45 protein-coding genes are annotated in these 48,262 nt (G+C 64.7%); 30 read left to right on the top strand and 15 right to left on the bottom strand.

All coding sequences use genetic code 11. The annotated features are described in order from the left end of the window. Both AUL38_RS13065 and AUL38_RS13060 read right to left on the bottom strand, forming a co-directional pair. A partial coding sequence (locus AUL38_RS13065) for a YifB family Mg chelatase-like AAA ATPase (RefSeq protein ID WP_235590718.1) occupies positions 1–1,438 on the bottom strand: 1,438 nt, incomplete at its 3' end. Positions 1,439–1,446: 8 nt separating this feature from the next. Then, on the bottom strand, positions 1,447–1,815 hold the full coding sequence (locus tag AUL38_RS13060) for a YraN family protein (protein WP_059062817.1): 369 nt from the start codon (positions 1,813–1,815) through the stop codon (positions 1,447–1,449). Positions 1,816–2,172: 357 nt separating this feature from the next. Between AUL38_RS13060 and rpsB the strand changes: the two genes are divergently transcribed. From rpsB to AUL38_RS13025, 7 genes are all read left to right on the top strand, one after another. Beyond that, entirely contained in the window at positions 2,173–3,045 is an 873-nt protein-coding gene (gene rpsB / locus AUL38_RS13055; protein WP_059062816.1) for a 30S ribosomal protein S2, read from the top strand. A 71-nt stretch (positions 3,046–3,116) separates the two neighbouring features. Further along, positions 3,117–3,947 (top strand): translation elongation factor Ts, encoded by an 831-nt coding sequence (tsf, locus tag AUL38_RS13050; protein ID WP_059062815.1) that lies wholly within the window; start codon positions 3,117–3,119, stop codon positions 3,945–3,947. A 151-nt stretch (positions 3,948–4,098) separates the two neighbouring features. Beyond that, positions 4,099–4,818, top strand: coding sequence for a UMP kinase (gene pyrH, locus AUL38_RS13045; RefSeq protein ID WP_059062814.1), 720 nt, complete (start codon positions 4,099–4,101; stop codon positions 4,816–4,818). A 69-nt stretch (positions 4,819–4,887) separates the two neighbouring features. Continuing rightward, positions 4,888–5,442 carry a ribosome recycling factor gene (gene frr / locus AUL38_RS13040; protein WP_059062813.1) on the top strand — a complete coding sequence of 185 codons (555 nt, stop codon included), beginning with the start codon at positions 4,888–4,890 and terminating at the stop codon, positions 5,440–5,442. Between the two features lie 5 nt (positions 5,443–5,447). Beyond that, positions 5,448–6,368, top strand: coding sequence for a phosphatidate cytidylyltransferase (locus AUL38_RS13035; protein ID WP_059062812.1), 921 nt, complete (start codon positions 5,448–5,450; stop codon positions 6,366–6,368). After that, complete coding sequence (locus AUL38_RS13030) at positions 6,365–6,931, top strand: DivIVA domain-containing protein (RefSeq protein WP_059062811.1); 567 nt, start codon at positions 6,365–6,367, stop codon at positions 6,929–6,931. Before AUL38_RS13035 ends, AUL38_RS13030 begins: the two co-directional genes overlap by 4 nt. Before the next feature lie 161 nt (positions 6,932–7,092). Then, positions 7,093–7,611, top strand: coding sequence for a transglycosylase SLT domain-containing protein (locus tag AUL38_RS13025; RefSeq protein ID WP_083506868.1), 519 nt, complete (start codon positions 7,093–7,095; stop codon positions 7,609–7,611). A 307-nt stretch (positions 7,612–7,918) separates the two neighbouring features. Here AUL38_RS13025 and AUL38_RS13020 read toward each other — a convergent pair whose 3' ends face one another. Both AUL38_RS13020 and AUL38_RS13015 read right to left on the bottom strand, forming a co-directional pair. After that, positions 7,919–8,449 carry a ribonuclease H gene (locus AUL38_RS13020; protein ID WP_059062809.1) on the bottom strand — a complete coding sequence of 177 codons (531 nt, stop codon included), beginning with the start codon at positions 8,447–8,449 and terminating at the stop codon, positions 7,919–7,921. Between the two features lie 121 nt (positions 8,450–8,570). Further along, positions 8,571–11,471: a hypothetical protein gene (locus tag AUL38_RS13015; RefSeq protein WP_235590717.1), complete on the bottom strand. Its 2,901-nt coding sequence runs from the start codon at positions 11,469–11,471 to the stop codon at positions 8,571–8,573. 206 nt (positions 11,472–11,677) lie between these two features. Between AUL38_RS13015 and AUL38_RS13010 the strand changes: the two genes are divergently transcribed. The 14 genes from AUL38_RS13010 (at position 11,678) to AUL38_RS12945 (ending at position 28,695) form a co-directional block, all read left to right on the top strand. Beyond that, positions 11,678–12,691 carry a hypothetical protein gene (locus AUL38_RS13010; protein WP_153006593.1) on the top strand — a complete coding sequence of 338 codons (1,014 nt, stop codon included), beginning with the start codon at positions 11,678–11,680 and terminating at the stop codon, positions 12,689–12,691. Further along, on the top strand, positions 12,681–13,775 hold the full coding sequence (locus tag AUL38_RS13005; RefSeq protein WP_059062807.1) for a hypothetical protein: 1,095 nt from the start codon (positions 12,681–12,683) through the stop codon (positions 13,773–13,775). Before AUL38_RS13010 ends, AUL38_RS13005 begins: the two co-directional genes overlap by 11 nt. A gap of 3 nt (positions 13,776–13,778) precedes the next feature. Further along, a complete protein-coding gene (locus tag AUL38_RS13000; RefSeq protein ID WP_059062806.1) occupies positions 13,779–14,756 on the top strand; it encodes a tetratricopeptide repeat protein in 978 nt (325 codons plus the stop codon). A gap of 23 nt (positions 14,757–14,779) precedes the next feature. Then, a complete protein-coding gene (locus AUL38_RS12995; RefSeq protein ID WP_255355619.1) occupies positions 14,780–15,970 on the top strand; it encodes a cysteine desulfurase family protein in 1,191 nt (396 codons plus the stop codon). 138 nt (positions 15,971–16,108) lie between these two features. Beyond that, positions 16,109–17,272: a tRNA 2-thiouridine(34) synthase MnmA gene (gene mnmA, locus AUL38_RS12990; RefSeq protein WP_083506866.1), complete on the top strand. Its 1,164-nt coding sequence runs from the start codon at positions 16,109–16,111 to the stop codon at positions 17,270–17,272. A gap of 69 nt (positions 17,273–17,341) precedes the next feature. Then, positions 17,342–19,693 carry an NAD-dependent DNA ligase LigA gene (gene ligA, locus AUL38_RS12985; RefSeq protein WP_059062820.1) on the top strand — a complete coding sequence of 784 codons (2,352 nt, stop codon included), beginning with the start codon at positions 17,342–17,344 and terminating at the stop codon, positions 19,691–19,693. A 122-nt stretch (positions 19,694–19,815) separates the two neighbouring features. After that, entirely contained in the window at positions 19,816–20,436 is a 621-nt protein-coding gene (locus AUL38_RS12980; protein WP_059062804.1) for a DNA-3-methyladenine glycosylase I, read from the top strand. A gap of 2 nt (positions 20,437–20,438) precedes the next feature. Further along, on the top strand, positions 20,439–21,395 hold the full coding sequence (locus AUL38_RS12975; RefSeq protein ID WP_083506865.1) for a linear amide C-N hydrolase: 957 nt from the start codon (positions 20,439–20,441) through the stop codon (positions 21,393–21,395). Positions 21,396–21,501: 106 nt separating this feature from the next. Then, a complete protein-coding gene (gene gatC / locus AUL38_RS12970) occupies positions 21,502–21,837 on the top strand; it encodes an Asp-tRNA(Asn)/Glu-tRNA(Gln) amidotransferase subunit GatC (protein ID WP_059062802.1) in 336 nt (111 codons plus the stop codon). After that, positions 21,837–23,372 carry an Asp-tRNA(Asn)/Glu-tRNA(Gln) amidotransferase subunit GatA gene (gatA, locus tag AUL38_RS12965; protein ID WP_059062801.1) on the top strand — a complete coding sequence of 512 codons (1,536 nt, stop codon included), beginning with the start codon at positions 21,837–21,839 and terminating at the stop codon, positions 23,370–23,372. Before gatC ends, gatA begins: the two co-directional genes overlap by 1 nt. Continuing rightward, a complete protein-coding gene (gene gatB / locus AUL38_RS12960) occupies positions 23,372–24,889 on the top strand; it encodes an Asp-tRNA(Asn)/Glu-tRNA(Gln) amidotransferase subunit GatB (protein ID WP_059062800.1) in 1,518 nt (505 codons plus the stop codon). The genes gatA and gatB overlap by 1 nt, the downstream gene beginning before the upstream one ends. Before the next feature lie 648 nt (positions 24,890–25,537). Further along, positions 25,538–25,828 (top strand): nucleotidyltransferase family protein, encoded by a 291-nt coding sequence (locus AUL38_RS12955; RefSeq protein ID WP_059062799.1) that lies wholly within the window; start codon positions 25,538–25,540, stop codon positions 25,826–25,828. A gap of 1,082 nt (positions 25,829–26,910) precedes the next feature. Further along, positions 26,911–27,360, top strand: coding sequence for a hypothetical protein (locus tag AUL38_RS12950; RefSeq protein WP_059062798.1), 450 nt, complete (start codon positions 26,911–26,913; stop codon positions 27,358–27,360). Between the two features lie 126 nt (positions 27,361–27,486). Continuing rightward, a complete protein-coding gene (locus AUL38_RS12945) occupies positions 27,487–28,695 on the top strand; it encodes a globin domain-containing protein (protein ID WP_059062797.1) in 1,209 nt (402 codons plus the stop codon). A gap of 9 nt (positions 28,696–28,704) precedes the next feature. Here the strand turns inward: AUL38_RS12945 and AUL38_RS12940 are convergent, their stop codons facing one another. Then, a complete protein-coding gene (locus AUL38_RS12940; protein WP_059062796.1) occupies positions 28,705–29,364 on the bottom strand; it encodes a helix-turn-helix domain-containing protein in 660 nt (219 codons plus the stop codon). Between the two features lie 217 nt (positions 29,365–29,581). Here AUL38_RS12940 and AUL38_RS12935 point away from each other — a divergent pair, with 217 nt between their 5' ends. From AUL38_RS12935 to AUL38_RS12920, 4 genes are all read left to right on the top strand, one after another. Next, a complete protein-coding gene (locus tag AUL38_RS12935; RefSeq protein ID WP_059062795.1) occupies positions 29,582–30,676 on the top strand; it encodes a glutathione S-transferase C-terminal domain-containing protein in 1,095 nt (364 codons plus the stop codon). A 27-nt stretch (positions 30,677–30,703) separates the two neighbouring features. Next, entirely contained in the window at positions 30,704–32,104 is a 1,401-nt protein-coding gene (locus AUL38_RS12930) for a CoA transferase (RefSeq protein WP_059062794.1), read from the top strand. A gap of 76 nt (positions 32,105–32,180) precedes the next feature. Then, positions 32,181–32,534 carry a type II toxin-antitoxin system Phd/YefM family antitoxin gene (locus AUL38_RS12925; protein WP_059062793.1) on the top strand — a complete coding sequence of 118 codons (354 nt, stop codon included), beginning with the start codon at positions 32,181–32,183 and terminating at the stop codon, positions 32,532–32,534. Then, complete coding sequence (locus tag AUL38_RS12920) at positions 32,534–32,782, top strand: hypothetical protein (protein ID WP_059062792.1); 249 nt, start codon at positions 32,534–32,536, stop codon at positions 32,780–32,782. Before AUL38_RS12925 ends, AUL38_RS12920 begins: the two co-directional genes overlap by 1 nt. A 226-nt stretch (positions 32,783–33,008) precedes the next feature. On the opposite strand, the gene glpK is transcribed toward AUL38_RS12920, so the two are convergent. The 3 genes from glpK to AUL38_RS12905 all read right to left on the bottom strand — a co-directional run bounded on the left by glpK (position 33,009) and on the right by AUL38_RS12905 (position 37,163). Continuing rightward, a complete protein-coding gene (gene glpK, locus AUL38_RS12915) occupies positions 33,009–34,523 on the bottom strand; it encodes a glycerol kinase GlpK (RefSeq protein ID WP_059062791.1) in 1,515 nt (504 codons plus the stop codon). Positions 34,524–34,547: 24 nt separating this feature from the next. Further along, positions 34,548–35,303: an MIP/aquaporin family protein gene (locus AUL38_RS12910; RefSeq protein ID WP_059062790.1), complete on the bottom strand. Its 756-nt coding sequence runs from the start codon at positions 35,301–35,303 to the stop codon at positions 34,548–34,550. Positions 35,304–35,441: 138 nt separating this feature from the next. Further along, a complete protein-coding gene (locus AUL38_RS12905) occupies positions 35,442–37,163 on the bottom strand; it encodes a glycerol-3-phosphate dehydrogenase/oxidase (RefSeq protein ID WP_059062789.1) in 1,722 nt (573 codons plus the stop codon). 108 nt (positions 37,164–37,271) lie between these two features. Here AUL38_RS12905 and AUL38_RS12900 point away from each other — a divergent pair, with 108 nt between their 5' ends. After that, on the top strand, positions 37,272–38,240 hold the full coding sequence (locus AUL38_RS12900) for a sugar-binding transcriptional regulator (RefSeq protein WP_059062788.1): 969 nt from the start codon (positions 37,272–37,274) through the stop codon (positions 38,238–38,240). Between the two features lie 91 nt (positions 38,241–38,331). Beyond that, a complete protein-coding gene (dinB, locus tag AUL38_RS12895) occupies positions 38,332–39,528 on the top strand; it encodes a DNA polymerase IV (protein WP_059062787.1) in 1,197 nt (398 codons plus the stop codon). Between the two features lie 18 nt (positions 39,529–39,546). Here the strand turns inward: dinB and AUL38_RS12890 are convergent, their stop codons facing one another. The 4 genes from AUL38_RS12890 to AUL38_RS12875 all read right to left on the bottom strand — a co-directional run bounded on the left by AUL38_RS12890 (position 39,547) and on the right by AUL38_RS12875 (position 41,598). Further along, positions 39,547–40,161 carry a DUF2017 family protein gene (locus AUL38_RS12890; protein ID WP_059062786.1) on the bottom strand — a complete coding sequence of 205 codons (615 nt, stop codon included), beginning with the start codon at positions 40,159–40,161 and terminating at the stop codon, positions 39,547–39,549. Next, positions 40,158–40,463, bottom strand: coding sequence for an ATP-dependent Clp protease adapter ClpS (gene clpS / locus AUL38_RS12885; protein WP_059062785.1), 306 nt, complete (start codon positions 40,461–40,463; stop codon positions 40,158–40,160). Before clpS ends, AUL38_RS12890 begins: the two co-directional genes overlap by 4 nt. Continuing rightward, positions 40,463–40,810 (bottom strand): metallopeptidase family protein, encoded by a 348-nt coding sequence (locus tag AUL38_RS12880; protein WP_059062784.1) that lies wholly within the window; start codon positions 40,808–40,810, stop codon positions 40,463–40,465. The genes clpS and AUL38_RS12880 overlap by 1 nt, the downstream gene beginning before the upstream one ends. Positions 40,811–40,878: 68 nt before the next feature. Next, the gene (locus AUL38_RS12875) at positions 40,879–41,598 is read right to left on the bottom strand and encodes a PIG-L deacetylase family protein (protein WP_059062783.1); all 720 of its coding nucleotides are present in this window, start codon (positions 41,596–41,598) and stop codon (positions 40,879–40,881) included. 471 nt (positions 41,599–42,069) lie between these two features. Between AUL38_RS12875 and AUL38_RS12870 the strand changes: the two genes are divergently transcribed. Beyond that, positions 42,070–42,264 (top strand): hypothetical protein, encoded by a 195-nt coding sequence (locus AUL38_RS12870; RefSeq protein ID WP_059062819.1) that lies wholly within the window; start codon positions 42,070–42,072, stop codon positions 42,262–42,264. Between the two features lie 59 nt (positions 42,265–42,323). Here AUL38_RS12870 and AUL38_RS12865 read toward each other — a convergent pair whose 3' ends face one another. Continuing rightward, a complete protein-coding gene (locus AUL38_RS12865; RefSeq protein ID WP_059062782.1) occupies positions 42,324–42,683 on the bottom strand; it encodes a hypothetical protein in 360 nt (119 codons plus the stop codon). Between the two features lie 225 nt (positions 42,684–42,908). On the opposite strand from AUL38_RS12865, the gene AUL38_RS12860 reads away from it, so the two are divergent. Next, positions 42,909–43,271: a hypothetical protein gene (locus AUL38_RS12860; RefSeq protein ID WP_059062781.1), complete on the top strand. Its 363-nt coding sequence runs from the start codon at positions 42,909–42,911 to the stop codon at positions 43,269–43,271. A 118-nt stretch (positions 43,272–43,389) separates the two neighbouring features. Then, on the top strand, positions 43,390–44,382 hold the full coding sequence (gene dprA / locus AUL38_RS12855) for a DNA-processing protein DprA (protein WP_083506863.1): 993 nt from the start codon (positions 43,390–43,392) through the stop codon (positions 44,380–44,382). Positions 44,383–44,425: 43 nt separating this feature from the next. Here the strand turns inward: dprA and AUL38_RS12850 are convergent, their stop codons facing one another. Together AUL38_RS12850 and AUL38_RS12845 are read right to left on the bottom strand one after the other, a co-directional pair. After that, entirely contained in the window at positions 44,426–46,615 is a 2,190-nt protein-coding gene (locus tag AUL38_RS12850) for an AAA family ATPase (RefSeq protein ID WP_161937441.1), read from the bottom strand. Positions 46,616–46,684: 69 nt separating this feature from the next. Further along, complete coding sequence (locus tag AUL38_RS12845) at positions 46,685–48,196, bottom strand: hypothetical protein (protein WP_201023746.1); 1,512 nt, start codon at positions 48,194–48,196, stop codon at positions 46,685–46,687. Between the last annotated feature and the right edge of the window lie 66 nt (positions 48,197–48,262).

Raw genomic sequence — 48,262 nt, 5'->3', positions numbered from 1 at the left:
CTCGAACGGTCAGCGCGCCGTATGCGAGCGCACGATCAATTGCCGCGGTAGTGCTGCTGGGGAGACGCACTGGTGCGCTTCGGAGCCACTCGCCTGGCACCTCACTGTTCAGTCTCCACGGGGTGTCCGCGAGTCGCTTCGCGGTCCGTTCTCGGGCGTGCAGCACGCGTTCGCGCAGCGCGCTACTTGACGCTGACGAACCGGGCGATCCGTTGCTGACGAGGACGTTGCTGACCCGACGCACGGTGACCCGGAGGTCAATGCGATCGTTGAGTGGCCCTGAGAGGCGTCCGAGATAGCGGATCCGGGTATTCGGGCTGCACGTGCACGATAGCGCGGTCTCTGGGGAGCCTGCGTTTCCACACGGGCACGGATTCGAGGCGAGCACCAGTTGGAGCTTGGCTGGCAAACTCGCGTGGATTCGTGCACGAGAAATCGTGATGGTGCCGGATTCGAGGGGTTCACGAAGATCGTCAAGAACCGCACGCCCAAACTCAGGGGCCTCGTCCATGAACAGCACGCCATAGCTCGCACGTGAGATCGACCCGGGGCGGATGCCGCGCGAGTCACCACTCCCAACGATCGCGGCGGAGGACGCAGTGTGATGCGGGCTTTCGAAGGGTGGCCGAGTCACCAGAGTGTGGAGGGCTGAACCGCTGAGTGAGGCGATGCTGCTTGCGACGAGAGACTCGTGCGGTGACAGGTCGGGAAGGAGCGTCGGGAGCCGAGTCGCGAGGAGTGTCTTGCCGGAACCTGGCGGGCCGATGAGGGAGATGTGATGTCGCCCGGCTGCGGCGATGGTCATCGCCTCCACGGCTTCCTGCTGCCCGAGCACGTCGGATATGTCGAAGCGCTCAGCTGACGACTGGGGCCGGGAGATCGTCGGCTGGGTGCGCCGGGTGCCTATCGGCTCCTCCGTCCATTCCCCGGGGAGCTCACGGTGCCAGGCGACCGCAGCGCCGAGTGACTGTGCCTCGATGACGTGGATCCCAGGAACGAGCCTCGCCTCTTCGCCCGCTGAGGCGGGAACCATGACCCGTTCGAAGCCCAACTCCTTGGCAGCGATGACGGTGCTGAGTAGGCCAGCCGGGCGGCGGAGCCCGCCATCGAGGCCAAGCTCACCAATATGCGCCGTGTCAGCAAGTTTCGTGGTGGGAAAATGTTGGGAAGCCGCGAGGGCTGCCAGCGCGATCGCACGGTCAAAGCCGCTGCCCTGCTTGGGGAGTGAGGCAGGTGCCAGGTTCACCACGACGAAGCGGTTTGACAGGGGAAGGCCTGCTTGCGCGGAGGCCGTTCGCACTCGCTGCTTTGCCTCGGCGAGAGAGGCATCGGGCAGGCCGATGATTGTCATGCCGGGAAGCTGCTGCGATACGGCAGATTCGACCATGACCGTGGTGCCCTCAAGCCCGGTGAGGGCGACAGCGGCTGCTCTGCACACGCCGCCCTTCATGCGATGGCCTTGATGTGGTCGATCCGCGGTGCCGAACCGTCGGGTCGCAGGATGATGCCGGCTGCATCGACGCGGAGCGGCGAGCTCCGATGGTTCGTTGCCGTTGCCCACTCAAGGAGAAGCCGCCTGAGTCGCGCAGCCTTTCTCGCGGTGATGGCTTCGAGGGGCGAACCGAAACCGGTGCCACTCCGCGTCTTAACCTCGATCGCCACCAGCGTGCTGCCGTCACGCATGATGAGATCGAGCTCGCCGTATCGGCAACGCCAATTGCGTTCGACGATGCGAAACCCGCGATCAATCAAGTACTGTGCAGCAATCAACTCGCCGCGGGCGCCGAGTGTCTGGTTGTGGCCTGGTTCTGCCATGTCTGCGCTCCAATCGGGTCCGTATGTCGTCGATTCTCGGGCGTGGGGGTGGCGGAGTGTCGCGAAACAAGCAAAATGTGGAGAAGTGCGGGCATCGCCAGTGAGGGCGGTGCATGTGGAGCAAACAACGCAGGCGTCGGTGAAAAGTACAGCCGAGATCGTTCCACGCACAGGCTTTGAGAGTGGTAGACTTTCCAATTGCGCCTCGCAAGAGGTGACTTCGCGTGCCCAATCATCGAAGTTTTGCCGTTGGTCCCCGCAAGGGGTGGCAAAGCCCGAGGGCACCAGGATCAGGTCGCATCCGCGGCCGAATTAACCAAACAGTCGTGCGTTTACGCGCGAGAATAGGAGACGGCAATGGCCGTTGTAACTATGCGCCAGCTGCTCGACAGCGGCGTCCACTTCGGGCACCAGACCCGCCGGTGGAACCCGAAGATGAAGCGCTTCATTTTCACCGAGCGCTCGGGCATCTACATCATTGACCTGCAGCAGTCGCTGACCTACATCGACTCGGCCTACGAGTTCGTGAAGAACACCGTTGCACGCGGTGGCACGATCCTCTTCGTCGGCACGAAGAAGCAGGCACAGGAGGCGATTGCTGAGCAGTCGACTCGCGTGAACCAGCCGTACGTGAACCAGCGTTGGCTCGGTGGCCTCCTCACCAACTTCCAGACCGTTACCGGTCGCCTGGAGCGCATGAAGGAGCTCGAGCAGCTCGACTTCGAGGGTGGAACCACTGGCTTCACCAAGAAGGAGCTCCTGCTCAAGAAGCGCGAGCTCGACAAGCTGCAGAAGACCCTTGGTGGTATCCGCAACATGACCAAGACGCCTTCGGCGCTCTGGATCGTGGACACCAAGAAGGAGCACCTCGCGATCGACGAGGCGAAGAAGCTGGGTATCCCCGTTATCGCGATCCTCGACACGAACTGCGATCCCGACGAGGTCACCTACCCGATCCCGGGCAACGACGACGCGATCCGTTCGGTTGCGCTGCTCACCCGCGTGATCGCTGACGCAGCTGCTGAGGGCCTCATGGAGCGCCACCAGAAGCCTGCTGAGGGCGAAGCAGCGGCTGAGCCGCTCGCCGAGTGGGAAGTTGCTCTTCTGAACGCTGACGCTGCTGAGGCGCCCGCCGCTGAGGCACCGGCTGCTGAGGCAACCGAGGCTCCCGCAGCCGAGGCTACCGAGGCTCCTGCTGCTGAGGCAGCAGAGACCCCCGCAGCTGAGTAATTACCCCTCATAGTCATTGATGCGGGCCGCGCCACAAGCGCGGCCCGCATCCAAACCCCAAGGAGTCACACATGGCTGCAGTAAGCATGGCCGCTGTGAAGGAGCTGCGCGAGCGCCTCGGCGCCGGCATGGTCGACAGCAAGAACGCTCTCGTTGAAGCTGAGGGCGACATCGAGAAGGCAATCGAGATTCTTCGTCTCAAGGGTCTCAAGGGCGTCGCGAAGCGCGGCGACCGTGAGGCGAGCGAAGGCCTCGTTGCTGCACAGCAGAGCGAAGGCGCTGCAACGATGATCGAGCTCGTCTGCGAGACCGACTTTGTTGCGAAGAACGAGAAGTTCCTCGCGCTGTCGGAGCAGGTGCTCGACGCAGTTGTCGCCGCTGGCGCAAAGTCGGCTGAGGAGGCACTTGCTGCCCCCGCTGGCGACAAGACCGTCGACGCACTCATCACGGATGAGGCAGCGATCATCGGCGAGCGCATCGTGCTCCGCCGCGTTGTTCGCATCGAGGCACCCGGTACCGCAATCTACCTCCACCGCACCTCGAAGGATCTGCCCCCGCAGATCGGCGTTGTTGTCGGCTACGAGGGTGCAGACGACAAGGCTGCGCTGAGCATCGCCCAGCACATCTCGTTTGCTGAGCCGGTGTACGTGAACCGCGACGAGGTCCCCGCGGCCGACGTCGACAAGGAGCGCGAGATCGTCACCGAGATCTCGAAGAACGAGGGCAAGCCTGAGGCTGCGCTCCCGAAGATCGTTGAGGGTCGCCTGAACGCGTTCTTCAAGCAGGTCGTGCTCAACGAGCAGGTGCACGCACTCGACGCTGACAAGCGCGATGTTGCAAAGGTTGCTGAGGCAGCTGGCATCAAGGTGACCGGCTTCACCCGCTGCAAGGTGGGCGCCTAACATCACACACGAAACCCGGGTCCTCGCGACCCGGGTTTTGTGCTGTGTGGGCGCTAAGCTGTTGTGTTGAGCGAGCTAGCGCCCGCGAATCTCGGCCTGAGTGCCGGGGCAAGCGCCGGGATGCCGGCAAGAGATTTTACGAAGGAGACGGATGTCCGACCAGAGCAATCGTAAGCGCAGGGTACTGCTCAAGCTATCGGGTGAGGCATTCGGCGGAGGCACCCTCGGGGTCAACCCCGACGTGGTGAGCCAGATCGCACGCGAGATCGCCGCCTCGATGGACGATGCCGAGGTCGCGATCGTTGTCGGCGGCGGAAACTTCTTCCGCGGCGCGGAGCTCTCGCAGCGCGGTATGGACCGTGGCCGTGCTGACTACATGGGCATGCTTGGAACCGTGATGAACGCGCTCGCGCTCCAGGACTTCCTGGAACAGGCTGGCGTGGAAACACGCGTGCAGTCAGCGATCACCATGACGCAGGTTGCCGAGACCTACATTCCGCTTCGCGCGATCCGTCACATGGAGAAGGGGCGCGTCGTGATTTTCGGAGCCGGTGCAGGGCTCCCGTACTTCTCGACCGACACGGTGTCGGCGCAGCGCGCGCTCGAGATCTACGCAGACGAGGTGCTCGTCGCGAAGAACGGCGTCGACGGCGTGTACACGGCTGACCCCGCGATCGATCCGAACGCGACACTCATCAGCGACATCACCTACAACGAGGCGCTCATGCAGGGCCTCAAGGTCGTCGACTCGACGGCGTTCAGCCTGTGCATGGACAACGGCATGCCGATGCGCGTATTCGGGATGGAGCCAGCGGGCAATGTCACCGCCGCGCTCCGTGGCGAGAAGCTCGGCACCCTGGTGCACCGCTAAACTCGAAGTATTGCAAAAAGCCGATGCTGCCCCGGCCGGGGTGGCAGGGAGTCGTGGAGGAGACGCAGCGTGATCGAAGAAGTCTTTGCAGACGCGAAGGAACGAATGAACAAGGCTGTTGAGGCAGCTAAGGAGTCGTTTGCGACGGTGCGCACTGGCCGTGCGAATCCCGCACTGCTTCAGAACCTCATGGTCGACTACTACGGCACGCCGACGCCGCTGCCGCAGCTTGCGGCCGTCGCGAACCAGGACGCGCGTAGCCTCATCATCACTCCCTACGACAAGGGCGCGATGAAGGGCATCGAGCAGGCGATCCGCGACATGCACAACCTCGGCGCGAACCCCACGAACGACGGGAACGTCATCCGGGTGACCCTTCCCGAGCTCACCCAGGAACGCCGCAAGGAGTTCGTGAAGATCGTGAAGACCCGAGCTGAGGACGCACGCGTCGCGGTACGCAACGTGCGCCGTAGCGCGAAGGACGACCTTGATGCCCTGAAGAGCGAGGTTGGCGAAGACGACGTCGCTCGCGCTGAGAAGGAGCTCGAAGCGCTGACGAAGCAGTTCACCGATCAGGTGGACGACGCGTTCAAGCGTAAAGAAGCCGAGCTCCTGGAAGTCTGATCCATATGTCAGGGGGAGGGCGTCGCGAGGAGATTCGAGCACACCTCGATTCGACGCGTGCTCAGCTCGAGGCGACCAACGCGCGAATTGAAGAGAAGGCAGGCCGCAACCTGTTCCTCGCGATCGGCGTGGGGCTGTTGCTCGCGGCAGTGTTCCTGGGGAGCCTGTTGTTTTGGGAAGCCCTGTTCGCAGGGTTTATCGCCCTCCTCGTTGGCGTTGGCGTTGTCGAGCTCGCTACCGCGTTCCGCGTAGCGGGCCGGCGCGTTCCGCGTATTGGCGTCGCCATCGGCGGCTTGGGCATGGTCGCGGCGGCGTATTTCTACGGTGCCGAGGGCCTGCTGCTCAGTCTCTTCGCCGCGTCGGCGATGCTGACGATCTGGCGCCTCATCGAGGGTGCAACTGCACGCACACTGGTCGAGCCGAAGACCCTGATCCGGGATATTTTCTCTGGACTCTTCACGCTTGTCTACGTGCCGTTCCTTGGCAGCTTCGCCATTTTGTTGCGTGCAGCGCCAGACGGCGAATGGTGGGTGTTCGCCCTCGTACTCATCACCGTCTCGGTTGACATCGGCGCGTACGCCGCGGGCGTGACTCTCGGCAAACACAAGATGACACCGCGGATCAGCCCGAACAAAACCTGGGAAGGGTTCGCCGGGGCCGCGGTTGCCGCCGTCGTGGCTGGCATCGTCATTGCGATCACCGCGCTCGGCCAGCCGTGGTGGATCGGCCTTATCTTCGGTGTGCTTGTTCTCCTGACAGCGACCGGGGGAGACCTCACGGAGTCTCTCATTAAGCGCGACCTCAACGTCAAGGACATGAGCAACTGGATCCCGGGACACGGCGGACTGCTTGACCGGCTGGATTCGCTGCTGCCCTCTACTGTTGTCGCGTACGGCCTCGCGCTGATGCTCGGAGTACTGTCATGAACCACTCGTCAGATATTGAGAGTCCCTTCCCGCTCACCAGCGGTCGCGAGAAGGGGTACCGACCGGACCAGGTCGATGCGTTCCTTGACCGGGCTCGTGCCGCGTACGAGGAGGGTGGGGCCCCGGAGCTCACCGCCGAGGACGTCCGCAGCCTTGCCTTTAAGATGCAGCGCAAAGGCTACTCGCCGCGACACGTCGACGCGGCGCTCGATCGGCTCGAGGACGTGTTCTTCGAGCGTGAACGACGCGCCGTGGTTCGTGAGCAGGGCGAGGACGAGTGGTGGCGAGAGGCGCGCGCGTTGCTCTCCGACGTGCGTGGCCGCATCGGGCGGCCTCGCGGCAAGCGCTTCCGTCGCCGGGGTGTTTTTGCGCTCGGGTACCGGCGCTCACAGGTCGACGCGTTCCTCGATCGGATCGGCAAGATGTTCGCGAATCGCGAGATCTCCGTGACTCCTGGCGAAGTGCGCGAAGTGGTCTTCCACCCCGAGTGGCGCGGCTACGACGAAGCGCAGGTTGACGCCCTGCTCGATGCGCTCGTCGACATCATCCTGTCCACCCGGTAGACCCTCAGGTGTCCGCCCTTGGCTTCCGAGCCCTGCTGAGATAGAATCGTTACATTGTGAGTACTCAGACGACAACCCCCACCCGACGTTGGACCCGCCTTCGTGCGCCACTAGCGGTCTCTGCAGTAGCTGTGCTTCTCGGCGGCGCGGCGGTTGCGCCTATGACCCTGACCGACGCAAATGCTGAAGTTGTGCCTGCGTCGACGCTGGATGACCGCCTCTTCCAAGAGTTCGTGCCGAACGTGGACCCTGCCGACGATTTCGTGCTTCCCGAGGTGCCCATCGAGAAGCTGCCAGACCCGAAGCCCAAGCCCGAGCCAGAACCGGTCAAGACCGACGAGCCTTCGGCCGGCGAGACTGCTGCGCCTGCCACCCCGGCCGCGCCCCCGCGCTACGAGGGAGGCGGCTCACCCGCGGAGTGGATGGCTGCAGCTGGTATCGCTGAGGGCAACTGGGGCTTTGTCGACTTCATCGCCCAGAAGGAAAGCGGCTGGAACCCGAACGCCACGAACCCTTCATCGGGCGCGTGTGGACTGATCCAGGCGCTTCCCTGCAGCAAGGTACCCGGTAGCGGCTACGACCCTGTCGACAACCTGCGCTGGGCGAACGGCTACGCCACCGACCGGTACGGTAGCTGGTCGGGAGCATACGACTTCTGGCTCGCCAACAACTGGTGGTAAGCCGTGGCTCGAGGACGCGGCCCGAATAAATATCAGCGAGCCGCGCAGGGCCCACAGCGTGACGTCACGCGACTCGCCTATGGGGGAGCGCGGAAGGAGTCGCTGCGCGGTGGCGAATGGTTCGTGAGAGACATTCCCGCGCATCGGGCCGAGAAGGCGTACCGTTGCCCCGAGTGCGGCACCGATGTACCTGTTGGCCAGGCGCACGTAGTGGCCTGGCCAGCGGATCATCTGTTCGGCGACGAGGTTGCCGTTCGCGATAGGAGACACTTCCACGCCCACTGCTGGCGCGGCAGGTGACGCCTGCTTAGAAGAGCGTCGGAGGCGCCTGCTGCGTGCTTGCGCTCTCGAGAGGCACTTCGGGAGAAGCTGCGGCGCCTGCGAGACCGGGCCCATGGTTCGGCTGAGCCTGCCGCTGGAACGCCTCTGCGGCCGCACGCGCGCGATCGTCCGCTGCCTCATTGAGCGGGTGGCCTGCGTGGCCCTTAACCCACTCAAACGTGACCGTGCGACCGACAAGTGCAGTATCGATGGACTCGAGGAGCTCCCGGTTGAGCACCGGTTTGCCGTCGGCTTTGCGCCAGCCTCGCCGCTTCCAGCCAGGCATCCACTGCGTCACCGAGTTGATGACGTACTGGCTGTCGCAGAGGATGTGCAACGGTTCGTCGCGTGCGGCGGTTGCGTGGAGCAGATCGAGCACCGCCATGAGCTCGCCCTGATTGTTGGTGGCGCGCGGCCAGCCGCCGGCACGCCACTGCTCCTTGTCGATGACCCACGCCCAGCCTGCGGGGCCGGGGTTTCCGAGTGCTGAACCGTCTGCTGCCGCCGTGAGTGTCATGGGTAATATCTTGCCAGTCGCGGCTAGCCGGCGCCCCTCGGCGTGCCGTATTCAGGCGGAATAAGCGATGACGGGCCAGCGGGATGGGCGCGGACAGTTATCCGCGCCCTCCCGCCGGCGACTAGTCTTCGCTGGGCCCGTGCGCGGTCTCAGGCGCCGCGGGAGCGCCGCCCGTGTCGGTCACTGTTCGCTCGACGAAATTCTCGGCGACGGTGTTCATTTTCTGCGCATTGCCGAGCACCTCTCCGAGGCTCTCGAAGTAGCGAGCGACAGCACCGCGCTCGACCTTGAGCTGCGTCATCCGATCCTCAGCTGCTGCGAGCACCTTGGTCGCACGGTTCTCTGCATCAACCCAGGTGGTTTGGGCTCGCTGTTCGGCCTCGACAACGATCTCGCCGGCCTGGCGCTCAGCGTTCGCGCGGATCTGAGCCGCGTCCTGCTGTGCTGCGCTGACGAGTCGCTGGTGCTCTTCGCGAGCATCGGTGAGCTGCGTCTGCAGGGTGGCGAGCTCTGACCGGGCCGACTCAAGCTGGCCGCGCGTCGTTTCCGCTGCCTCATGCTGGCGGGTCGAGAGCTCGGCCTCGAGCGCTTCGCGCTGCGCAGCAAGACTGGTTGCCGTCTCGCGAGTATCCTGCTCGAGTGCTTCCCGCTTGGCTCGCACCTCATCGTCGGTCTCGGCGCGAAGCTGCGCCAGGTCCGCAGTTTCGGCTGCGCGCAGCTCCGCGAGCTCGGCGATGGTGTCGGCGCGGAGGAGCGTGGTCTCTTCGGTCACCGCAGCGCGCTGGGCCGCGACCTCGCGTGCAATCGCTGCCTCGGCGGCCTCACGCTCGTTCGTGAGGTCCACCGCGTGCTGCTCGGCCGCGGTTGCGAGCTCGCGTGCCTGCTCTTCGCGGGTGCGACGCAGCTCGTCCTCGAGGGCCTGCCGTTCACGGTCGATGCGCATGCCGAGCGATTCACGTTCGATTGCGAGCTTCTCTGCGGAATCGTCACGGTTGATTCGGAGCTTCTCTTCGAATGCCGCTGTCTCGTCCGCGATCTGCTGCTCGTGCGCGATTCGCTGCGCGGCGAGCCGTTCCTGTTGCACGGTTGCCTCGTCCGACAGCGTGGCCTCGTGCGTCGCTCGTTCGTCGGCGAGAGCGAGCTCCTGCGCGGCGCGAAGCTCACGGAGTTCGTCCTCGTGCGCGTTCCGGGCGGCGTCGAGGAGCTCCTGCTGCTCGAGCGACTCGGCGTCGATCCGCGAGCGGTGCTGCTCCCACTCTGCGATGAGGCGATCCTGGTGCGCGCCGAGTTCGTTCTGGATCCGCTCTTCGTGTGCGCTCCGCTCGGCCCGGATCCGCTCATCGTGTGTGGTGCGCTCGCCGGACAGCTGGCTCTGGTGCGCGTCCACCTCAGCGGCAAGCGTCGTCTCGTGCTGTGCAACTTCTTCGGAGATACGGGCATCGTGTTCGGTGCGTTCCGTGCTGAGGCGAGCCTCGTGCGCCTGGCTTTCGGCAGCGATCCGGTCGGCGTGTGCAGCGCTTTCGTGTGCGATCCGATCACTGTGATCGGCGCTCTCCTGCGCGATGCGTGCCTCGTGTGCGGTGCACTCATCGGCGATGCGTGCCTCGTGTGCGGTGCGCTCATCGAGGATCTGCTCGTCGTGCGCTGCGCGCTCGTTCGCGATCTGCTCGTCGTGCGCCGAACGTTCTTCGGCGATCTGCGTGTCATGGGACGCGCGTGACTCGGCGAGTACCGCTTCGTGCTGCTCAAGCTCACGCGAGAGCTGCGTATCGTGCTCCATCCGCTCGCGAGCGATGCGCTCCTCGTGTGCGCTCCGCTCGCTGGCGATCAGTCCGTCATGGTCCGCCCGCTCGGTGGAGAGCTGCTCATCAAATGCAGTGCGTTCGCGTTCACGTTCAGTGGCGAATTGCGCGGCAGTGCGTTCGCGTTCGCGCTCGGCCTGGGTCGCGAGCGTCGTGATTTCCGCGTTCTGTGCTTCGAGGTCGCGAGCGATCCGCATTGACAGTTCTTCGCGCTCCTGCGTGACGCGGGCATCGTGCTGTTCGCGCTCGCTCGCAATGGCTCGGTCGTGCTGTTCGCGCTCTTCGCGAATCGTCGCCTCGTGCGTCTGCCGCTCCTCAGCGATGCGCTCACGAAGTGTCTCGATCTCCGTGGTCAACGCGCGACGCTGGGCGTCGACCTCCGAGGTGAGTGTGCGCTCGAGCTCGGTGTAGTGCGCCTCCAACGCCGCCTCATCGGAGTGTCGCTTCGCCTCGAACTCGGCGCGGCTGCGCTCAGTTTCGTGCTGCAGTCGCGCGCGCTCGGCGGCGGCCTCGCGCTCGTAGTCGTCCTTCTGCCGGACAAAGCTCGTTGAAGCAGCCTCGGTCTCTGACCGAAGCTGCGCAGCGGATTCCTGCGCAGCGCTCACGAGGCGCTCCGCTTCGGCCTCTGCCTGCGCGAGCCGCGCACGAGCGTCGCGATCAGATGTCTCGAGCAGTGTTTCCGACTGCAGCTGTGCGGCGGAGAGCGTTTGCGCGGCAGCGGCCTGCGCTTCAGCGATCAGCCGCTCCCGTTCTGCGTTGAGGTCGTGGCCCTGCCGCGCTGCATCGGAGCGAGCGCTCTGGATCATGATCTCGGCCTGCTCGTTCGCAGAACTGAGAAGCTCGTCAGCTCGGGCCTGCGCCTGTGTGAGGAGGCGGGTGCTCTCGGCTTCGCTGGACTGCCGGATCTTGTTCGCGTCAAGGTCGGCCTGCGCCATCAGGCCCTGCGCGTGCTGCTCGGCGTACTGCAGGCTTCGCTCGACTCGCAGGCCGAGACCCGAATAACCGGAGGCGCCGAGCTCGGCAACCTGGGCCTGAAGGTCTGCGATGAGCTGCCGCTGTTCCTGCTCTGCGTTCACCGACTGGCGGTGTGCGGCCTGGAGCGACTCGAGATGGGACTGCAGCGTTCCGATGTGTCCGCTGAGGGCGCTGACCCGTTCGTCCACCTCCTCGCGCTTGTATCCGCGGAACGCAGGACTAAACTGCTGTGCTGAGTCGGTCACGGACCCTCCGATAAAAATGATCAGGCGTGCGCCGAGAGTGAACAGCGCAGCCATGTTGTAGGCGGACTCTCCTATGATAGTCGTTCACAACTGGCAGCTTTATTTATGTGCTGCGCAGCGGTCACCCCGGAAGCTCGGGTACCGTTATACGGTTGATACATGCTGCGCGCTTGCGCGGCTACTGATCGGACCTCTGGAGGAACTCGGTGAGATACGTCCTAGCCATTGTGGCGCTGGCCATTTCGGGGGTGTTGTTGCTGCTCGGAATAGGCCAGCGTACGTTCCTCGCTGGCCCTTCAGAGATCGTGTACCCGATCACAGCAGAGACGGACGCGCCATACGCTGTGCTCGACGTGTCGGAACTCGCGAGGGTCCAAGGCCAAGCGAATGTGGTCATGCGTGGCGACGCTGCGTTTTCCGCGCTCGCCAACACCCGCGACGCCGAGGCATGGCTTGAGCCATTCGACCATGTCGAACTCACCATCGATCCCGCGACCCAATCCGTGGTGAGCACGCCGGTGAGTGGCACCGCCCCGACCACGGACGCGCTGACGCTTGACGACGAGGGCAACGCAGTGCCGCTCGACCCGCGCGGCAGCGATCTGTGGCTCGATGAGCGCTCCGGCGACGAGGGTGTCTCGCGGATGGCCGTGGAAGCGGTCGGCGAGCAGTCGATCGTGATCGCCGGATCAGGGGCTGAGCCCCTGCCCAAGGGAGCGGCGCTCGTCTGGGTGCAGGATCGGGCCACGCCGTGGGCCGGCCCGCTGCTTGCAGCAGGCGGACTCTTTGCTGCGCTTGGAGCAGTGCTCTACCTCATCGCGTTCGACCGGGACAAGCGAGCACTCGGCCCGCGGCGTGGCCGCAGCGGCCCGCTGCTCGGCGTCCGGAATCTCTTCGGTGGCTCGCGGAAGTCGCCGAAGGGTGCCGCTGAACTGACCGCCGCTCCGAAGCGTGGCAGCGTAGCGAACACGCCAGCGATCGAAGGCGCCGAACCGGCCGAGGCCGTGACGGTGGAGCCGACTGACGACACCGGTGAGGAAGTCATTACCGCCGAGGTTGTCGCAGAAGACGACACCGCTGAGGCTGCCGACATTGAGGCGGTGGATTCCGATCCTGAAGAGGTGACCGAGGCGGAGATCGTGGAAGCGGAGGACGCAGACGTTGCGGAATCCGAAGACGACGCAACGCCGACGAAGAAGGGGGAGAACCATGCGGAATAGTAAGCGACGCTACGCTTCAACTCGGGTGCTCCTCGCGGGCCTTGGCCTCACTGCGGCACTCGCGGTGACGGGTTGCTCGGCGAACTACTGGCCGGATCTCACCCCGGCCCCCGAGGCAACCGCAACGCCGGAGGTCGTCGAGTCGAACGGTCTCGCACCGGTTCCCGTGTCGGAAGCGCAGACGCAGAAGATTGTGGATCGGATCGCGAGCGCAGCCGAAAAGGGCGACGAGAGCCTGAACGTTGACGACATCTCGGCGCGCTTTAAGGGCGACGCCCTCGCGCAGCGCACCGCGAACTATAAGATCCGCGGCGATGTCGTGGACTATGGTTCGGTCCCGGCGAAGATCACGAACGAGATGCTGGGGTACCGCCTCGTGCAGAGCACCGAGGGGTGGCCGCGCACACTGTTCGTCACCGTCGCCTCTGAAGCAGGCACCGACGCAGACGGCAATGCGACCGATGCGCCGTCGCTCGCGCTCGTCGTCACGCAGCGAGTGCCGCAGGCCGATTACCGCGTGTCACGGGTCATCTCGTTGCGCGGTGGTATTGAAATGCCGAAGGCAGCTCCCGCGGAGGAGGGCACCGCGTTGCTCTCCGACGACATTGAGAGTCTCGTGATTAAGCCTGCCGATGTCGGCGCCTCGTACGCTGCGATCCTGCAGGGTGGCGCCGAGGTGCCAGAGGCCGCGCCGTTTGACCTCGCTGAAGATCCGCTCCTCGAGCACTACGGCAAGGCGTGGGTCGATGAACAGAAGGCCAAGTCTGAGGCAGACGACAAGACCCAGAAGTACTCGGTTGCGGTCGCGCAGGGCGAGGAGCCGATTGTGAGCTTCTCGACCGGTGCCGGCGGCGCGCTCATCGCGACGACCGTGATCGAGTCGCAGGTCGTCGACTCCGATGGCGGCCGCTACAAGCCGCAGGCCGAGGGCGCCGTCGCCGCGCTATCGGGGCTCTCAGGTCAGCAGGACAAGATTGTGCGACGTGTCGCACACCAGTTGCTCTTCTTCGTGCCAAGCAAAGAAGACGGATCACAGATTCAGCTCCTCGGAGTGACGAGCGAGCTGGTCGGAGCAGGGAAGTAACTCATGTCAACGGAAATGCCGCAGCGGATCCCCAGCGGGGGAGTCGACCTCAGCCACCTCGCACAGCGCGCGAACGCACCCCAGGCGCCCGGAGCGCCCGGAGCTGCGGCACCCGGCGGCCAGCCGGCACCCGGGGCGCCGCAGACGGTTGACGTGCCGTCGCTCGTGATGGACGTGTCTGACGCGACCTTCGAGCAGGTCGCGCAGCTCTCCGCTGTCGTCCCCGTGGTGTTTGATTTCTGGGCAGAGTGGTGCGAGCCATGCAAGACGCTCAGCCCGATCATCGAGAAGGTGACGCGCGAACTCGAGGGCCGCGTGCTGCTCGCGAAGGTAGACGTCGATGCGAACCCGGGCCTTGCCCAGGCGTTCCAGGTGCAGTCCATTCCGACCGTGGTTGCCATGGTAGGCGGGCGGCCGGTGCCACTGTTCCAGGGCGCGGTCCCTGAGCAGGAGGTTCGCGAGTTCTTCGTCCGTCTCGTGCAACTGGCCGAGGAGAACGGCGTCACCGGAAGCGTGAACGCCCCCGACGGAGGCGCAGCCGAGCCCGAGCTGCCGGCAGAACCGCAGATCCCCGAAGCACACCTCGCCGCGTTCGAGGCCGCTGAGAGCGGCGACTTCGATACCGCGGTGCGCGAGTGGGAAGCGGTGCTGCAGAAGTCACCGGCTGACGCCACGGCAAAGGCTGCGCTTGCGCAGGCCAAGCTGCTGCAGCGGCTCCAGGGGCACACCCTCGAAGACATTCGCGCGACCGCGGCGGCGAACCCGACGGATCTCGATGCGCAGATGCGCGTCGCTGACCTCGACCTCTCCGGCGGACACATTGAGGACTCGTTCCTGCGGCTGCTCGACCTCTTCGCTGCTGGCGATGACGACGCGCGGACGGAGATCCGTAACCGCTTGCTGGAGCTCTTCGAGGTTGTCGGGCTCGCTGATCCGCGCGTGATTGCGGCTCGCGGCAGGCTCGCGAGCCTGCTCTACTAGCCCGGACGACCCAGGGGAGCCCGGTGAACGCTTACGCCTACCTCGACCACGCCGCGACATCACCGATGAGCGATGGCGTGCTCGAGGCGTACATGCGTGCGCTGCGTGAGGTAGGTAACCCGGCCTCCACGCACGGCCACGGGCAGCGGGCACTCGAGGCGCTTGAAGCGGCGAGAGAGCGGATCGCTGCCGGAGTGGGCTGCGACGCGGCAGAGCTCGTGCTCACCGGCGGCGGCACCGAATCGATCAACCTCGCGGTGAAGGGCGCCTTCTGGTCCCGGCAGCGCGGCGCCGATCGGCCGGTCGTGTTGGTCGCCGACGGGGAGCATCATGCGACGATCGAGGCCGTCGAGTGGCTGCGGGATACCCAGGGCGCCGAGCTCGTGTGGCTGCCGCTCGATGCACTTGGTCGGATCACCCCAGCCGTGCTCGCCGAGGCGATTCGCGAGTGCGGTCCGGACCGGATTGCCCTCGTCTCTTTCCTCTGGGCAAACAACGAGATCGGCACCCTGCAGCCGGTGGCCGAGCTGTGTGCTGTCGCTCGTGCGGCCGGGGTGCCGACGCACGTCGATGCGGTCGCCGCGCTCGGTCAGGCTCGCATCGACGTTGCCGCGGTTGGCGCTGACTACCTCAGCGTGTCCGCGCACAAGATCGGCGGGCCGGTCGGTGTCGGCGCCCTCGTTGTCGGGCGCCGGGTGACGCTGGAACCGCTGTTTCACGGCGGATCCCAGCAGCGTGGCCGTTCGGGCACCCAGGACGTTGCGGGTGCGGTGGCCTTCGCTGCAGCCCTCGACGAGGTATTGGAACCGGGTGGCAGCGCCCCGCTGGGCGCACATGTGTCCCACCTCACGGCGCTGCGTGACCGCATCATCGCGGGGGTGCAGCGCGTCGATCGCACCGCCGTGCTCCGCGGCCCGCACGAAAGCGAGGCGCGGCTCGCTGGTAATGCGCACTTCACCTTCCCCGGCTGCCAGGGCGACTCGCTCGTCTACCTGCTGGACGCCGGTGGGGTGTCAGTCTCGGTGGGCTCCGCGTGCCGGGCTGGTGTTGCCGAGACATCGCACGTGTTGCTGGCCTTGGGGCTGCCTGAAGAGGAAGCCGCCGGGGCGCTTCGGTTCACGCTCGGTGGGGCGAGCGAGGCGCGCGAAATCGATGCGTTGCTCGCCGCACTACCGGACGTGCTCGACCGGGCTCGGGCCGCGGGCCTGAGCTGAGCCGCCCCCGAGAACGTCTCGCGCGCGAAGTCCGTTTGCGCAGCAAGTCTCCGTTCCGACCTGCGGTTCTCATGGCGGTTGGCGCGGGAACGCCAATTGGGCGCTGCGCGAGTGCCAGGAAAGGATTAAGCTGCTCTGGTGAAGATTTTGGCAGCTATGAGTGGCGGGGTTGACTCCGCTGTCGCTGCCGCGCGCGCGGTGGAGGCAGGACACGAAGTCGTTGGGGTGCACCTGGCGTTGAGTCGAATGCCGGGGACCCTGCGCACCGGATCACGCGGCTGCTGCACCATCGAAGATGCGATGGACGCGCGCCGCGTGGCAAACCTGCTGCAGATCCCGTTCTACGTGTGGGATTTTAGCGAGCGGTTCAAGGCCGACGTCGTCGACGACTTCGTTGCGGAGTACGCTGCGGGGCGCACGCCCAACCCGTGCATGCGGTGCAACGAGAAGATCAAGTTCGCTGCCCTGCTCGACAAGGCGATAGCGCTCGGCTTCGACGCAGTCGCGACCGGCCACTATGCCACCCTCGTTGACGGCGGCAGTGGTCCCGAACTGCACCGGGCGAGTGCGTGGGCGAAGGACCAGTCGTACGTGCTCGGCGTGCTGACGGGCCCGCAGCTCGAACGCTGCTACTTCCCGCTGGGAGATACCCCGTCGAAGGCCCTCATTCGTGAGGAGGCCGCTGACCGCGGCATCCAGATCGCGCAGAAGCCCGACAGTCACGACATCTGCTTCATTCCCGATGGTGACACGCGCGGGTGGCTCTCGGAACATCTCGACCGCGAGCCTGGGGAGATCCTCGACGAGGCCGGCGCGGTCGTCGGCAAACACGACGGCGCGCACGGCTACACGATCGGCCAACGGCGTGGACTGCAGCTTGGGGTGCCTGCGCCAGACGGCAACCCGCGGTACGTGCTGTCCATTCGCCCGGTGTCCAACCAGGTCGTGGTCGGACCCAAGGAGATGCTCGACATCTCCCGCATTGCCGGTGGCCGCTTCACGTGGGCGGGAGAGCCCGGGCTCGACCTCACCGAGACGTTCGACTGTGACGTGCAGATTCGCGCTCACGCGGACCCGGTTCCGGCGCGAGCGCGCGTCGTGCCAATCCTGGACGAGGACCGCACTGAGCAGCACCGCGCCGACGCCACGCACGAGGTCGTCGTCGACATCAATCTTGAGCAGACCGAGCCACTGTCGGGGGTCGCTCCCGGGCAGACCGCCGTGCTGTACCGCGGCACGCGGGTGCTTGGCCAATTCACGGTCGATCGCGCGATCTCGGTGCGGGAGCACGCGGCCGTTTAGCGCCCGTGGCCCGCTGAGTTCTTGGGCTGGCTGCAGCGCGACGTCGGCGGTGGATCGTACACTGGATGCGTGACTGATGCAGCTGTGATCCCTAGTGATTTCGATGAGGCGCGCGCCGAGAGCGAGGCGCTCACCGCGGATATCGAGCGATACCGCACCGCCTACCATTCTCAGGGCGTCAGCCTGGTGTCCGACGCTGAATACGACGTGCTGTTTCGGCGGCTCGAAGCGATTGAGCGCGCGTTTCCCGAGCTTGCCGGGCATGACAGCCCGACGCAGGAGGTCGGGGCTGCGCTGGTGTCCGCCGGGTTCCCCGAGCACGAACACGCCGAGCGGCTGCTCAGCCTCGATAACGTCTTCTCGATCGACGAGTTTCGCGAGTGGGCCGAGAAGGCGCGCGCGGCCGCCGGGCGTGAGGTGCGTTGGCTGTCCGAACTCAAAATCGACGGGCTCGCGATCAGCCTCGCCTACCGCAATGGGGTGCTGGAGACCGCGACCACCCGCGGTGACGGGCGTGTGGGCGAAAACATCACGGAAAACGTTGACTTCATTTCGGTGATCCCGCGCGAGTTAACTGGCGAAGGCATTCCCGAGTTCTTCGAGGCGCGCGGTGAGATCTTCCTGCGTCGTGAGGATTTCATTGCGCTGAACGAACGGCAACACGAGCTGCAAGCTGAGTTCGCCGCCGAGCAACGCGCAAAGGGCGTGGAAGAAGACCGGATTACCATCCGCTACCCGGAGTTCGCGAACGCGCGGAACACGGCGGCTGGCAGCCTCCGGCAGCGAGCCGACAAGAAGACCCCCGCGGAGCTGGAACTCATGCGCGAGCGGCTCAGCCGACTGTCGCTCTATGTTCACGGCATCGGTGCGTGGGAGCACCCGTCGTTCGAAAGCCAATCCGACGCGTACGGACTGCTGGCGGGGTGGGGCCTGCCGGTCTCACCACACTCGCGCGTGTTCGAGACCGTCGATGAGGTCGCTGACTTCATCGAAGACCGGGGGGCGCACCGCCACGATATCGACCACGAGATCGATGGCATCGTCGTGAAAATCGACGAGTTCGCGTTGCACGCTGAGCTGGGGGAGACGAGCCGCGCGCCGCGCTGGGCGATCGCCTTCAAGTACCCGCCCGAGGAAGTGCACACCAAGCTGCTCGACATCCGGGTCGGCGTTGGGCGCACGGGCCGAGCTACCCCGTATGCGGTGATGGCTCCGGTGAAGGTGGCGGGATCGACTGTCAGCCAGGCGACGCTGCACAATCAGGATGTCGTGCGCGCGAAGGGCGTGCGCATCGGTGACACGGTCGTGCTGCGGAAGGCCGGCGACGTGATTCCCGAGATCCTCGGCGCGGTGCTCGAACGCCGCGACGGCAGCGAGGTCGAATGGGAGATGCCGCGCGACTGCCCAGAGTGTGGCACCGAACTCCGCGCGATGAAGGAAGGCGACATCGATCTGCGCTGCCCGAACGCGCGCGCCTGTCCAGCGCAGGTGCGCGGCCGGGTCGAGCACATCGGGTCGCGTGGAGCGCTCGACATCGAGGTGCTCGGCGAGATCACTGCGGCAGCGCTGACGCAGCCCGAGGTGCCAGCCACGCCGCCGCTCGAAACAGAGGCGGGGTTGTTCGACCTCACACTCGAGGAACTCGTTCCCATCGAGGTCATCGTGCGCGACGCCGAGACCGGTGAACCTGTCCTCGAAGATGGCACCGACGTTCCCCGCCGACGCAAGCCGTTCCAGAAGATCGAACGGACGTATCCGCCGGGATGGGAAGACAAGACTCCCGCGGAACGGCGAGCCGCGAAGGTGCGTAAGGACTTCGAGCAGATACTCCCGTCGAAAGACGCGGTGACATTCCTCGCCGAGCTTGAGAAAGCGAAGACGAAGCCGCTCTGGCGGCTGCTGGTGTCATTGAACATTCGACACGTCGGGCCAGTAGCCGCGCGTGCGCTTGCCGACTGGTTCGGGTCGCTCGCGGCGATCCGCGCGGCGACCGCTGAGGAGCTCGCGCAGGTTGAGGGCGTCGGCTCGATTATCGCCGAGTCCCTGCTGGCCTGGTTCGAGGTGGAGTGGCACGTCGAGATCGTCGACCGCTGGGCGGAGGCTGGCGTGCAGTGGGCGACGCCTGGTCACGCAGGCCCCGGGGCGGCCGCAAGCGTTGAGGGCGTGCTCTCAGGGCTCACGATCGTTGCGACAGGTGCCCTCGACGGCTTCACCCGTGACGGTGCGAAAGAGGCGATCATCCAGGCGGGTGGCAAGGCCGCCGCGAGCGTCTCCAAGAAGACCGACTTCGTTGCGGCCGGCCCCGGGGCGGGATCGAAGCTTGCGAAAGCCGAAGAGCTCGGGATCCCGGTGCTTGACGCAGCCGGCTTTGCGATCCTCGTGACGGAAGGGCCGTCCGCCCTCCCCAACGCGGCGGAATGAGGCCGAACCCCGAACAGTTATCCACAGATGTCGCCGACCGCTGCTCCGGCTGACAGGCGCTGGCTACGCTGAACATACCCACCGTGAGGTGATGCTCGCGACATCGAGGAGGGATCTTCCCCATGACAGAACGTCCATCGCCCCTCATCCGTTCAGGCTGGGCCACGCAAGACCCGCTGCTGACGGAGTACTACGACACCGAGTGGGGCATGCCTGTGGCCGATGAGCGGGGTGTGTTTGAACGGCTAACCCTCGAGGCCTTCCAATCTGGGCTGTCGTGGCTCACGATCCTCCGCAAGCGTGAGGCGTTTAGACGAGCATTCCACGACTTCGAGCCGAGCATCATCGCGCGCTTCACCGACGCCGATGTCGAACGACTGCTCGCGGACGCCGGGATTATTCGGAACCGGGCAAAGATCGAGGCAACCATCGCCAACGCGCGCGCCGTGCTCGCGCTGCACGAAGCTGGCGAAACGCTGAGCGACCTCATCTGGGAGCACGCTCCCGAACAGTCACCCACCCCCGCGACGGATGACGACGTGCCGAGCACCTCGCCCGAGTCTGCCGCGCTCGCCGCCGCGCTCAAGCAGCGCGGATTTCGTTTCGTCGGCCCCACGACCATGTACGCCCTCATGAGCGCGATCGGCGTCGTAGACGTGCACCTCGTTACGAGCCACCGACGGGGCTGCTCGGGCCTCTGGAATAGTGATGGCACGAGGCGGCGAGCTACAGCTATGGTGTGACTATGTGTACGAGATTCTTGTGGTCTTCGGAGGGTGCGCCCGGCTCTGGCAACGTGCTCGTTGGGCGCAGCATGGACTGGTTCGAAGACACCCGAACGGTCCTTGCGGTCCGGCCGCGGGGAGAGCACCGCGAGAGTGCGCCCGGTGACGATGCGTCGTTCACGTGGACGTCGGAGTTCGGAAGCGTTGTCTGCCTGATGTACGGCGAGATCGCTGTCGACGGGCTCAATGAGGTCGGCTTCCAGGTGAGCGGTCTCTATCTCGCCGAATCCGACTATGGGACACGCGACATCGCCCGGCCAGGGCTCGCGCTCGCCCAAGCCATCCAGTGTCTGCTCGATCGGTTTGGGGCCGTCGCCGATGCCGTGGCGTGGCTCACCTCGAGTAACGTGCAGATCATTCCGCTGGATATCGGCGGTAAGCCTGGCACCGGCCACATCGCCCTCGCAGATGCGGGCGGGGACTCGGCGATCATCGAGTTCGTCGCAGGCGAGCTCACCGTCCACCACGGCAGCGACTACACCGTCATGGCGAACTCGCCGCTGTATGAAGAACAGCTCGAACTCGAACGGCGCTACGCGGGACTCGGCGGCAGTGACCCGCTCCCGGGCGGCACTGACTCGCCTGATCGCTTCGCGCGGGCAGCGTTCTATTCCTCCCGGCTGCCGCACACAACGAGCGGCCGAGAAGCCGCGGCCTACGTGTTCAGCGTTATCCGCAACGCTTCTGCCCCCTTCGGAACGGCAGATCCGGTGCGCCCGAATGTCTCGACGACGCGCTGGCGCACGGTCGCAGACCTCACCGTCGGGCGCTACTTCTTCGAATCGACGTCGAACCCGAACGTCGTGTGGGTAGAGCTGGCAGGGCTCGACCTCTCGCCCGGGGCCGAGACCCGCTTCGACCCGCAGGCCACGATGGCCGTGAGCGGAATGGTGAACGGGGAGTTCGCCACGGCATAGCGCGCGCAACGTCCCATCGCGTTAGCCTGTGCCCTGGCTGTCTTCGGAGCCGTCGCTCGCTAGACTGGACAGGTTGAGAACCACTCCCAATCCATGATGGAGCAGCATGCCTGAAACTTCTGCGGCCAATAGCGCCGCGCCCGGCACCGAGATCACGACGGAGACCGTCGCGCATCTCGCCGGTCTTGCCCGGATCGCGCTGAGCGACGCCGAGGTCGAGGGGCTCACGTTTGAGCTCGACTCGATCCTCACGAACATCGCCAAGGTGAGCGAGGTCGCAACCGACGACGTCCCCGCGACGAGCCACCCAATCCCGCTGAGCAACGTCACCCGCGTCGACGAGATCGCTGACGTGCTCACGCTCGACGAAGCGCTCCAGAACGCGCCGGCAACCGCCGACGGGATGTTCCGCGTGTCGTCGATCCTGGGGGAGGAGCAGTAATGAGTGAATTGATTACGCTGACCGCTGCGGATCTCGCAGCCAAGCTCAGCTCGGGAGAGGTCTCCGCCGTCGAGGCGACGCAGGCCCACCTCGACCGGATCGCCGCAACCAACGGCGAACTCAACGCCTTCCTCGCAACCGACAGCGAGGCTTCGCTCGCGGCTGCCCGCTCGATCGACGAGCGTCGCGCAGCGGGCGAAACGCTCGGCGAGCTCGCCGGTGTACCGCTCGCGCTCAAGGACGTTCTCGTCACGACCGACATGCCCGCGACGGCCGGCTCGAAGATGCTTGAGGGCTACCGTTCGCCGTTCGACGCGACCGTGGTCGCGAAGGCGCGCGCCGCCGGTCTCATCAACATCGGCAAGACGAACATGGACGAGTTCGCGATGGGCTCCTCCACGGAAAGCTCCGCCTACGGCCCCACCCATAACCCGTGGGCGATCGGCAAGGTCCCGGGCGGCTCGGGCGGCGGCTCTGCCGCGGCCGTGAGCGCCTTCCAGGCGCCGCTCGCGCTCGGCAGCGACACCGGTGGATCGATCCGCCAGCCCGCAGCCCTCACCGGCACCGTTGGCGCAAAGCCCACCTACGGTGGCGCAAGCCGCTACGGCGCGATCGCGCTCGCTTCCTCGCTCGACCAGATCGGCCCGTGCGCGCGCACCGTGCTCGACACGGCGCTGCTCCACGACGTCGTTGTGGGCCACGACCGACACGACGCGACCTCGCTGAACCACGCCTGGCCGTCGATGGCCGCGGCCGTGCGCGACGGTGTCGATCCGGCAAGCCTGAAGGGGCTGCGCGTTGGCGTCGTCAAGCAGCTGCAGCTGCCCGGCATGCAGGAGGGCGTCAAGGCTCGCTTCGACGAAACTGTCGCGCTGCTCACCGCGCAGGGCGCCGAGGTCGTCGAGATCGACGCACCGCACTTCGAGTACGCGGTCGCCGCCTACTACCTCATCCTCCCGTCGGAGGCCTCGAGCAACCTCGCGAAGTACGACTCGGTGCGCTTCGGCCTCCGCGTCGAGCCGGAAGGCGGTGGCACGATCGAGAGCGTGATGAGCTCGACCCGTGGCGCAGGCTTCGGCCCCGAGGTGAAGCGCCGCATCATCCTCGGCACCTACGCGCTCTCCGCCGGCTACTACGACGCCTACTACGGCAGCGCACAGAAGGTCCGCACGCTCATCCAGCGCGACTTCGCGGCGGCCTTCAACCAGGTCGACGTCATCGTCTCGCCGACGGCTCCGACGACCGCGTGGAACATCGGTCACCGTAACGAGGATCCGATGCAGGACTACATCAACGACGCGACGACGATCCCCGCGAACCTCGCAGGGATCCCGGGGCTCAGCCTCCCGATCGGCACCGCGAGCGAGGACGGCCTCCCGGTCGGCCTGCAGCTCATGGCACCCGCGTTCGAGGACGCCCGCCTGTACCGCGCCGCGGCAGCGATCGAAACCCTCATCACCGAGCGCGACGGCAAGCCCTTCTGGGCGCAGTCGCCCTCCCTTGTGTCCGCGACCACCGGAAAGGCGGCAGCGTAATGGCGAAGACGAAGCTTATGGACTTCGACAAGGCACTCGAACTCTTCGAACCGGTCATCGGCCTCGAGGTGCACGTCGAGCTCAACACCAAGACGAAGATGTTCTCGTCGGCGCCGAACGTGTTCGGCTCCGAGCCGAACACCAACCTCGCGCCCGTCTGCCTCGGCCTGCCTGGCTCGCTGCCGGTCGTGAACGAGACCGCGGTGAACTACTCGATCCGCCTCGGTCTCGCGCTCGGCTGCGACATCGCAGAGGTCTCCGGGTTCGCGCGCAAGAACTACTTCTACCCAGACATGGGCAAGAACTACCAGATCTCGCAGTTCGACGACCCCATCGCGCACGACGGCTCGGTCGAGATTGAGCTCTCGAGCGGCCGCGTGATCCACGTGCCGATCGAGCGCGCGCACATGGAGGAAGACGCCGGCAAGCTCAACCACGTCGGTGGCTCGACCGGTCGCATCCAGGGCGCCGAGTACTCGCTCGTCGACTACAACCGTGCCGGTGTGCCGCTCGTTGAGATCGTGACGCATCCGATCTTCGGTGGCGAGGCAGATACGCCCGAGATCGCTGCCGTGTACGTGTCGACCATCCGCGACATCGTCGTGTCGCTCGGCATCTCCGACGCGCGCATGGAGCGGGGCAACATCCGCTGCGACGCGAACGTGTCGCTGCGCCCCCGCGGCAACGAGGGCGCCGGCATGAGCGTGCTCGGTACGCGTACCGAGACGAAGAACGTGAACTCGCTGCGCTCGATCGAGCGCGCAGTGCGCTTCGAGATCCAGCGCCAGGCACAGCTGCTCTCCGAGGGCACCGCGATCACGCAGGAAACCCGTCACTGGCACGAGGACACCGGCGAGACCTCGCCGGGCCGCCCCAAGAGCGACGCCGACGACTACCGGTACTTCCCGGAGCCCGACCTCGCACCGCTCACGCCGTCGCGCGAGCTCGTCGAGGAGCTGCGGGCCACGCTGCCCGAGCACCCGACGCTGCGCCGCCGCCGGCTCGCAGCCGAGTGGGATTTCTCGCCGCTCGAGTTCCGCGACGTCGTCAACGGCGGCCTGCTGAACGACATCGAGGCGACCGTTGCAGCTGGCGTTCCCGCGCAGACCGCCCGCAAGTGGTGGACCGGCGAGGTCGCACGTATCGCGAACGAGCGCTCCGCAGTGGCGACCGACCTCATCACGCCCGAGCAGATCGCCTCGGTTGTGGCGCTCGTCGACGCTGGCACGCTGAACGATAAGCTCGCGCGCCAGGTGCTCGCAGGGCTGATCGACGGTGAGGGCACCGCGCAGGAGATCGTCGACGCCCGGGGGCTCGCGATCGTGTCTGACGACGGCGCGCTCATCGAGGCCGTCGACGCGGCGCTCGCTGAGCAGCCCGACGTGCTGCAGAAGATCCGCGACGGCAAGGTCCAGGCTGCCGGCGCGATCATCGGCTCCGTCATGAAGGCGATGAAGGGCCAGGCTGACGCCGCCCGCGTGCGCGAGCTCGTGCTCGAGCGCGCAAGCGCCGAGTAGCGAGCTTTCGGCGCTGCCCGCGAGGGGGCCGGGGAGGATCAATGATCCTCCCCGGCCCCCTTTCGCTGTCATGGGCCGCACTACGCGCCGAGGCGGCGGTACTGCTTTGCCGCCAGTGGGGCGAAGACCGCCGTCAGCACGACCGGCCAGCAGGATGAGTCTTCATGACACCCGGCATCTGAAACTGGGTGGAGCAACCTCATCTGGCTCTTCGCAATTGAATGTGTAGACCTCAGCGATTCGGAACGCTCAACAGCCATGACCTCAGCGAGGTCATGATTCTTTTTCGGCAAATCGCTCATGACTTCGCTGAGGTCATGGTTTGTGAGCCACTGAAGCTGTGCCTACCCTTCCCTGAGGAAACTGGTGGCCATAACGAAAAGAGGCTTCAACGCGCCCGCGTGCAGGCGCGTGTACTGCCGGCTGCCGCGGGCGCTTCGCGCCCTTGCCGTGGAGGGCAGATTGGCGCGGGCCGTGTGCCTGTCGCAGCTCCCCAGGTGAGTTCGTCGCGTCAAGTGCTTCTGGCCTTCAGCGAGTGGGGAAATGCCGGGCCCATCGCGAACCCCGCCGATGCCGCTACACCTTCACTTGCGAAGAGCCCCTGATCTGTGAAGAACCCGTTGACGGCCTGGTTGAGTCGGTGGCGATCTGCGCACTGGATGCCTTGATGTCGCCCCGGTTCTCGATACAGATACGATCAGGCGCGCTTGCGAGCGGTACGGCGTGGAACGGCTTCGAGTGTTCGGATCAGCGATCACCGACCGGTTCAATCCAGAGACTAGCGACATTGATGTTCTTGTCACCTTTCAGCGCGAGCGGGAGAATCTGTTCCGCAACTACTTCGACCTGAAGTTCGAGCTGGAACGGATTGTTGGGCGGAGAGTAGACCTCGTCATGGAACGCTCGGTGAAAACCCTTTTTCAAGGCGTCAGTCTTTGAGCGAGCGCAGGATGTCTATGCGGCCTAATGCGGGCGCGCATCTCTGGGATGCGCGATGTGTTTGCGCATGAGTACGGAGAGATCGATTATGGGGTTCTCTGGCTTACCAGAACAACCGAGAACTCCACACTCATCCCGGTCCTTGGCTTGCTTGTAGATGAGGCCAAGGGGGCTGCGGGGTGTAGGAGAGCCGCCCCGTGCGGCCCGCCGTTCTCTGCTGCACAGTTCCAATGCGGGGAACTCACGAACCTGGATCGTACTCATGACAGCACTTGGCGCGGGCTTGAAAAGCGGGGACGCTGGGTCAGATACCGGGCTCATCACAAGTGCAGGTGCAGACCTCAGTGATGAGCAACGTTCAAAAGCCATAATCTCAGCGAGGTCAGGACTGTTTTGCTGCCGATCACTCCTGACCTCGCTGAGGGCAGGGCAGGTCAGCGACTCAGGCTGGGCGTGGCTTCGCTACGAACCACTGGCGCTTCGGGCCTTCCAGTGAGTCGGGCGATACCGCGCTCATCACGACTCCTCACTGACGCCGGAAGCCGGTACACGCTCGATAGCGAGGAGCTAGTTACCGCCAAGAATGGCGAGCAACCCGCCACAGCCGAGTACCGCCCAGCCACAAGGGAGGTCCGGAGGGCCGGTAAATTTCCGTGAAGACTAAATGCCTGATGAGTGCTTCGGTACCCTACCCAGCGCGAGCCTCGCGGCTCGGGCTTCGCGAAGGAAACTCCCGTGTCCAATTCGTGTGCTTTGCGCAGCTTGCGGCCCACGCAGGATGCGACCTCGATCCGGCAGGCTCTCGAGGACTCTGCGCAGAGTTGTCTGACCTCGATAGCAGCCTGCCCGAAGCAGCTGCCGAGGCGGCGATACCGCCTGGCCGCCAGCGGAGCGAAGGCCGCCGTCAGGGCGACCTGCCAGCACAACCACCGGCCAAGAGTCGGGCCGGGCGGATCACTGATCCACCCGGCCCGACCTGGTACCTGGGTACCACTCTGCGGTCCAGCGATCATCCCGCGGGGCCAGGTACAGCGGCACCGGAGGCCGATCCGGCCCGCTGTACGGGCGCATAACCTCGAAGTATGAACAACACGAAACCCCTCACTCGACTGGCGATTGCGACGAGCGGCGCGTTGGCGCTCGGCCTCACGCTCTCGGGCTGCGGCGTCATCGACACCGTTGCGAAGTCTGCTGCGGATGCCTGGAGTGTCACCTACGAAGTGACAACTGACGGCGACGCCCCCGCGCAGCTCAGCGAAGTGTCCTACCTCGATGCGAAAGACCGCATGACCGAGCAGCACACCGAGCAGGTGTCGCACGTGGCGACGTCAGCCACCACCGACGGGACGTTCGCCTGGACTGCGATGGCGATCGTCGTAACCGGTGACTCTGCCAGTGTCTCCGCAACACCGCCGGAGGACGTCAGCGCGACCTGCCGCATCCTGCTCGACGGTGCTCGGGAGATCGCGTCTGAAACGGGCGCGCCGGGCGAAGCCGTGCACTGTGAGAGCGTGACCCCAGAGTTCGACTAGGGCCCGAGGGCGACAGTTTGGGCAGGCCTGGCCGAATACTCACGGTCGAACCGAGGGCAGCGAATCGGGCAATGCGACAGCATCGAATTGGTGACAACACCACTTCGATCAGGAGGCATTGTGTCCATGAAACTGTCCCCCCAATCCCACGCCACGGTTGCCGCGACGGCGGCGGTGGTCGCCGCGCGCGCCGACGAAATTACCGCCACGTTCTATCCGGCAATGTTTGCAGCCCACCCCGAACTTCGCAACGTGTTTAACTCGGCGAACCAGGCCATTGGCGAGCAGCCGAAGGCCCTGGCCGCCTCGGTTGTGGCGTTCGCGGTGCAGCTCATTGACCCCGACGCTCCCGACTTCACTCCGGTGATGCAACGCATCGCGCATAAGCATGTCTCCCTCGGCATCACGGCGCCGGAGTACACGATTGTCGGCCAGCCTCTGCTTGAGGCGGTGGGAACGGTGCTGGGCGACGCGGTTACGCCTGAGGTTGCTGCGGCGTGGGACGAGGTCTACTGGCTGTTCGCGACGGCGCTCATCGCTGAGGAGGCGAAGCTGTATGCGCTCGGCGGCACTGACCCGGAGCAGCCGTGGCGCGCGTACCGGGTGGCAGAACGCATCGAGGAGTCCGACGATGTGTTTTCGCTGCTGCTCGCCCCCGTGTCGGGCGACGTCCCCGAGTATCGCACCGGCCAGTACGTTGCGATCTCGGTCGAGCTGCCGTCAGGGGAGCGCCAGCCCCGTCAATACACGATCTCGTCTGGACCACGCGGCGACGCGCTGCGGGTGACGATCAAGCGTGTAGCTGGCGAGAACGGAGCGCCAGACGGCTTGGTCTCGAACTGGCTGTGGGAGCATGCGGTGCCCGGCACTGCACTCGACGTGTCGCAGCCAGCGGGTGACGTCGTGCTCGACGATGCCGATACGCCGCTCGTGCTCGTCTCTGCAGGTATCGGCATTACTCCGGTCGCGGCAATCATGGAGGACGTTTCGCGCCGACAGCCCGCTCGACGCGTGCGCATGTTCCACGCGGATCGTTCGCACGCGGATCACGCGCTCTACGACAGTCTTCGCAGGCAGGTGCTCGCGATGCCAGACGCGAGCGCCCAGAACTGGTACGAGCACGGGGCTGAGTCCGCTCCGACACTCGCCCCGGCGCGCGCCGGGTGGATGGATCTCTCCGACATTGAGGTGTCGACCGATGCGCGAGTCTTCATGTGTGGGCCGTTGCCATTCATGCAGTCAGCGCGCCGCGAACTGATCGCGAAGGGCGTGCCGACCGGCAATATCCATTACGAGGTCTTCGGTCCCGACCTGTGGGCGCAGAGCCCGCAGTAGGGATGCGCGTTACGGGCGCGGATCGGCGCCCGACTGCGGGTCAGCCTCGTCGGTGGCCTCGGCCATCGCGAGCGTGACCGTGCAGCGGGTCGGTGTGACGAACGGCTGTACGCGGCGAAGCGCGAGCGGCCCGGGGACCTGCTGCAGCTGTTGCTGCAGGAGCCGAATGTGGACGGAACACACAAGGGCGCGTTCGGTCTCGATCGCGAAGCCGTAGCGGCACGGAGCAAGGTCGATGGTGAGTCGGGCATCGTCGACCTTTGGCTCCAGACCGATGTCATCGAGATGCTCATAGAGCACGTCGATCTGCCGGGTCGCCGCCTCGCCGAGCTCTGCAGTGTAATCGAGCTCCGGGCTCAGCCGGCGGTGGATCTCGCCGCGCTCCGTCGCTTCTACGATGCGTCGCTCCGCAGCCGGGTTTGTTTCCGCGTCCTCAACCGGGTGAAATACGACAGGCGGACGACCGCGCACTCCCGTCACGAGAGTGAGCGACGTCACCAGGCCCTCGTCTTCGAGAACCCAGAGGTGCTCGCGGGCGGTGTTGAGGTGCAGCCCGACTTCATCGGCCAGCTCGGCAAGCCTGCGACCCGGCTGCTGGTGCACGGCGTGCAACAAGCGGAGCCGACTCACACGGGTCAGCCCGCGATAGTCCTCGACCCGGCGTGGCATACCCCCACAGTACCGACCCAGTCTCGACCAATCTGCACAACGCCTGTGACGCAAGCGCGTGGCACAGGATCCGGCGCCGGGTCGGACTGAGTCGCCGCTCGGCGGGCCTGCGTAGACTGCTGGGCACTGCATGATCCATGCACTGATACTGGCCGCGCGGGTGCCACGCCGGGGAATGATCCCGGTATGGCGCCCGCGCGGGAGCGAGGAGGATTCCATGACCGATTCGACCCCCACCCCCACGGCAGCCGACGCGCATTCGACCCGCGGTGCGTATGTGACCGGCGCTGAGTTCACGCGCGACACCCAGTACATCGAGGACCGCATCGTCGCCGATCCCGCAGCGACCCGTGTGTTGCCGGCCCCGCCGGCCACGGGGATCGGCGCACTCGGTTTCGGTCTGAGCGAGGGGGCGGAGGCCTGGCCGGTCGAGGCAGGCCGCTACCGGCTCGTCGCAGCCGCAGCCTGCCCGTGGGCGAACCGCACGGTGATCGTGCGCAGGCTGCTCGGCCTCGAAGATGCGATCTCGCTCGGCACCCCGGGCCCCGTGCACGACGTGCGCTCGTGGACGTTCGACCTCGACGAGGGCGGTCGCGATCCCGTGCTCGGCACCGAGCGGCTGCAGGAAAACTACTTCAAACGCTTCCCCGACTACCCACGCGGCATCACGGTGCCGGCCATCGTCGATATCGCAAGCGGGGGAGTCGTGACGAACAACTACCCGCAGATCACGCTCGACTTCTCCACCGAGTGGCGCGAGTTTCACCGCGAGGGCGCGCCCGACCTGCTGCCCGCCGAGCTCATGGATGATATGTGGCCGGTCATCAAGCGGGTATTCACCGAGGTGAACAACGGCGTCTACCGCTGCGGCTTCGCCGGCAGCCAAGACGCGTACGACGCCGCGTACGCGAGGCTCTGGGATGCCCTCGACTGGCTCGAGGAGCGGCTCGCGACGCGGCGCTTTCTCATGGGCGGCACGATCACGGAGGCCGACGTTCGGCTGTTCACGACGCTCGCGCGCTTCGACGCCGTCTACCATGGGCATTTCAAGACGAATCGCAACAAGCTCAGCGAGATGGACAACCTGTGGGGCTACGCCCGCGACCTCTTCCAAACACCGGGCTTCGGCGACACGATCGACTTCGCGCAGATCAAGCAGCACTACTACGTCACCCACGAAGACGTCAACCCGACGCAGATCGTGCCGGGTGGGCCGGATCTTGGCAACTGGCACGATGCGCACGATCGCGAGCGCCTGGGCGGCGAGCCCTTCGGTGACGGCACCCCGCCCGCGGCGCAGCCCCACGACTAGGAACGCTGGGGTAGGAAAGTAGGGGCCATGGCTGCAAACGAGACTCTCGAATCGACACCGCCGTTGCGGCTGCGCGCCGCACTTGAGCCGCTGCTTGGACCCGACGGCGAGCTCGCGGTCTCACGCACCGGTCCGCGCCGGTGGTGGCAGGGCCCCCTTGACGTCGAGGGGCTCGCGCTCGGATCCGCTGAGGCGGTCGCCGTGGCACTGGGCGCGCTCGGCGGCGATCGCGCAACCTCCAGAATCTCGCTCGACTCGAGCGTGGTCGCTGCATCCTTTGGGTCGTTCGAGGCGCTTCGCGTCGACGGCGCACAGCGAGAAGGGTTTGCTCCGCTCTCAGGATTTCACCGAACGGCCGACGGTTGGGTGCGGCTGCACGCGAACTATCCGCACCACGAGCGAGCGCTGTTCGAGGCGATCGGCGAATCGGACCGAGACGGACTTGTCGCTGAACTGTCTCGCAGGGCTGGTGCTGACGTTGAGGAGCGGGTCACCGCGCACGGGGGCCTAGCGGCAGTCGTGCGCAAGCACAGCGAATGGCTGGACACACCGTCTGCGGCTGCGCTGCGCGGGGTGCCCTGGATCCGCTTTGAACGATCTTCGAGCGGAGACGCCCAAGCGTTCACCCTGAGGGAGTGGCCGCGCCCGTTGCATGGCCTGCGCGTGTTGGATCTCACCAGGGTGATCGCCGGTCCCTCCGCAACCCGTCTCCTTGGAGCTCTCGGGGCAGATGTCTTGCGGGTTGATCCGCCCGGCATCCCTGAGCTCTGGGACCTGCATGTCGACACAGGCTTCGACAAGCGAAGCGCGATCGCGGACCTCGGAGATCGCGCTACCCGCGAACGCCTGCACACCCTTCTGGCAGCGGCAGACATCGTGGTGCTCGGCTATCGGCCCTGCGCGCTTGGCCGCTACGGCTTCGATCCAGTCTCGCTCCGTGAGGCCCATCCGCGGCTTGCTGTCGTCGCCCTCGAAGCCTGGGGTGCGACGGGGCCGCACGCCGGAAAGCGCGGCTTCGACAGTATTGTGCAGGCCGTGACGGGCATCTCCCATCTCTACGGGTCCGGCGTCGGGGACGACTGGCGACCGGGTGCGTTGCCCGTGCAGGCGTTGGATCACGCAACCGGGCAGGGCATGGCAGCGGCAGCGCTGGCCCTTCTCCGGGCGCGCGAGAACGGCCAGTCGGGCATCGCGTACGTGTCGCTCGCGAGAACCGCACTCGAACTACTTACCGCGGGGGCACCAGCTGACCGGCCGGGTCAGCTCTCCGCTGTGGAATTGCGGGAAGCCCCGAGCCCCTACGGGGCGTTGCAGTTTGTGCCGCCCCCGCTCACCATCGATGGGCGGCAACTCGAGTATGCTTCGGCACCAGAAGAGTACGGCGCTTCGCCGCTGCGGTGGCAGAGCCCGAACGGTATCAGCGGGTGATGCGTTGAAGGCTGCGGCAACCGTACGCGTGGATCGGGCCGGTGCGGTACGCCGGTCACGTGCTACTTTGTAGAACATGAACGCGCGAGGCGAAGACACAGGAACATCGGGCGCGGACGAGGGAGCCCGCATCGGAATCCGTGCGCTGAAGCAGAACGCCTCCGCGGTACTGGCTCGCGTGAAGCTTGGTGCTCCGACCGTGGTCACGGACCGTGGTGTGCCCGTCGCGAGAATCGTGCCGATGCAGTCGACACCACTTCAAGATCTCATCAGCTCGGGGGCCCTGTTGCCTGCGCGCATCAGCATGTCAGAATTCTTCGCGCGGCGGGCTGGGTGGGACCAGCGAGTGCCCGAAGGGTTGACAGCTGCAGAGACGCCCTCGCTCACGGCGGGAGAAATCCTCGATGAGCTCCGCGAAGAACGGCTCTGATGTTGGTCTACGCGGACACCTCCGCGCTCGCGAAGCTCGTGGTGGAGGAGCCCGAGTCGCACGCGCTCGGCGACTGGCTGCACGAGACACAGGCGCAGCTCGTGACTTCATGGCTGACGCATGTCGAGCTGCGGCGGCTGATCGCGCGTCGCGCACCCTGGCTGGCCCCAGATGCTACGGACGTCCTCAACGCCTGCCAGACGCTCACGCTTGAGTTGGAGACCTTCGAATCGGCAGCCCGTGTGTAACCGACTGAGCTACTATCCCTTGACGCAATCCTCCTCGCAGCCGCACTGCGGTTGGGTAGTGACCTCGCTGGCATGCTCGTATACGACACTAGGCTCGCGGCGGCAGCGCGAGCAGCCGGCATTCGGCCGTTGTCGCCAGGGGCCGGGGCACACTAACGATGGGCCCGGACTCCCCGCTGCAGCAGGGGGCGGGCCCATCGTGGTGTTCTAGCGGTGCAGGCTCGCGCTAGCGCACGTCTTCGTCAACCCAGTCCATCGACTTCGTGACAGCCTTGCGCCAGAGACGCAGCTGGCGATCCTGTTCGTCCTGATCCATCGAGGGCTCCCAGCGGCGATCCTCCTGCCAGTTTGCGGAAAGCTCGCCAAGATCCTTCCAGAACCCGACGGCGAGGCCGGCAGCGTACGCGGCACCGAGCGCGGTGGTCTCGGCGACGACCGGGCGCACCACGGGCACGCCAAGCACATCAGCCTGGAACTGCATGAGCTCGTTGTTTGCGACCATGCCGCCATCGACTCGAAGCTCGGTGAGATCCACGCCAGCGTCGGCATTCACCGCGTCGAGCACGTCACGGGTCTGGAACGCGACGGCCTCGAGCGCGGCGCGGGCAATGTGGCCCTTGTTCGCGTAGCGGGTGAGCCCGACAATCGCACCGCGGGCGTCGGGGCGCCAGTAGGGCGCGAAGAGTCCGGAGAATGCGGGAACGATATAGACGCCACCGTTGTCGGGGACGCTCGCGGCGAGTTCCTCGACCTCCGGCGCGGTCTGGATGATCCCGAGCTGGTCGCGCAGCCACTGGATGAGCGACCCTGTCACCGCGATGGATCCCTCAAGCGCGTAGTGCGCGGGGCCGTCGCCGATCTTGTAGCCGACGGTGGTCAGCAGTCCGTTCTTCGAGTGGACGATCTCCTCGCCGGTGTTGAAGATGAGGAAGCAGCCCGTGCCGTAGGTGTTCTTCGACTCGCCGGCTTCGAACGCTGCCTGGCCGAAGGTTGCGGCCTGCTGGTCACCAAGGATTCCCGAGATGGGCGTCTCCCGCAGCAGCGATGAGTCTTCGGCGACGCCGTAGACCTCAGAGGAGGATTTGATCGACGGCATCATCGACTTCGGTACGCCAAACGCCTCGAGGATGTCATCGCGCCACTCGAGGGTTTCGAGGTCCATGAAGAGGGTGCGTGATGCGTTCGTGACGTCGGTGACGTGCACCCCGCCCTCGGGGCCACCGGTGAGGTTCCAGACGACCCAGGAGTCGGTGGTGCCGAAGATGAGGTCGCCCGCGTCTGCGGCCTCGCGCGCGCCCTCAACGTTCTCGAGGATCCACGCGATCTTCGTGCCCGAGAAGTAGGTGGCGAGGGGGAGACCGACGACGGGCTTGAACCGCTCAGTGCCGCCGTCTGCCGCGAGGCGGTCGACGATGGCCTGCGTGCGGGTGTCTTGCCAGACGATCGCGTTATACACGGGCTTACCGGTCTTGCGGTTCCACACCACTGTGGTCTCGCGCTGGTTGGTGATGCCGATGGAAGCGATGTCATGGCGGGTGAGATCGGCGCGGCCGAGGGCAATGCCGATCACCTCCTGCACGTTTTGCCAGATTTCGGTGGCGTCGTGTTCGACCCAACCGGCCTGCGGCATGATCTGTTCATGCTCTTTCTGGCCGGTCGAGATGATGGATCCCGAACGGTCGAAGATGATTGCGCGACTCGAGGTCGTGCCCTGGTCGATGGCGACTACATAGTCAGACATTGCGTGTTCCTTTCGCGGGTGCCGTTAGACAGCGAGTGAGAGTAGAGCGGGAGCGGCGAGCGCGGCGATCACGCCACCGACGAGCGGGCCGACAACGGGTACCCAAGCGTAGCCCCAGTCGCTGTCGCCCTTACCCTTGATCGGGAGGATCGCGTGTGCAATGCGCGGGCCGAGGTCACGTGCAGGGTTGATGGCGTAGCCGGTGGCGCCGCCGAGCGAGGCGCCGATACCGACGACAACGAGTGCGACGGGGAGCGCGGACAACGCTCCGAGCCCGCCAGGAACACCGACCTGGATGTCACCGTAATCAGCGAAGGCGAAGATCGCGAACACGAGTACGAACGTCGCGATGACCTCCGTGATGAAGTTCCAGCCGTACGAGCGGATCTCTGGTCCGGTCGAGAACACGGCGAGCTTGGTCGCTGCCTCGGGCTCGTCGTCGAAATGCTGCTTGTAGCTCACCCAGCAGAGGATTGCGCCGACGATCGCGCCGAGCATTTCTGCCGCAAACGCGACGAAGAACATCTCTGCGGTGATGGTGCCTGCGACGAGGAGGCCGATGCCGACGGCGGGGTTGAGGATCGCTCCCGAGTATGCGGAGACGAGCACGCCCATGAACACCGCGAGGCCCCAGCCCCAGTTCACCATGAGGAAGCCGCCGCCGTTGCCCTTGGTCTTCGCAAGCACGACGTTGGCGACGACGCCACAGCCCAGCAGCACGAGCAGCCCCGTGCCCACGAATTCGGAGAGGAAATACAGTCCGAGGTTGATGTCATTCATGTGTCTTCATTGACCTTTCAATGATCGCTGGTGCGCTCGGGGCGCATATCAGCGGAGCGGCACTCGCGTGTGCGAGCACCGCTGATGAGTACGGACACGCAGCGTCGGAAGGCGCTCCGTGTAACCGGCTGTCCCACATCAGCCGGTGATGAAGGTTCCCCCCTTAGTTGTGTCGATGCGGTGCGCGTTACGTAGCAGCGCGATGGTCCGCTCAATTTCCGAAGTCTGTGTGGCCTCGTCCCAGCCGAGGGCGTCAGCAATGGCGCCTGCCGCCGCACTGATGCGTTGCACGGTCAGACCGCCCACAAACGCGATCGAGGTACGGCGCAGCAGCAGATCATCAAGGTGCACGATCTGCTCGCTGTGCGCGAGATAGGAGAGCTCCGCTGCCGAATATCCGGGCAGATCGGTGAGCTCAGGGTCGTGTTCGGGCAATGCCTCGAGGATCTCGACAGCTCGGGTGCCGTAGCGGTCCAGCAGGCTTTCGACCCGGCCGGCATCGCGGCCGTCGGCGTGCTCGGTGATCCACCGCTTACGTGCGTTCGGGCTGGCCGGGAAGCCGACGCCGCCGCCGATCTGCCGGGTCTCAGTGCTCACGCTGCGCTGCTTGCCGAGCAGCGCGAGCGTGTCGTTCGCGAGGTGCTCGGCGAGCGCGCGGAACGTTGTCCACTTGCCGCCGACGAGGCTCAGCACCGGCACCCCGAGCGTGTCTGACTGCACGATGCGGTAGTCGCGGGAGACGAAGCCGGGGGCGGTGTCGTCGTGGTGTGGAAGCGGGCGGATCCCGGAGAAGGAATACACGATGTGTGAGCGGTCGACGGTGATCTCGGGGAAGACGTGCCCAACGAGGTCAAAGAAGTAGTCGACCTCGTCGTCGGTGCAGACGACGGGCTGTGACGGGTCGGCATCGATGTCGGTGGTCCCGACGAGCACGCGTCCCTTGAGGGGGTAGATGAGCACGATGCGGCCGTCGGAGTGCTCGAAGAAGATCTCACGCCCGGCCGTTGCGGCGAGCAGCTCGGGGTGGTCGAGTACGACGTGCGAGCCCTTCGTGCCGCCCATGTACCGCGTCTGTTCACCGAGTGCCGAGTTCGTGATGTCGGTCCATGGGCCGCTCGTGTTGAGGACGACCTTTGCCGTGAAGTCAAAGTCCTCGCCGGTGGTCTCATCGCGCAGCGTCACCTTGCCGCCCTGCATTCCCGCACCGCTCACGTAGTTCGCGGCGCGCGCGCGGTCGCCGCCGGCAAGCTCACCGTCGTGCAGCACGTCGAGCGCGAGTCGCTCGGGATCGTGCATTGACGCGTCGTAGTAGGTCGCCGTGTACTTGATTCCGTCGTTCATGGCGGGTAGCTCGCTCAGCGACTTCTTTTTGCCGAGGAAGCGGTGGCGGGGGACCTGACCGCCGTCACGGGAGAACGTGTCGTACATCACCAGGCCCATCTTGATGAGCGCCGCGCCGCGCTCGCGGGGCTTGCCGCGGCCGTGGGTCACGAGGAGCCGGAATGGGGCGGAGAGAAGGCCGGAGAACGTCGAGAAGATCGGGATCGTGGTCTCAAGGGGGCGAACGTAGTGCGGCGCGGTGCGGAGGAGCCGGTTGCGTTCCGCAACGGACTCCTGCACGAGTCGGAACTCGCCGTTCTCGAGGTAGCGGATGCCGCCGTGGATCATGTGGCTTGACGCAGAGGAAGCTCCGGAGACGAAATCACCGCGTTCGACGAGCGCCACGTCGACACCCTGCAGCGCAAGATCGCGGAACGTCGCAATGCCGTTGATGCCGCCGCCGATGACGAGCACTTCAGCGTTCGGGCGCTCCCGGAGGCGTGCAACATTCGGCCGAAGCGAACCGGGACTCACATGCATGACTTTTGGCCTCTCTATGGACGTTCTTTCAGCATGCTCGTACAGTGCACTGAATTGCAAAGGCCGTGCACATATGTGCAAGACTGGGCCGAGAACGGAGGCATCCACATGGCGCCAGAGCAGAAACGTGTGAAAATGCGCGAGGCACTCGCCGCTGCGCACCTGTACTACCGGCAGGACTTCACGATGGAGGCCATTGCCACGGAACTCGGGGTCTCCCGCTCCTCCGTGTCTCGACTGCTCCGATACGCGAGAGAGTCCGGACTCGTCGAAATCCGCATCCACTCACCGCAGGAGGCGCGGTCGCGTGTCGAACAGCGCTTCACCGACCGCTTCGGCGTGACCGCACACATCGTCCCAGGATCAAGCCGGCTCTCGGAGGCCGAACAACTCGACCGGACGGCCCAAGCCGCGGCCCACCTCATCGCAGCGAGCGTGAAACCCCGATCCATCATCGGCGTCGCCTGGGGCTCGACCATGAGCGCCGTCGCGCAGCGCCTGAGCAGCTCCGAAAAGCACGGCGTGCAGCTCGTACAAATGAACGGCGCAGCGAACGGCTACTCGACAGGGGTGCAGTACTCGACTGAACTGCTCGGAGGCTTCGCCGAGAAACTCTCCGCAGAGGTTTTTCAGCTCCCCGTTCCCGCGATCTTCGACGACCCGACGACCCGGGAGGCGTTGTGGCGCGAACGCTCCGTCGCACGAGTGCTCGACATGCAGGCCGCCGCGAACATGTTCGTCTTCGGACTGGGCTCACGCATCGGCGACCCACGATCACACATCTCCTCGGGCGGCGACCTGGGCGCCGACGACCTGACTGAGCTCGCAGGGCACAGCGTCGTCGGAGACTGCGCCAGCCGCTTCTACAGGCTCGACGGAAGCACCACGGGAATCCCGATCAACGACCGCTCCAGTGGCCCGCCGTTCGAGATCGTCCGGCGCGCGCCGCAGCGCATTTGCGTGGTGTCCGGCGCGACCAAACGAGACAGCTTGCGCGGCGCGCTCGCGGCCGGCATCATCACCGATGTTGTCGTTGACGAAGCGCTGGCCAGACTCGTGCTGGCTGCGGGGGAGTAGCCGCCCCGCGCGGGCAACAGCACGGCAGCGGGATGTCAGCGGTGTGTGATGTGATTACAGGGTGGGAACAGGACCGAGAACGACGCCGTCGATGCTGCACGTCGACATGGACGCGTTCTTCGTGTCCGTCGAACTCTTAGACAGGCCAGAGCTCAAGGGGCTCCCGGTCGCAGCCGCCCATGACACCGCCCGCTCGGTCGTCTCAAGCGCGAGCTACGAGGCCAGGCGATTCGGTGTGCGCTCGGCCATGCCGGTGGGGCGTGCCAAGCAGCTCTGCCCCCAACTCGTGCTCGTCACGCCGGTGTTTGAAAAGTACCGCGTAGCCTCACGCAAGGTCATGGAGATCTTCCGTGAATTCACACCGCTCGTCGAACCGTTGAGTATCGACGAGGCGTTTCTTGACGTCGCCGGCTCCGTCGGAATCTTTGGCCCGCCGATCGAGATCGCCAGACTCATCCGCGAACGGGTGCTCGAACGCACGGGGCTCCCGGTTTCGGTGGGGCTGGCAGGCACGAAGTTCGTCGCGAAGCTCGCCTCACAGCGCGCCAAGCCCGACGGGATCCTCGAGATCCCGCCCGAGAGAACGCTCGAGTTTCTGCATCCGCTCCCCATCGGGGCCATGTGGGGCGTCGGTGCTGCGACCGAGCGGGCATTGAAGACGCGCGCGATCCATACGGTCGGAGACCTCGCACGCGAACCGCTGCCCTCGCTGCGCGGCATCGTTGGCAATGCGAGCGCCGAGCGGCTGCACGAGCTGGCGAACGGCCGCGACGCGCGCGGAGTCGAGACGACCAGGGTCGAGAAGAGCATCGGGCACGAGGAAACGTTCGCGACCGACGTCGCCGACCCCGAGAAGCTCGAACGCGAGCTGCTGCGGCTCGCAACCCGCACCTCTGAGCGGCTCCGCGACGCCGACCTCGAAGCCCGCACCGTCGCCATCAAGGTGCGCTGGGACACGTTCGAAACGGTCACCCGTTCCCGAACGCTTCCCGAGCCAACGAACGCCACCCAGCGCGTCTATCGCACCGCCCGCGAGCTCTTCGACGCGCTGTCGCCCGGCGGGCGGCCCGTGCGCCCCGTGAGGCTCATAGGAGTGCGGGCCGAACAGCTCGTGCCCGCTGGCAGCGAGGGGCAGGCCCTCTGGGACGACGACGAGCAGTGGCGAGCGGTTGACTCCGCGGTCGACGAGGTGCGTGAGCGCTTCGGGGCGCTCGGGCTGACATCCGCGCGACTGCTCGGCGGTCGCGATGAGGTTGTGGATCCGCGCTCGCTGCAGGATCCCGGCTAACCGGAGCCTGGGAGCGGCTCAGGCCTCGTCGACCGAATCGCTGGCGTGGCCGAGCGCGACGACGGCCTCAAGCAGCGCGGCGAGCCAATCGTAGACGAGCACCGTGCCGCGGGTCGCATCGGCGTCGATCAACCTGTCGTAGTCTTCCTCGCGTTCGAGTCCGATCCGGGCCGCCATCGCGAGCCGCAGCGCGGTCACGGTCCGCGCCCAGGCCGGGAACGAATCGGGCGTAATGTTCACCGGGACGGGGGAGCCGTCGCCGAGCTCGGGGTCACCGCCTGCGTCCACAGAGAACTCTTCCGCATTGAGCGGGGTCACGGTCAGGTCAGCAATCACTTGCAGCGCGTCCTGGAGCTTACGATTAATGAGCCCTTGCTCGGTAACTCGGCGATAGCCCGCAGCATCTTCCGCGTCGGCAAACGCGTCGGGCAGTAGCCTGGCGAGCGCCGGATCCGCAGGCGTGGTGTCGCTCCCGCCGATCTCGAGGCTCGCGAAGAGCGGATCGGGGTCAAGCGCCGTCCGGCTGTGGCTCTCAAGCAGCATGATGAGCTGGTGCACCAGCTGCTTCAAGACCCCGGCTTCCTCGGACGCGAACAGGATCTCAACGCCGCCGTCACCGGGCTGGAGCTTCATGAGCCTGCTCCCTCTTCGGCCGTTGCCCAGAGCCCGAACTCGTGCATGGCCTCGACATGGAGTTCCATCGCCTCTCGCGAGCCCTCAGCGACGACCGCACGGCCGAAGTTGTGGACGCGCATCATGAGCTCCTCCGCACGCTCCTGTGAGAATCCGAAGTGAGACCGGAACACGTAGCTCACGTACGACATGAGGTTCACCGGGTCGTCCCAGACAACGGTGCGCCAGGGCTTGGTCGGAGCGACCGCGACTGATCCCTCGCCGGACGGGTTCCGCTCGACATCAGGAACGCGGTCGACCACTATCCCCACCCCAGCTCGTGAATTCGTTCCTCGCTCAGCCCAAGGAAGTGGGCGACCTCGTGCACGAGCGTCACGCGTATCTCGCTGACGAGGTGATCGTGGTCATCGCAGTGCGCCAACAGGTTGAGCCTGAACAGCGTGATGCGGTCGGGCTCTTCGCCGAAGCCGTATGCCTCGCGTTCTGCGAGTGAGAAGCCCTCGTACAGCCCGAGCGTGTCGGCCCCATCTTCGGGCTTGTCTTCGACGAGGAAGATGACGTTGTCGAGCTGTTCCAGCATTTCGTCGGGAAGCGTGTCAAGGCCGTCGGAGACCATGGCCTCAAACTCATCGCGTGACACATCGAGCATGCTTTCACCCTAGCGGCTTGCGGCGAACCCCGCCGTAAGAATCTCTGAGCTTCGTGTGCGGAGGATGCCTATCCCATCCTGTAGGCATGCACTGGCAGGGCATACGGCAGGCCTGCCAGTTCGCCGCCCGACGTCAACACCCCGGTGACGAGATCCTCGGGCGTCGGGTGATCGGTGAGCGCAGCGAGGTATTCGCTGTGCGCAGCGAGCGACGCGATCCCACGCTGGAGCGACTCCGCCGACACTTCGATCGCGTGGTCGGGGCGGTGCGCGGTTGCGAGCAGCCAGGTCGTCTTCCACGCCTCGACGCCGCCAGTGAGCTGCTCGCGGAACAGCCACGGGTTATCCGCGTCGCGAATCGCGTCGACCACTGCGAGCCCGGTCGAGCGGTGATCCGCATGGTTGAGCCCCCAACCGGCCTCGAGATCCCAGGTCATCGTGAAGATCGCGTCGGGGCGGGTCTCGCGGATCGCCTGCGCGATGCGGCGGCGCGTCTCGATCGAGTGCTCGATGAGGCCGTCAGGCATGTCGAGGATGGTGAGCTTGGAAACTCCGACGATGTCGCAGGCCTTGCGCTGCTCCTCCGAACGCAGCGGCCCGACCTCCTCGGGCGCGCGGTCACGCATGCCTGCCTCGCCCGCGGTGAGCAGCAGGTAGGAGACCTCGACGCCCTGCGAGGTCCACTCGGCGACGGCCGCAGAGGCGCCGTACTCCATGTCGTCGGGGTGCGCCACGATGCACAGGACGCGCTGAATGCCGGTCGGATCGAAACGTTCGAGAGTGGTCATGTCTTGAGCCTAGCCTCGTCGGCCTCGGAACGCCTGCCTGGTGGTTCTCGCCTTGCGCTCCCGCATCTCCCCGCGCGCTTGACGCATGATCTGGAATTTCCGGTTGGTATGACGGATTGGTGCCGAGCGGCGATAGGGAACGTCGATTCCCTACGGAACGTCGCAGTGGCCGTGCAGAAAACAGTTGAGGCCCACACTCTCCGTGAGAGTGTGGGCCTCAACTACTTGGGGTCCCTGCGTAGAGAGTTCTCAAACCCCACTCCGAGACTAACGTCGTTGATTTCTCGCTGGAAACGCGGGGTGTACCGGGTGTCGCAGAGGGTCGATGACGCACCGATTCATGACGTTCGAGGCCCTGTCGTCAGGAGGATTGGGAAACCTCAAACCTTTCTCACACCCTCTGAAGTGGATCGTCTGGTCGATGATTACCTCGCCGGACTCAGCGTCGGATACCTGGCTCACAAATATGGTGTGCACCGCGCGACAGTCTCGAAGCACCTCACCCGAAACAACGTCGTGCGCCGCCAGTATGGACTCACAATCGACGAAGCCGCTGAGGCAGTGAAGCTTCACGGCGGCGGCATTTCCATGCGCGCCATCGCAAGGACGCTCGGCGTCAACCGCAAGCACGTGCGCACATCGCTCGTCGCTGCTGGAGCAATATGATTTATCCGCTGCTCTGCGGTGAACTCTCACTCACCAGAGAGAGCGAGTTGGGGTTGACGCTATACCGGCCAGTCTTTGTACAGCTCTGAGCCGATGCCCTCCGAGTCAAGATCTGAGGTGACTCGCGGCCATAGATCGTCGAATATCTGGTCCGCATCACCCGTCCAATCGTTCGGAATGGGAGTTGGTGAATCAACGGAGTATGACACCGTGTACCCAGGCGCAGGCGAATCGTCCCATGTCACAGTGAGATTCAGGGTTGCAGTTTCCAAGGTGACATCGTCATCTTTATCACCGAATCGATCCGCAATGTACTCATAGTCATAAGAGAAAAAATACGAGTCATCCTGCTTCAACGAGCGCAGGTAATCGTCTTCGTCTTCGAATTCTTCACCGGTTGAGTCGTTGCGGTAATTCATGGATCAAGAATATGCCCTAACGCCGCGGCACAACCCAGTGCCATTGCGGATCAGTTTGCCGCTTGGACTCCACCTCCTCTTCCCCTCTGCTCACTGGGCGCGTACCCTGGACGTAGGCGGCCTCTACCTGCTTCGTCATCACCTCAAGTGGTGGCACAACTTAACGGCCTTGGCTGAACAGTTTTTCTTCTTCCTGTCGCCTTCGACTTGGAGAGGACTGTCATCATGTTCCGCCTGATCTGGATCATCAGCATCTACGTTCGCAGTTTCATGCGGCGCTTCATGCCCAGCAACATTGCGATCACCGCGCTCCGTACTCGTGGCGGCCTCAAGTGGGCAGCACCCGCGATGCTTCTGGCTGTGCCCTACCTCTACGCAGCCAGCTTCGTCACTGTGCTCATCAACGATGGAGCATCCAAGTTGTTCTATGTCGTTTCCCTCGCATGCATCTGGAACGCGCTGAAGTTCATCGCAAATGGCATCATGTGCACTGGACTCCTCGTGCGAGTTCGTCTACACGAGCGCCGACTCCGCCGGTCGATCGACGAACTTACGGTGCAGCCAACTGAGCAAATCGTTGGCGTCTAGAGGGCTTGAGGGAACTTGTCAACGGCAGAGTCGCTAGCCGTACGACAGCGAACGTGAGTGCTGACGGGCAGATCTGTGCACCTGTACTGGTGAACTCCAGTTGCAAAGGAACCCGCAGATGCCTACCCTGACTGATCTTGCGCGAGACGAACGTTCAGCACGCCTGGTGCTCTCCCTCGTTGGCACGCCGAACGACGAAGCGACCGGTCGGCTCCTCGCCCAAGTCGGTGCGCAGGACCTGATCGCGCTTGCGGATCGCGACACCGCGGTTCCCGGCATGGATCGGGCTGAGGCCGCGGTGTGGCGCGATCGCATTCATGCGCGTTCCGGGGTGGATCGGGTCGCCTCGCTCTTAGCCGAAAGCGAGCAGTTTCAGTTCCTCATTCCTACCGATGACGAATGGCCAGCATCGTTGCGCGACCTTGGTGATCGTGCGCCTTACGGTCTTTGGGTGAGCGGCAAGACTAACTTGCTCCGTGGTGATGCCGCTGAACGAGTCACGATTACCGGATCGCGCGCAGCCACAGGATACGGAACTTTCGTTGCCGAGGAGATCGCAAGTGATCTCGCCGGAGGCGACCGCACAGTGATCGCAGGTGGCGCATACGGCATCGAAGGCTCCGCACACCGAGCCGCACTTACCGGAGGCGGAAACACGATCGCAGTGATGGCATCGGGCGTCGATCGTGCGTATCCGGCAGGCCACAATCAGCTCTTCGAACGCATTGCGCAGAGCGGTCTCATCATGTCCGAGGTACCACCCGGAATCTCACCAACTCGGCAGCGGTTCATCGACCGATCTCGCATAATCGCCGCTATCTCAGGTGCCACCGTCATCGTCGAGGCAGGGGCACGCTCGGGTACGATGCGTACCGCGTTCGAAGCCAAAGATCTTGGCCGCATAGTCGGTGCAGTGCCCGGCCCGGTCACCAGCGCTGCGAGCTTCGGCACCAACGTTCTACTGCAAGAGGGCACCGCTCGGGTTGTCACTAGCGCAAAGGACGTAGTGAACCTCATGGAGTCGAGTATCGACACTGCTCGGGCCGAACCCCTCAACAACTCCTTTAGCCGTTCGGCAGCGTGGAAACCCAGGAGCGCACCTGCGCTGTGACGCTGTCATTTCCCACGACAACGTGCCGCTGGTGCCGGAAATGCTACTCCTCCATCATCATTTCGTAGTGCGCGGCGTGGCCCGATGCTTCAAAGACTTGCTGGAATGCACGAATATGTGTCGTCGCGTCGGAAGAGATACTTGAGTAGTCAATGTCCCAGGGTGCAGTGTGAGAACCATCGTTGTACCAAGAAAGTAGCGCCTGACACGCCCATCGATCACTTTCAGGAATTTTCGCGATTACTTTGTCTGTATCGAACCCGCCCGCGATTTGGAAGTAGTTCTCAATGATCCTTCGCATGGCGTTGGGAAGCCAAGCTGACATCTCTGGGTTCTCAGACTTGGATGCCGCTCGAACTTGGTCCCAGAGCTGGGTGTAATTCGACTTGATGGGTGACTTTTCATAATGCTTGTATGTGGTTCGCCCGTCAGCGCCTTTCGTTAGGACAAAGAATGAGCGATCACCAGGGCTTACGCCCTTTGGCGTGAACTCTGACTCCTTGAAGAAGTATGCGTTATGGGTGAGGAGGACGACTTGCTCTAGCCTCCCCGTGCCCTCAACGCACGACTCAAAGATTTTTCGAAGAAGAAGGTTGATCACAAAGAGCATTTCACCATCAAGGCTTGAAACCGGATCGTCAATGACAGCCACGACTCGGCCTGGAGCGCTCTGGTCCTCGTGGATTCGCATGAGCTTATGGAAGTAGTACAGGAACGAGATGAGAGTCCGTTCACCCTCGCTAAGTGTTTGACTGGCGGGCGTCCCGTCGGGACGAACCAACTGATAGGTGTCGTCATTATCTATGTGCTGAATAGAGAAACTGAGAAACCCAAGGTTCTGTAGCGTACGGTTGATGGCCTCAACTGTGGGAACTGCAGAGGTGAGGCGTAGCTGCAGCCCGGAGAGTTCGTTGCGTTTCTGAGTGAGCTTGTTCCTCGCATCGCTCAGTTTCGTTCCGAGACTGGCTAGAGCCTTGTTTGGAGCATTGATTGCCCCATCGTGTTCAGCGAGATCATTGTCCACAACGGAATGTACGTAGTATTGCCAGACTTCTGCCTTGAGGGACTGGAGGGCGCGCTTTTTGTTTCGGAGCAATTGATTGGACGCATCAATCCGTTCATTTGCGACAGAGATCAGTTTGTTGACCTCTGCTTGCAGGGTGCCGAACCCTTGTAGGTCAACCCTTGACGAAGGAGCCTCAATCTTGCTCTTGACCTGTTCGATCCTCAGTGCGATCTGCCGCATAAGCGACTCAGCGGCCTTCAAGATCCCTGGTCCTTCCTCAGCAGCGGTTGCGCGAATGGTAGTCAGGAACTCATCAATTTCAGCGGAGACGTCCTCCTCACTCGTCAAGATCTCTCTCACTGCGCTGACTTGATCCTCATAGAAGTGGTCGAATAGCGAAACCAGTGAAGCCTCGATACCGGCGTCTATAGATTGCTGACAAAACGGGCACTTGTTTCTTGATGCCTCCAAATAGTGCAGACCCTGTCGCACCCAATCCGAGTTTCCGACCTGTCTGGCGAAGTCTCCAAAGCTTGTTTCATCCTTCGACTTGATGGGTTGTGTCAACAGATTGATTTGTTCGGCGCTCAGTTCATTCAGTTTCGGAAGCTCCTGAATTCGTGGAAGCTCCTTGGCGTCTTCTGACTCCAATGTTGCGTATGTCGCCAGTAGCTCCTTACTGGTTTTGAGCCCTTCAGGAGTAGTGAACGCTCGAACCCGATGAACCTCAGCTACGTTCTTGCCACTGTCGCCAAGAAAGCCTTTGAACGCTTGCTGCATCGGTTGAGGTAGCGTCTTTCGCTTTTCCCAACAAGCATCGGTGAGTCTTGAAGCCGCCTCGCTGACTAGCTTCTCCTGCTTCTTGATCGATTTTTCCAGCCCATTGACCACATTCGCTGCTTCTTCAATTTCTCCAATTTGACGTCGTCCGCCCTCGGGTTGTTTCCCAGCAAGCTCGTCGATTCGTTGCTGTACATCTGGATCTCCATCGCGGATGACAAAAACCCCGGGCATTCGCTGATCGGGAAGTAGAAGGAGGTCAACGAAGTTCTTATCGAACAGCTCTTGAGTGAGCCCTTGCTCTTGGACTGCGCGCAAACCCTTGGCGATCGAAGACTTTCCTGAACCGTTGGGACCGTACAAGAATGTAACCTGCTTCAACGGCTGTAAGGGTGGCGTGCCAGTCCCGAAGCACGGGAGATGATCAATCGACAATGCTGCGATCACGCTTATCTGCCTTCCATATGCCGTTGAGTAGCGACCGGAAGTCGCAGGTGGAAAGTCACCCGGTCGCTTTCACAAGCGTATCCCGCGGGCATCCGGCCTTCGCATTTGGGCCTCGTTGCGACGCGGGCGGCTGAGCTTGGAGATCGCGCGGAGTGCGGCTTCGGCGCGGGCTCGGTCGATCTTTTGGGTGGTCGTTTCTGGTGGAGCGCCAAGTGCAGTCTCGGTGGTGATTGTGTAGCGGTCTCGGTATGCGGCGGCGACGCGGGCCGAGCGCCTCCAAGTTGCTGCATGGCGAGGTTCTTCAGGCATCGCCCCAATGTCCTGCACCCAGGTGGCGCCAGCAGAAATGTCACGGTCGAGTACGGCGTCGGCACGTTCTTCTATCAGTGAGCGGCGTTCCTCAAGCGCGGCATGCATTTCGCCGCTCATATCACTGGCTGCCTCCGGGATTAGTCCTGCGATCAGCCGAGGTGCCATACGTGAGCGTCCCGAGCCAACTGCACGTGCAGTCGCCGCCGCAACCCGGTGTCGCAGCACCGCTGCGATGTCATCAGCGTCGTCGAAACCTCGTGCACGCACGAGACGTGGAAGCAGCGCATCCACATCATGATGGTTGGCTTCAGCTCGGCGCAGCTCGGCGGCTATTGGGCCGAAGGCGTCTGACTCGATCGCGGCGGCGGCATCCGACTCCGAGAGGCCCGATGCGCGGAGCAGCGTCGCCCACCGGTCGCGTTGCGCGGCGGCCGCGATGGTCTCGTACTCTGCGGCAAGCTGCGCAATCGTCCCCCACGTTTCTTGCTCGGCAACGAGAGATTCGTGAGCCGAGAGTTCTGCTCCAACGTTTTGCAGCACCCCATAAAGAACGCTCCGTCCCGTTGCTCCGTCGTCGTCCGCAGGGTGTGGTCCGCTGTGCAGAGAGTCGGGTCGATCCACCGCCACATACGCCCGGTTAAGTTCGCGCCCTCGGGTCATGGCCACATAGAGATTCTCGCGCGTCATCGACGAATCAACGAGCACATGCGCGGTGTCGGTGGTGACACCCTGCGCACGGTATGAAGTGATCGCGTACCCCAGCTCCAGATGCTCGGCAATGTAAGCCGCGGGCAGCACAACAGAACATCCCCGAGCGGCCCCGAGCCGACGAGCGACGACGGCACCATCGGTACGCACGTCAAGCACCGTCCACCGGTCACCGTTCCGCACCCAACCGCGCCCCGCAACCAGCCTGCGGTCATTCCTGCGGGTGATCACCGTGTCACCTATCGCCGCTCGGCTGTCATCGTGCAGCGTCGCTTCGCGCGGCCCGCGCACAGTGCCATCGAGGATCAGGTCGGTACGAGCCCGACTGTTGAGTGCGGCCGCTGATTCGTTGGAGTCAGAGATCAAGATTGAGGATCGCCCCGCCGCCCGATCGGCTCGCCAGGCTTTGTATGCGGCATCGACCATGACTTCGGTCTCACCATCGATGATGCGCGCGTGCGAGTCATAGGCATCGATAGCTTCGGTGCGGCCGTGGCGCAGGTCGAGCGAAGTGGCCTTCTCCCAGGCGTGCGTGAAGCGGTGCACATGGGTCTGATGCACGTTTAGGTGACATTCAACATGGCTAGTTTCTGCTGGCCTGGAAGGATGAACCTATGCCTCCTCGTT

This window comes from Leucobacter sp. G161, assembly GCF_001482305.1.
GTDB lineage: Bacteria > Actinomycetota > Actinomycetes > Actinomycetales > Microbacteriaceae > Leucobacter.
This window is presented reverse-complemented; position numbering and strand designations above follow the sequence as displayed.

What these genes read in the sequence shown, in the direction of transcription:
- AUL38_RS13060 (WP_059062817.1), bottom strand. Translation starts at nt 1,815, where the DNA reads ATGGCAGAACCAGGCCACAACCAGACACTCGGCGCCCGCGGCGAGTTG.
- rpsB (WP_059062816.1), top strand. Translation starts at nt 2,173, where the DNA reads ATGGCCGTTGTAACTATGCGCCAGCTGCTCGACAGCGGCGTCCACTTC.
- tsf (WP_059062815.1), top strand. Translation starts at nt 3,117, where the DNA reads ATGGCTGCAGTAAGCATGGCCGCTGTGAAGGAGCTGCGCGAGCGCCTC.
- pyrH (WP_059062814.1), top strand. Translation starts at nt 4,099, where the DNA reads ATGTCCGACCAGAGCAATCGTAAGCGCAGGGTACTGCTCAAGCTATCG.
- AUL38_RS13035 (WP_059062812.1), top strand. Translation starts at nt 5,448, where the DNA reads ATGTCAGGGGGAGGGCGTCGCGAGGAGATTCGAGCACACCTCGATTCG.
- AUL38_RS13030 (WP_059062811.1), top strand. Translation starts at nt 6,365, where the DNA reads ATGAACCACTCGTCAGATATTGAGAGTCCCTTCCCGCTCACCAGCGGT.
- AUL38_RS13025 (WP_083506868.1), top strand. Translation starts at nt 7,093, where the DNA reads ATGACCCTGACCGACGCAAATGCTGAAGTTGTGCCTGCGTCGACGCTG.
- AUL38_RS13020 (WP_059062809.1), bottom strand. Translation starts at nt 8,449, where the DNA reads ATGACACTCACGGCGGCAGCAGACGGTTCAGCACTCGGAAACCCCGGC.
- AUL38_RS13005 (WP_059062807.1), top strand. Translation starts at nt 12,681, where the DNA reads ATGCGGAATAGTAAGCGACGCTACGCTTCAACTCGGGTGCTCCTCGCG.
- AUL38_RS13000 (WP_059062806.1), top strand. Translation starts at nt 13,779, where the DNA reads ATGTCAACGGAAATGCCGCAGCGGATCCCCAGCGGGGGAGTCGACCTC.
- AUL38_RS12980 (WP_059062804.1), top strand. Translation starts at nt 19,816, where the DNA reads ATGACAGAACGTCCATCGCCCCTCATCCGTTCAGGCTGGGCCACGCAA.
- AUL38_RS12975 (WP_083506865.1), top strand. Translation starts at nt 20,439, where the DNA reads ATGTGTACGAGATTCTTGTGGTCTTCGGAGGGTGCGCCCGGCTCTGGC.
- gatC (WP_059062802.1), top strand. Translation starts at nt 21,502, where the DNA reads ATGCCTGAAACTTCTGCGGCCAATAGCGCCGCGCCCGGCACCGAGATC.
- gatA (WP_059062801.1), top strand. Translation starts at nt 21,837, where the DNA reads ATGAGTGAATTGATTACGCTGACCGCTGCGGATCTCGCAGCCAAGCTC.
- gatB (WP_059062800.1), top strand. Translation starts at nt 23,372, where the DNA reads ATGGCGAAGACGAAGCTTATGGACTTCGACAAGGCACTCGAACTCTTC.
- AUL38_RS12950 (WP_059062798.1), top strand. Translation starts at nt 26,911, where the DNA reads ATGAACAACACGAAACCCCTCACTCGACTGGCGATTGCGACGAGCGGC.
- AUL38_RS12945 (WP_059062797.1), top strand. Translation starts at nt 27,487, where the DNA reads ATGAAACTGTCCCCCCAATCCCACGCCACGGTTGCCGCGACGGCGGCG.
- AUL38_RS12940 (WP_059062796.1), bottom strand. Translation starts at nt 29,364, where the DNA reads ATGCCACGCCGGGTCGAGGACTATCGCGGGCTGACCCGTGTGAGTCGG.
- AUL38_RS12935 (WP_059062795.1), top strand. Translation starts at nt 29,582, where the DNA reads ATGACCGATTCGACCCCCACCCCCACGGCAGCCGACGCGCATTCGACC.
- AUL38_RS12930 (WP_059062794.1), top strand. Translation starts at nt 30,704, where the DNA reads ATGGCTGCAAACGAGACTCTCGAATCGACACCGCCGTTGCGGCTGCGC.
- AUL38_RS12925 (WP_059062793.1), top strand. Translation starts at nt 32,181, where the DNA reads ATGAACGCGCGAGGCGAAGACACAGGAACATCGGGCGCGGACGAGGGA.
- AUL38_RS12920 (WP_059062792.1), top strand. Translation starts at nt 32,534, where the DNA reads ATGTTGGTCTACGCGGACACCTCCGCGCTCGCGAAGCTCGTGGTGGAG.
- glpK (WP_059062791.1), bottom strand. Translation starts at nt 34,523, where the DNA reads ATGTCTGACTATGTAGTCGCCATCGACCAGGGCACGACCTCGAGTCGC.
- AUL38_RS12910 (WP_059062790.1), bottom strand. Translation starts at nt 35,303, where the DNA reads ATGAATGACATCAACCTCGGACTGTATTTCCTCTCCGAATTCGTGGGC.
- AUL38_RS12905 (WP_059062789.1), bottom strand. Translation starts at nt 37,163, where the DNA reads ATGCATGTGAGTCCCGGTTCGCTTCGGCCGAATGTTGCACGCCTCCGG.
- AUL38_RS12900 (WP_059062788.1), top strand. Translation starts at nt 37,272, where the DNA reads ATGGCGCCAGAGCAGAAACGTGTGAAAATGCGCGAGGCACTCGCCGCT.
- dinB (WP_059062787.1), top strand. Translation starts at nt 38,332, where the DNA reads ATGCTGCACGTCGACATGGACGCGTTCTTCGTGTCCGTCGAACTCTTA.
- AUL38_RS12890 (WP_059062786.1), bottom strand. Translation starts at nt 40,161, where the DNA reads ATGAAGCTCCAGCCCGGTGACGGCGGCGTTGAGATCCTGTTCGCGTCC.
- AUL38_RS12880 (WP_059062784.1), bottom strand. Translation starts at nt 40,810, where the DNA reads ATGCTCGATGTGTCACGCGATGAGTTTGAGGCCATGGTCTCCGACGGC.
- AUL38_RS12875 (WP_059062783.1), bottom strand. Translation starts at nt 41,598, where the DNA reads ATGACCACTCTCGAACGTTTCGATCCGACCGGCATTCAGCGCGTCCTG.
- AUL38_RS12865 (WP_059062782.1), bottom strand. Translation starts at nt 42,683, where the DNA reads ATGAATTACCGCAACGACTCAACCGGTGAAGAATTCGAAGACGAAGAC.
- AUL38_RS12860 (WP_059062781.1), top strand. Translation starts at nt 42,909, where the DNA reads ATGTTCCGCCTGATCTGGATCATCAGCATCTACGTTCGCAGTTTCATG.
- dprA (WP_083506863.1), top strand. Translation starts at nt 43,390, where the DNA reads ATGCCTACCCTGACTGATCTTGCGCGAGACGAACGTTCAGCACGCCTG.